This window comes from Pseudoalteromonas sp. Of7M-16 (assembly GCF_022347805.1).
GTDB lineage: Bacteria > Pseudomonadota > Gammaproteobacteria > Enterobacterales > Alteromonadaceae > Pseudoalteromonas > Pseudoalteromonas luteoviolacea_F.
Map to the genome: position 1 here is coordinate 230685 of NZ_JAKRFY010000002.1, position 57671 is coordinate 288355.

At 41.8% G+C, this 57671-nt stretch carries 47 protein-coding genes (2 of these 47 cut by a window edge); 18 read left to right on the forward strand and 29 right to left on the reverse strand.

The window, feature by feature from the left end:
• The 3 genes from MHN81_RS02955 to MHN81_RS02965 all read right to left on the reverse strand — a co-directional run.
• Positions 1-663 carry the 5' portion of a class II glutamine amidotransferase gene (locus MHN81_RS02955; RefSeq protein WP_023400302.1) on the reverse strand. The gene continues 102 nt to the left of window position 1, outside the view, so only the first 663 of its 765 coding nucleotides appear in the window; its start codon is at positions 661-663; its stop codon lies beyond the left edge, outside the window.
• Between the two features lie 322 nt (positions 664-985).
• Entirely contained in the window at positions 986-1345 is a 360-nt protein-coding gene (locus tag MHN81_RS02960) for a hypothetical protein (RefSeq protein ID WP_239424997.1), read from the reverse strand.
• Positions 1346-1354: 9 nt separating this feature from the next.
• A complete protein-coding gene (locus MHN81_RS02965; protein ID WP_239424998.1) occupies positions 1355-3196 on the reverse strand; it encodes a methyl-accepting chemotaxis protein in 1842 nt (613 codons plus the stop codon).
• 376 nt (positions 3197-3572) lie between these two features.
• On the opposite strand from MHN81_RS02965, the gene MHN81_RS02970 reads away from it, so the two are divergent.
• Complete coding sequence (locus tag MHN81_RS02970) at positions 3573-5165, forward strand: ABC-F family ATPase (protein ID WP_023400299.1); 1593 nt, start codon at positions 3573-3575, stop codon at positions 5163-5165.
• Positions 5166-5199: 34 nt separating this feature from the next.
• Here MHN81_RS02970 and MHN81_RS02975 read toward each other — a convergent pair whose 3' ends face one another.
• Together MHN81_RS02975 and MHN81_RS02980 are read right to left on the reverse strand one after the other, a co-directional pair.
• The gene (locus tag MHN81_RS02975; protein WP_023400298.1) at positions 5200-6417 is read right to left on the reverse strand and encodes a serine hydrolase domain-containing protein; all 1218 of its coding nucleotides are present in this window, start codon (positions 6415-6417) and stop codon (positions 5200-5202) included.
• Between the two features lie 150 nt (positions 6418-6567).
• Positions 6568-8442, reverse strand: coding sequence for a DUF885 domain-containing protein (locus tag MHN81_RS02980; RefSeq protein WP_239424999.1), 1875 nt, complete (start codon positions 8440-8442; stop codon positions 6568-6570).
• Between the two features lie 496 nt (positions 8443-8938).
• On the opposite strand from MHN81_RS02980, the gene MHN81_RS02985 reads away from it, so the two are divergent.
• Positions 8939-10531: a polysaccharide deacetylase family protein gene (locus MHN81_RS02985; protein ID WP_239425000.1), complete on the forward strand. Its 1593-nt coding sequence runs from the start codon at positions 8939-8941 to the stop codon at positions 10529-10531.
• A gap of 66 nt (positions 10532-10597) precedes the next feature.
• Here the strand turns inward: MHN81_RS02985 and mltG are convergent, their stop codons facing one another.
• The 9 genes from mltG to yceD form a co-directional block, all read right to left on the reverse strand.
• Entirely contained in the window at positions 10598-11581 is a 984-nt protein-coding gene (mltG, locus tag MHN81_RS02990; RefSeq protein WP_239425001.1) for an endolytic transglycosylase MltG, read from the reverse strand.
• Positions 11578-12342, reverse strand: coding sequence for an aminodeoxychorismate lyase (gene pabC, locus MHN81_RS02995; RefSeq protein WP_023400294.1), 765 nt, complete (start codon positions 12340-12342; stop codon positions 11578-11580). The genes mltG and pabC overlap by 4 nt, the downstream gene beginning before the upstream one ends.
• 59 nt (positions 12343-12401) lie before the next feature.
• Complete coding sequence (gene fabF, locus MHN81_RS03000; RefSeq protein ID WP_023400293.1) at positions 12402-13640, reverse strand: beta-ketoacyl-ACP synthase II; 1239 nt, start codon at positions 13638-13640, stop codon at positions 12402-12404.
• An 81-nt stretch (positions 13641-13721) separates the two neighbouring features.
• The gene (gene acpP, locus MHN81_RS03005) at positions 13722-13958 is read right to left on the reverse strand and encodes an acyl carrier protein (RefSeq protein ID WP_010374019.1); all 237 of its coding nucleotides are present in this window, start codon (positions 13956-13958) and stop codon (positions 13722-13724) included.
• 209 nt (positions 13959-14167) lie between these two features.
• Positions 14168-14914, reverse strand: a complete 747-nt coding sequence (fabG, locus tag MHN81_RS03010; protein ID WP_023400292.1) for a 3-oxoacyl-ACP reductase FabG — start codon at positions 14912-14914, stop codon at positions 14168-14170.
• A gap of 12 nt (positions 14915-14926) precedes the next feature.
• Positions 14927-15853, reverse strand: a complete 927-nt coding sequence (fabD, locus tag MHN81_RS03015) for an ACP S-malonyltransferase (protein WP_023400291.1) — start codon at positions 15851-15853, stop codon at positions 14927-14929.
• Positions 15854-16009: 156 nt separating this feature from the next.
• Positions 16010-17050 carry a phosphate acyltransferase PlsX gene (plsX, locus tag MHN81_RS03020; protein ID WP_023400290.1) on the reverse strand — a complete coding sequence of 347 codons (1041 nt, stop codon included), beginning with the start codon at positions 17048-17050 and terminating at the stop codon, positions 16010-16012.
• Positions 17051-17061: 11 nt separating this feature from the next.
• On the reverse strand, positions 17062-17232 hold the full coding sequence (gene rpmF, locus MHN81_RS03025; protein ID WP_023400289.1) for a 50S ribosomal protein L32: 171 nt from the start codon (positions 17230-17232) through the stop codon (positions 17062-17064).
• 10 nt (positions 17233-17242) lie between these two features.
• The gene (yceD, locus tag MHN81_RS03030) at positions 17243-17767 is read right to left on the reverse strand and encodes a 23S rRNA accumulation protein YceD (protein ID WP_023400288.1); all 525 of its coding nucleotides are present in this window, start codon (positions 17765-17767) and stop codon (positions 17243-17245) included.
• A gap of 121 nt (positions 17768-17888) precedes the next feature.
• On the opposite strand from yceD, the gene MHN81_RS03035 reads away from it, so the two are divergent.
• Positions 17889-18485 carry a nucleoside triphosphate pyrophosphatase gene (locus MHN81_RS03035; RefSeq protein WP_239425002.1) on the forward strand — a complete coding sequence of 199 codons (597 nt, stop codon included), beginning with the start codon at positions 17889-17891 and terminating at the stop codon, positions 18483-18485.
• Here MHN81_RS03035 and MHN81_RS03040 read toward each other — a convergent pair.
• Complete coding sequence (locus tag MHN81_RS03040) at positions 18465-19106, reverse strand: HAD-IA family hydrolase (protein WP_023400286.1); 642 nt, start codon at positions 19104-19106, stop codon at positions 18465-18467. The genes MHN81_RS03035 and MHN81_RS03040 overlap by 21 nt on opposite strands.
• Positions 19096-20058 carry a 23S rRNA pseudouridine(955/2504/2580) synthase RluC gene (gene rluC / locus MHN81_RS03045; RefSeq protein ID WP_023400285.1) on the reverse strand — a complete coding sequence of 321 codons (963 nt, stop codon included), beginning with the start codon at positions 20056-20058 and terminating at the stop codon, positions 19096-19098. Before rluC ends, MHN81_RS03040 begins: the two co-directional genes overlap by 11 nt.
• Before the next feature lie 544 nt (positions 20059-20602).
• On the opposite strand from rluC, the gene rne reads away from it, so the two are divergent.
• Positions 20603-23848: a ribonuclease E gene (gene rne / locus MHN81_RS03050; RefSeq protein ID WP_239425003.1), complete on the forward strand. Its 3246-nt coding sequence runs from the start codon at positions 20603-20605 to the stop codon at positions 23846-23848.
• Between the two features lie 334 nt (positions 23849-24182).
• Here the strand turns inward: rne and MHN81_RS03055 are convergent, their stop codons facing one another.
• Together MHN81_RS03055 and MHN81_RS03060 are read right to left on the reverse strand one after the other, a co-directional pair.
• A complete protein-coding gene (locus tag MHN81_RS03055) occupies positions 24183-25511 on the reverse strand; it encodes a murein transglycosylase domain-containing protein (protein WP_023402171.1) in 1329 nt (442 codons plus the stop codon).
• A 44-nt stretch (positions 25512-25555) separates the two neighbouring features.
• Positions 25556-26134, reverse strand: a complete 579-nt coding sequence (locus MHN81_RS03060; protein WP_023402172.1) for an LPP20 family lipoprotein — start codon at positions 26132-26134, stop codon at positions 25556-25558.
• Positions 26135-26339: 205 nt separating this feature from the next.
• Between MHN81_RS03060 and MHN81_RS03065 the strand changes: the two genes are divergently transcribed.
• Genes MHN81_RS03065 through MHN81_RS03075 form a run of 3 tightly spaced genes read left to right on the forward strand, consistent with a single transcriptional unit; the run spans position 26340 to position 29658 of the window.
• Positions 26340-28046: a hypothetical protein gene (locus MHN81_RS03065; protein ID WP_023402173.1), complete on the forward strand. Its 1707-nt coding sequence runs from the start codon at positions 26340-26342 to the stop codon at positions 28044-28046.
• 12 nt (positions 28047-28058) lie between these two features.
• Complete coding sequence (locus tag MHN81_RS03070) at positions 28059-28673, forward strand: penicillin-binding protein activator LpoB (protein WP_023402174.1); 615 nt, start codon at positions 28059-28061, stop codon at positions 28671-28673.
• Positions 28663-29658 carry an LPP20 family lipoprotein gene (locus MHN81_RS03075; RefSeq protein WP_023402175.1) on the forward strand — a complete coding sequence of 332 codons (996 nt, stop codon included), beginning with the start codon at positions 28663-28665 and terminating at the stop codon, positions 29656-29658. Before MHN81_RS03070 ends, MHN81_RS03075 begins: the two co-directional genes overlap by 11 nt.
• A 50-nt stretch (positions 29659-29708) precedes the next feature.
• Here MHN81_RS03075 and yejK read toward each other — a convergent pair whose 3' ends face one another.
• On the reverse strand, positions 29709-30719 hold the full coding sequence (gene yejK, locus MHN81_RS03080; protein WP_023402176.1) for a nucleoid-associated protein YejK: 1011 nt from the start codon (positions 30717-30719) through the stop codon (positions 29709-29711).
• A 66-nt stretch (positions 30720-30785) separates the two neighbouring features.
• Here yejK and MHN81_RS03085 point away from each other — a divergent pair, with 66 nt between their 5' ends.
• From MHN81_RS03085 to MHN81_RS03110, 6 genes are all read left to right on the forward strand, one after another.
• Positions 30786-30998: a DUF1414 domain-containing protein gene (locus MHN81_RS03085; RefSeq protein WP_023402177.1), complete on the forward strand. Its 213-nt coding sequence runs from the start codon at positions 30786-30788 to the stop codon at positions 30996-30998.
• A gap of 4 nt (positions 30999-31002) precedes the next feature.
• A complete protein-coding gene (locus tag MHN81_RS03090; protein WP_239425004.1) occupies positions 31003-32499 on the forward strand; it encodes a DUF3413 domain-containing protein in 1497 nt (498 codons plus the stop codon).
• A gap of 94 nt (positions 32500-32593) precedes the next feature.
• Positions 32594-33067, forward strand: coding sequence for a hypothetical protein (locus tag MHN81_RS03095; protein ID WP_023402179.1), 474 nt, complete (start codon positions 32594-32596; stop codon positions 33065-33067).
• A gap of 239 nt (positions 33068-33306) precedes the next feature.
• Positions 33307-35040, forward strand: coding sequence for a bifunctional isocitrate dehydrogenase kinase/phosphatase (gene aceK, locus MHN81_RS03100; RefSeq protein WP_239425005.1), 1734 nt, complete (start codon positions 33307-33309; stop codon positions 35038-35040).
• Complete coding sequence (locus tag MHN81_RS03105; protein ID WP_023402181.1) at positions 35037-35975, forward strand: LysR family transcriptional regulator; 939 nt, start codon at positions 35037-35039, stop codon at positions 35973-35975. Before aceK ends, MHN81_RS03105 begins: the two co-directional genes overlap by 4 nt.
• A complete protein-coding gene (locus tag MHN81_RS03110; RefSeq protein WP_239425006.1) occupies positions 35975-37453 on the forward strand; it encodes a carboxypeptidase M32 in 1479 nt (492 codons plus the stop codon). Before MHN81_RS03105 ends, MHN81_RS03110 begins: the two co-directional genes overlap by 1 nt.
• 23 nt (positions 37454-37476) lie before the next feature.
• Here MHN81_RS03110 and MHN81_RS03115 read toward each other — a convergent pair whose 3' ends face one another.
• Positions 37477-37839, reverse strand: a complete 363-nt coding sequence (locus MHN81_RS03115) for a hypothetical protein (RefSeq protein ID WP_023402183.1) — start codon at positions 37837-37839, stop codon at positions 37477-37479.
• A gap of 142 nt (positions 37840-37981) precedes the next feature.
• On the opposite strand from MHN81_RS03115, the gene MHN81_RS03120 reads away from it, so the two are divergent.
• From MHN81_RS03120 to MHN81_RS03130, 3 genes are all read left to right on the forward strand, one after another.
• On the forward strand, positions 37982-38845 hold the full coding sequence (locus tag MHN81_RS03120) for a hypothetical protein (protein WP_023402184.1): 864 nt from the start codon (positions 37982-37984) through the stop codon (positions 38843-38845).
• A gap of 98 nt (positions 38846-38943) precedes the next feature.
• The gene (locus MHN81_RS03125) at positions 38944-39354 is read left to right on the forward strand and encodes a hypothetical protein (RefSeq protein WP_023402185.1); all 411 of its coding nucleotides are present in this window, start codon (positions 38944-38946) and stop codon (positions 39352-39354) included.
• 64 nt (positions 39355-39418) lie between these two features.
• Positions 39419-40330 carry a M14 family metallocarboxypeptidase gene (locus MHN81_RS03130; RefSeq protein WP_239425007.1) on the forward strand — a complete coding sequence of 304 codons (912 nt, stop codon included), beginning with the start codon at positions 39419-39421 and terminating at the stop codon, positions 40328-40330.
• Positions 40331-40358: 28 nt separating this feature from the next.
• Here MHN81_RS03130 and MHN81_RS03135 read toward each other — a convergent pair whose 3' ends face one another.
• Positions 40359-40949, reverse strand: coding sequence for a CBS domain-containing protein (locus MHN81_RS03135; RefSeq protein ID WP_023402187.1), 591 nt, complete (start codon positions 40947-40949; stop codon positions 40359-40361).
• 459 nt (positions 40950-41408) lie between these two features.
• Here MHN81_RS03135 and MHN81_RS03140 point away from each other — a divergent pair, with 459 nt between their 5' ends.
• Positions 41409-42365 carry an FHA domain-containing protein gene (locus tag MHN81_RS03140; protein ID WP_239425008.1) on the forward strand — a complete coding sequence of 319 codons (957 nt, stop codon included), beginning with the start codon at positions 41409-41411 and terminating at the stop codon, positions 42363-42365.
• Positions 42366-42398: 33 nt separating this feature from the next.
• Here MHN81_RS03140 and MHN81_RS03145 read toward each other — a convergent pair whose 3' ends face one another.
• The 7 genes from MHN81_RS03145 to MHN81_RS03175 form a co-directional block, all read right to left on the reverse strand.
• Positions 42399-42920, reverse strand: a complete 522-nt coding sequence (locus MHN81_RS03145) for an Mpo1-like protein (protein WP_239425009.1) — start codon at positions 42918-42920, stop codon at positions 42399-42401.
• A gap of 271 nt (positions 42921-43191) precedes the next feature.
• On the reverse strand, positions 43192-45081 hold the full coding sequence (gene recD, locus MHN81_RS03150) for an exodeoxyribonuclease V subunit alpha (protein ID WP_239425010.1): 1890 nt from the start codon (positions 45079-45081) through the stop codon (positions 43192-43194).
• Positions 45081-48608 carry an exodeoxyribonuclease V subunit beta gene (recB, locus tag MHN81_RS03155; protein ID WP_239425011.1) on the reverse strand — a complete coding sequence of 1176 codons (3528 nt, stop codon included), beginning with the start codon at positions 48606-48608 and terminating at the stop codon, positions 45081-45083. Before recB ends, recD begins: the two co-directional genes overlap by 1 nt.
• Positions 48595-51888, reverse strand: a complete 3294-nt coding sequence (recC, locus tag MHN81_RS03160; RefSeq protein ID WP_239425012.1) for an exodeoxyribonuclease V subunit gamma — start codon at positions 51886-51888, stop codon at positions 48595-48597. Before recC ends, recB begins: the two co-directional genes overlap by 14 nt.
• Positions 51889-52017: 129 nt before the next feature.
• Positions 52018-53046 (reverse strand): GGDEF domain-containing protein, encoded by a 1029-nt coding sequence (locus MHN81_RS03165; RefSeq protein ID WP_023402193.1) that lies wholly within the window; start codon positions 53044-53046, stop codon positions 52018-52020.
• A gap of 148 nt (positions 53047-53194) precedes the next feature.
• Complete coding sequence (locus tag MHN81_RS03170) at positions 53195-54184, reverse strand: GGDEF domain-containing protein (RefSeq protein ID WP_239425013.1); 990 nt, start codon at positions 54182-54184, stop codon at positions 53195-53197.
• A gap of 16 nt (positions 54185-54200) precedes the next feature.
• On the reverse strand, positions 54201-55292 hold the full coding sequence (locus MHN81_RS03175) for a methionine synthase II (cobalamin-independent) (protein WP_023402195.1): 1092 nt from the start codon (positions 55290-55292) through the stop codon (positions 54201-54203).
• 193 nt (positions 55293-55485) lie between these two features.
• Here MHN81_RS03175 and MHN81_RS03180 point away from each other — a divergent pair, with 193 nt between their 5' ends.
• Complete coding sequence (locus MHN81_RS03180; RefSeq protein WP_239425014.1) at positions 55486-56016, forward strand: hypothetical protein; 531 nt, start codon at positions 55486-55488, stop codon at positions 56014-56016.
• Here the strand turns inward: MHN81_RS03180 and MHN81_RS03185 are convergent.
• On the reverse strand, positions 55966-57671 hold the 3' portion of the coding sequence (locus MHN81_RS03185; RefSeq protein ID WP_239425015.1) for a serine/threonine-protein kinase. It continues 877 nt past the right edge of the window; only the last 1706 of its 2583 coding nucleotides appear in the window; its start codon lies beyond the right edge, outside the window; the stop codon is at positions 55966-55968. The genes MHN81_RS03180 and MHN81_RS03185 overlap by 51 nt on opposite strands.

Sequence of the window (57671 nt, forward strand, 5' to 3'; positions counted from 1 at the left end):
GTCATTGGGCGTGGTTTCTTTTTGAAAATCAACAACCATATCCGCATCGATTAATGTTGCTTTGCCAAAAGGTGCTTTACGCGTGATCCAGTGTAAGTTGTTACTGCAGTATGCCAAAACAAACACGCCGTCTGTCAGCAGCATATTAAACACGCCTTTTTCTCTCAACTGATCAGCTAACTTGGCGGCATAGCGAAATACAGCGGCCATGTTGGAGGGCTTCTTCGGATATTTTTCGCGGATTTTGTCTAAAATCCAGCAAAACGCAAGCTCGCTATCGGTATTGCCGACAGGTTTATAGTACTGCGTTTTCAAATCTTTATAATTCGATAGCTGTCCATTATGCGCATAGGAGATCTCTCTTCCCCATAGCTCTCGTGTAAAGGGATGTGTATTCTCCAAACATGTTCGGCCGCGGTTGCCTTGACGAATGTGGCTAATCACAGAAACACTCTTGATTGGATAGGCTTTGACCAACTTTGCGATTTCAGACTGACAACTTGGTTCAGGATCTTTAAATGTGCGACACCCCTTACCTTCGTAAAATGTTATCCCCCAACCATCTTTATGGGGTCCTGTATTCCCACCTCGCTCCAATAACCCTGAAAAACTAAAACAAATATCTGTCGGCACATTAGCTGACATCCCGAGTAGCTCACACATTCTCTGGCCTTTTTTAAAAATATTTATGAGCTAACATTCAACAACATGTTCGGCTATGACTGCACATAGCCACTAAATCAAATATGTGGTTGCTCTTAAATAAAAAATTAAACTAGGTCGATTATGGCTAATTTTTTACTGTGAAACAATCTGCTACTCGCTTAATTGGTAAGGAATTCTGAAATAGGCAATGTATTGATGGTCACAACCAACATTGACTGCTGCGCAGCAAATTCTTATCAATTAAGACAAAGAATGGTACTTTAGGCATTTACGCAGTTAAATACCTAAAAGTAACCTTTATTAATAACGGAATACACTGCTACCCGCCGCACTTGTTAAACTCTTCCGACGCTTTAGCATACACGGTACAAAAGTCTTCACTGCCATTACTGGCCTTTAACGCCTGTCCATCAAATAATGCATTAATAACTTTTGATTTGGTAATTGTCAGGCGCTTATTTCGACATGACTTAACCGCCATTTCCCCACATTCAGCTGCACTTGTCGCCTCTTTAAATTTAGAACAGCGCTGCTTCCCCTTACACTTTTTATAGCTAATTTTTTCCTTGCCTGGGCATGCCGTTCTAACATATTTAATTTCGCATGTGCCAGCTTTAACTTCAGTGGGCATAGCACTAAGTACTAAGGATACGGCCCCAATTGCTAATAGTAGTTTCATCGTCATCTCCTAAGTTTTAAATTGGCTCATCATTAATCTGAGTGTCTCTGCCATTTCAGCCAACTGCTGACTAGCCTGTTTATTTTCCTGTGCATGATTTGAGTTAAGGTTTGTAATTTCATGCATATGTTGGACATTCTCGTATTGGCTCACCGCAGCTAGGCTCTGCTGCTCGGATGCCGCTGCAATCTGTTGGCTCATATCCTTGATGGTTTCGACACTGTTTACAATTGCACTTAAAGTACCTTGCACAGCTTCTATACCACTCACACAATTGTGTGTTTCTCGCTGAGAATTAGACATGGTATTGACTGCACCTTTTGCACCATCTTGTAATCCAGTAATGGCTTTTTCGATTTCTTCCGTTGCATCTTGAGAGCGACTAGCAAGCGTACGCACTTCGTCGGCAACCACTGCAAATCCACGACCTTGCTCCCCAGCTCGTGCTGCTTCAATGGCTGCATTCAACGCAAGTAAATTGGTCTGCTCGGCAATGCTTCTGATCACGGCCAGCACTGTGTTTATATTTTCCAACTCATTACTCAATTGGTTAATCGCATTTGCTGAGGTCTCTATCGAAGATTCAAGCCCCTTGATGTTTTGTACGTTGGTCACTAACAGCTCTTCTCCAGATGCAGCTTCACTACTTGCTTGCTGGACCTGCTCTAATGTGCTGTGAATACTGTCAGTCACTGAACTCACTGTTTCTTTCATTTCTGAAATAGAACTGCTCATGGCGCTCATTTGCTCACTTTGCTGCGACGCACTACTACAGCTTTGTTCTGCAATCATATTGGTTTGTTCAGCCGTTGAAGAGAGTAATTGCGTGTTACTTGTTACCTCCCTCAGCGTACCTGCTAAAGTGTCAATGAGTTTTTGGATATTACCGGCCAAACGACCAAACTCATCCTGTTTAAAATTATTGAGCTGAACGGTTAAGTCTCCCTGTGCGGCTCGATTAATAGAATCGATAATCTGGTGCAGTGGCGTGCGCACACTGTTAATCACAAAATACGCTATCACGATGGACAATATGATAGTGACAACCGTCAATGCCGTTGTCACTTGCAAACTCTCTTCAATCGCTCCTTCAGCGGCTTGTTGCGCATCTTCAGTCAACATGACTATTTTCTCATTCAGCTCCCTTAGCTGTAGTTGTAACTCACCTGCTGAACCTGAAGCTTCTGTAACGAGGCTATTGAGCTGCTTTTTTTCATTTAGCGTATTGATTCTTGACTGCAATGCGCTGTTGGAACCGACAATAGCTTGTTTAAATTGAAAAAAGTTCTCTTCCATTGAATTTAACGCCTCCGAATTCGCGAGTTCCGGAGCGTTTTTTAGCGCAGCGAGTTGCTGCTCCATGTCCGAAATTGACTCTTTGGCAACGCTTGCTACATTCATGATTTCGAACGTAATATTGGAAGCAAGGCCACCACTGACCTCATCTACTAAATTTTCAACATTTTCTATCAGTTCATTGACTACATCAGATATGTTTTGGTCATTCGAAATACCTTCAAGGTCATATGCCAAGCTGAGCGTTTCATCCCCCATATCTGTGAACTCACTGGCAAACTCGGCTGTACGCTCTTTAAGTTTGATCACTTGAACCGCTTTATCGAAGGCACTATCGGCGCTCTGAAAAAAAACAGTATTGAGTTTTTTGGAGTTGTCAAAAGGACTGCTGAGATCAGGCTCAGATGCAGTAAGTTCTGATAACTGCATTAAAGCTTGGTCATTGGCTTGTTTTTGTAAATTGTATTGATTGCGGATAGCGCTAATTGCACTGAGTGTTGGCGCTTGATCTAGCTGCGTCAAAGATAGCCTCGACAGCAAGACTGACTGGAGCATGCTATTGCCCGATATTAATGTTGGAACACTTTGTTTAGAAACCTTTTGAACAGATCCACCGATAGTTATGTTCCCTGTCAGCGCTACTATGTAAATAATGCAAGCTAAAACTACAACTGCCGTAAACCCACTCATTACACGAGCCGAAACGGTTAATTGCATGTGATGTTAATCATTTTGTGTCTATGTAGTTAAACTTATAGTCAACAATCCGCAAATTGGCGAATTTGACTGTAATATTGTCTTAGTTCTAATAACCACATGAGTTGTTGTAATTTGATATACTTAATTCTCATTTTTCTGCATATCAATACTTGCAGTTGAGCGCTGCAGCGGGTAACGTTGCGCCGATTTTAATTTATTAAGGTATTAAATTTTGATTTCTACAGCGAATATCACCCAACAGTTTGGCTCTAAGCCGCTTTTTGAAAATATCTCAGTCAAATTTGGCGAAGGTAATCGCTATGGCCTAATTGGGGCGAATGGCTGTGGTAAATCAACCTTTATGAAAATCCTCAGTGGTGAGTTAGAACCTACTGGTGGTAACGTCAGCTACGACCCGCAAGAGCGTGTCGCTAAACTTAATCAGGATCAATTCGCCTACGAAGAATATACGGTAATTGATACTGTTATCATGGGCTACAAAGAACTGTGGGCAGTAAAACAAGAACGTGACCGTATTTACTCATTACCTGAAATGAGCGAAGAAGAAGGTATGATCGTTGCGGACCTTGAAGTTAAGTTTGCCGAAATGGATGGCTACATGGCGGAATCCAAAGCAGGCGAATTACTCCTTGCTGTAGGAATTCCTACCGAACAGCACTTTGGCTTGATGAGCGAGGTTGCTCCGGGCTGGAAACTGCGTGTACTTCTTGCCCAAGTACTCTTTGCTGACCCGCATATTATGCTTCTAGATGAGCCAACCAATAACTTGGATATCGACACCATTCGCTGGCTAGAGCATACCTTAAACGAGCGCAACTGCACCATGATCATTATTTCCCACGACAGACACTTCTTGAACAGTGTTTGTACACATATGGCAGATTTAGACTATGGTGAGCTACGTCTTTACCCGGGTAATTACGATGAATACATGACCGCAGCCTCGCAAGCAAGGGAGCGATTACTCGCTGATAACGCGAAAAAGAAAGCGCAAATTGCTGAACTGCAAACTTTCGTTGCACGATTCTCTGCCAACGCCTCAAAAGCGAAACAAGCGACATCACGAGCAAAGCAAATTGACAAAATTCAATTGGAACAAGTCAAAGCGTCGAGCCGTCAGAACCCCTTCATTCGCTTTGAGCAGTCAAAAGAATTGTTCAGAAATGCACTGGAAGTTGAGGGCTTATCACAAGGCTTTGAGGAAGATTTGTTCAATGACTTCAGTGGTATTTTTGAAGTGGGCGAAAGAGTCGCGATAATCGGTGAAAATGGTGTAGGTAAAACCACTTTATTGAATACCCTAGCCAGTCAATTAACTCCTAGAAACGGCACATTTAAGTGGTCAGAAAACAGTAATATCGGTTATTACGCTCAAGATCACGCAGAAGACTTCGAAAAAGATATGGACCTGATGGAATGGATGGGACAATGGCGACAAGAAGGTGATGATGAGCAAGTATTGCGTAGCTTCTTAGGCCGCATGCTTTTCTCTCAAGACAGCATCAAGAAATCGGTTAAAGTCCTCTCTGGTGGTGAGCAAGGTCGTATGCTGCTCGGCAAGTTAATGATGCACAAGCCAAACATATTGTTAATGGATGAGCCGACTAACCACATGGATATGGAGTCGATTGAGTCATTAAATACAGCTCTTGAACAGTACAAGGGCACACTATTTTTCGTTTCTCACGACCGAGTTTTCGTTGACTCTCTAGCTACGCGTATTCTTGAAATTAAAGACAATAAAATCACGGACTTTAAAGGCACCTATAGTGAGTTCTTAAAGTTCAGAGGTATCGAAGACTAATACAACCTGCGCGGCATACTCGCCGCGCATCTCATCACACCTTGGGCCTTGCCAAAATACTCTCCATTACCGCACGCTCGATTGTTTGAAACGCATCTAAGCATTTATCATTGAGCCCACAGTTAAGAAAATAGACCACACTGGTATTTAGCTCAGGAATGTATAAATTATTAGACACATAGCCATGGTTACCACCATTGTGGTGATAAACAGTATACCCTTGCATATCCTCCTTCCATAAACCTAGAACATATTCAAGGCCCGGAGATACCGAAACACGACTTTTATCACCAATGAGATCTTCTCGCGCTTGGCTCGACAACCACTGCTCATTGTTAAAGATATTGTCCATTAACGTCGATAATTCAGTAACGGTTGACGCTACTGGCGTTGAGGCGGAGGTTACATGGCTTAAAATAGGCCACGTATTAATATATTCGCCGTTTTGCTTTTCATACCCTGGGGTAATCTCACCAAATTGATTTTCAATACCGACCGAAAACGTATTGCCCAATTCTAATCTATCGATTATTTGATCTCGCATTGCATGCGCATTGGGATGTCCTAATACACTATCTAAAATCATGCCTGCCAAAGCATAATTACTATTAGAGTATTCAGCCCCCTTGCCGGGTTTAAAGTAAGCTGGTTGGCCGAGTGCAAATTGAACAAAATCCTGATTGGTGATCCCTTTGTCATAGTTTGCCAGAACAAATTCGACATACGCATCATTGCTTCGTGGATCAGAGTAGTTGTAAACCCCACTGCTATGATTTAATAACTGCCTCAAGGTGATCTCAGTGCCATACTCAATTTGCTCGATGATCTCTGGTGATAACCACGTGTCTATTGTCGCATCCAAGTCTAGAATGCCCGCTTGGTGCAATTGAACAGCCAATAGTGCAGTGAAGACTTTTCCTGTACTGGCGAGGTGATAAACAGCATCAGGTTGTAGTGTCGCTTGTGTGGTTAAATTTGCAGTACCACTGCTTCCTGTGAAAGTACGATTGGGTGTAGAAACATGCAAGATAATGCCATGTATTTCATCTGAAACGAGGTCATCAATTAGTTTTTGATAGTTAAACTCGACCTTTGCTTTGTCCTTAGAGTTAAGTGCAGTTTGATGGGCGGATGTTGGTACATCTTTTTGCATGTTTGAACTGTTACCTCCACCACAAGCGCTCAAGGTGCATATTGCAATCGCTATGGTAAGGCGTTCTTTTAATCTAAAAATCATTGAATTGGTATCCATATTGTTATTTTCCTACAGCATATGGAACCTGCTTACGAAATTACGTATAACTTTTTTTAAAAATGTACCAAGTTGTACCTCTCGCTTTTCTTTTACAATACAAAAAAGGGGCGATACCGCCCCTTGTCATTATTCATAGCCATTACGAATTTACATTGCTTTGCGCGTTTCAACCCAGCGAGCAATATCTTGTTCAACCAGCGCCAGTGGACGTGCGCCTTTTAACAAAATTTCGTCATGAAAAGAAGTCATATCAAATTTGTTACCCAAGGCTTTTTGCGCATCCTTTCTTAGCTCTTCAAACTTCAACATACCCAACTTATAACCTAGAGCTTGACCCGGCCATGCAATATAACGATCAATTGCAGGGACAACATCGCTCATAGCAGAACCTGTTGCCTCTGCAAAATACTCAATGGCCTCTTGGCGAGTCCATTTTTTATAGTGTAAGCCTGTATCTACAACAAGACGGGCAGCTCGGTACGCTTCGGCTTGTAATCGACCTAAGTCACCAAATGGGTCACCTTCGTACATGCCCATTTCGTAAGCAAGCAACTCAGAGTAAAGCGCCCACCCTTCGATATAGCCGTTAAATGACGCATTTTGGCGCATTAAGCCAATATCGGTTTGCAACATATTGAGCGCAATTTGGAAGTGATGCCCAGGTACTGCTTCATGATATGTCAATGTTTTTAAACCAAAGCTTGGCACTGCTTTCATATCTTTGAGGTTTATCGCAAACACACCTGGGCGGCTGCCATCTAAAGAAGGGCCATAGTAATAACCACCAGGTGCGCCAGCCTCAACCTCAACTGGAATACGTTTAACTTCTACTTTTTGGGGTGGCAGAGTTGAAAAATATTGTGGTGCTTTTTCATTGATAACTTCAATCTCACCTTTTAAAAAGTCCAGCAGTTCCTGACGACCTTGATCGCTATCAGCAAACAAAAAGCGCGGCTCTTCGTTTAATTGCTTCATACGCTCGCTTACTGATCCCTTGGTATAGCCATTCGCTTTTAAAATTTCATCCATGCGATTTGTGATACGCTTCACTTCCGCTTGACCCACTTCATGGATCTGCTGTGCCGTCATATCTGAATCTGCTAGATACGTGATAGCATGTTGATAAAACGCTTCACCATTAGGTTGTGCCCAAATACCGACCTTATCTGAGGCCTGTTTTTCCAATTCAGTCATTTTAGCGGTGATACGACCAAATGCAGGGTATACCTGCATTGCCATCACAGATGCGGCACTTTCGACTAAACTGGCTTTTGCTCTGTCACTAACACCGTCAAGGTTTTCTAGCTTTGTAGCGAAGGAAGTCACGAGTACATGTTCATTTGCTTTTGGTTCAGTGTATGCATTTAGATAAGACAAAGTATTTGGGAATAATGGCTTAGGTAATATGATGCCGCGCTTTGCATCACTGACAACTTTCTCGTTGACCTGATCTACCATAATCGCAAATGCGGCTAACCGCTCTACATATGCTTTTGCATCAGATATGTTGCTAATTTCATGCTGGTTCTGCAATATGCTTGGCACGTCCATCAGAGGCCCAGATATCTGGTTTACGATATAAGGCAAATGCCCACCCCAAGTATCAATGTATCCAGCAGAAAACACACTGTCGCCCGCATAATACCGTGCTATAACCTCATTAACTTGCACATGTAACCTGTCTTTGTCACTGAGCTGAGCAGATTGCAGCTGCTTGAGCTGCTCTGCCGCGTGGGTCATGTCTATCTGTAACGCTTGCATGCCAGCAACAGAATAGTCGGGTAGCCTATTTTCATAGCGGCCATAATCCTCACTTTCAAGCTTCAATGATGTTGCCAAAGCTGGCTGGTGAGAAATAAACGCTTTGGTATATTTATCAACGACCGTGTCAACTTCAACTCGACTTATTGTCTTTTGCGCTTTAACCAAGTTTTCACTATTTGCTTGATTCGATGTGGACTCTGTCGCACACCCAGTAATGGCAAAAAGTACAGCCGCTGCCAGCACGTTAACCTTTCTCATTATTTATCCCCAAATGTTGTCATCGTAGTGTGTTGGAATACTTAGCCGCGTTCGCTTGTATTCTGCGTAATTTCAAATTCAACAGTAATCTACATAAATCGAGTTTATAAGTCACTTACAGAAGTGCTTTTTCTATTTTCATTCGGGTAACTGGGTAAGCTAACAAATCAACAATTACCACTGCGATTTAGCAATTTAAAACGATTTATTCATTGCGGTTACATCGCTTGGATCATGTTCAACCGAATTTGTTTTTTGACACGCTTCCATATTCAATAATAATGAATAATCACAACATATAGGAAAGCTTATCCAACTCATTTAAAAAACAACAACAAAATCACAACACCATGTATTTTATACTTATTATTTTAAAACACATTAATCAAAGGCACTATCCGTGCTAATTCACGCTCTATTGCACCACCTTTAATTAGCGCTCTTTTGTGTACAATACCCTCATCCCAATATGAAAAACTTTAAGTAAGGATTGATCATGAAGTTTAAAATGTCAGCGCTGTCACTAGGCGTATTCATCGGTATATCTTCCATTGCACACGCAAGCGTATACGACTCAGGAATTGAATCAGTTGAGTTACCAGCTGATGCCAAAATGACTACTACACAAACCAATAATTATGATTACTCAGATAATCAACCTTGGAGCCAAATGCCACCTGCTCAACTGAGACCAGTTCAAGTGCCATTATTTATTTCGATTGGTTTCGACGACAATGGTTCTAAGGCCGGTATGGACTGGATAGTTAACTTTACTCGTCAATTGCAAAACGACAATGGTTCAAATAATGCGGCGACATTTGACGGTGCACCAGTCAGGTTTACGTTCTTTAATACACCCTCTTATATAGAAGCTGCCGCTAACGATGCAGTGGGCGTCAAACACGCTTGGAGAAATGCTTGGCTAGACGGCCACGAGATTGGCAATCACACTTGGAGCCACAAAGATGGTGGGCCAGATACAGGTAACTTCAGTGAAGCACAGTGGGCACAGGAATTGGGCATTACTCAAACGTGGTTAAGTAAGCCGTATGACGCTACAGAGATCATGCACGGTGCAAACGATGCCGCGGGTCCTGGGATCCCAGTTAGTGAGATTATTGGCTTTAGAACCCCTTACTTGAATCACAATAATGCATTGTTTTCAGCTCTTATCAAAGGTAACTTTGTCTACGATACTAGTGTAGAAGAAGGTTGGGGCAGCCAATATAATGGCACCAACAATCCATGGCCTTACACCATGAATAATGGTACGCCGACAACGCGGGTTGGTAAACCAGATGTTGGTAACTTCCCTGGTCTATGGCAGCTACCATCAAACGTGTTTGAAAAGCCGCAGGGCGGTAAAATGGTCGCATTTGACACAAATATGTGGGTTGGCAGCGCAATGAGTAAAAATGACGTGCTTGCTATCTTAAAGCACAACTTGCATTTAAGACTCGAAGGTAATCGCTCTCCTTTATTATATGGCGCACATGCCAATATCTACGCGCCAGAGTATGATACAGGCGGACGCGCGACAACTTATTTGGAGCGCCAACAAGCAATTGAAGAATTCATTCAATATGCACTCAGTTTGAAAGTTAACGGTCAACCTGTAGTACGCATCGTGCCGTTTAAAGATATCGTTGAGTGGATGCGTAACCCGACACCTCTGACTGATGGAAAAGTTGTCACAGTTAAAAGCATTGGCGCAAGCCCGACATATGCACCAGGCAGCATCTACCAAAAGGGTGACCAAGTTTATCATGATGGCAAATACTATGAAGCTAAGTGGTACGCTGACTCAATCCCTGGCGCACTTTCTCCTGACTACGACCCTTGGAAACTCATTACCAGAGAACAAGCGACCAAGGTTTCTCACTTAGGTAGCGTAACACCGACTGGCGATACATTTGGCGACATCTTAATCGCACCAAATAAAGATCAAACCTTCTTCTTTAATGCAGCTGCTGGCGCTCAAGTTAAAAGTGTTACGCTCAACGGTGTGAATCTAGGTTCACTAGAGCAGTACACGTTCAGTAATTTGACAGCGAACCAAACATTGACTGTTGAATTTAGTAAAAAGTAAGTGACCAAATAATAAAGGCTGTACCTAAGTACAGCCTTTTTATGACTTTATATCTAAATACTAAACTCACTGCTCATTTAAAATGTATTTTCGCACAGCCCTATTGTGCTCTTTTAATGACTTCGAAAAATAATGTGCGCCATTCCCTTTTGATACAAAATATAAAAAATCTGTATCAGCTGGTTGAACAGCTGCAAACAATGCATCTTTAGACGGCATTGCAATAGGCGTTGGCGGCAGCCTATCAATACGGTAGGTGTTATAAGGTGTATATTCATGCAAGTGAGATTTTTTTATATCACCACGAAATCGCGCTCCAAGCCCATAAATAACGGTTGGATCTGTCTGTAATCTCATGCCTTTGTTCAATCTATTATGAAAAACCGAAGAAATAATATCTCTTTCGGCAGCATGTCCTGATTCCTTTTCAATAATAGACGCTAAAATAAGTGCTTCATAATCACTTTTTAGCGGCACACCATCGCCTCGTTTTGCCCAGGCTTCACTTAAAACACTTTGCATTTTTGTATGCGCACGCTGCAACAGCGCTGACGCTTTGGTCAAACCTTCATAGTGATATGTATCAGGGAATAGCCACCCTTCTGGGTGTCCGTTGCCAAATTGTATCAAACCTGCTGAAGGCTTATCTGGGATGTCAAATATTAAAAACGCACTACTCTTTAGATTCTCGATAATTGTTTTATAAGTGTCACCTTCAATAATAGTGAAAGTAAAATCGGCCTTGTTACCGCGGTGAACTTTTTCAATGGCCGCCATTACAGTAAGGCCGTTCAGCTCATAAACACCTGCTTTAAGAGTAAACTTTTGTGGCTGCAACTTGCTATAGAGCTTATAAGGAAAGCAGCTCTCTAATGCCTGCTGTGACTGCCATTTGGAGCACAAGCTGTGAAAAGTATCCCCCTGCGACACTTGCGTATATTGCTCTGGTAATTCTAGGGTTTCACTTTGCATCAAACCCAGTAAGTTATACCCACAATATAAGATGATAAGTACGGGCACTGAGGCGGCCCATAATAAAAAACGGATCATAGAGTGGCTTCTATCTTTGACTTCAAATCAAGTGCAGTTTGCAGGTTAAACACCTGTTTGTCTATTGATTTCACTGGAACAAGCCCCATCAAACTGTTACACATGAATACCGCATCTGCCTGCAATACATCATGCAAACACAATGATTTAGACTCTATTTGAGTATGGTCAGACAGCAGTGACAGATACACACCTTTAATGCCACACAACTTTAAGCTAGGTGTAAACAGCTGGTTATTTTTCATAATGATCAGGTTGCTAGCCGAGCACTCTATGACGTTGTCCTCAATATCCAAAACCAGTACATCATCAGCCGCTTGTTGACTGGCTTGCGCTTTTATCAATACTTGCTCTAGACGGTTAAGCGTTTTCAGACCGGCAAATAGAGGCTGGTGACCAAGTTTAATGCCACTGACGCTCAAACAAACCCCCTGTTCTTGCCATTTAAGATAGTGCGAAGGAAAATCACTTTGTGTAATTATAATCTTGGGCTCAGGCTGCTCTGGTAAGCCATAACCTCGTCCACCAACCCCTCTGGTGATCAAAACCTTGAGCACGCCTAAGCCACATCCTTTTGCGGCTTCTAAACACGCGTTTGTTATTGCTTGCAGGTCTAGCTCAGGAAAGCCTAATACCTGCTGGCACTGCCTGAGCCTCGCTAAGTGGTATTGCCAAAGCTGTAGTTGACCACTTTCAATTTTAATGGTTGTGAAAAAGCCATCGCCATAGTTTAAGCCACGATCTTTATAACTGATTTCCATAAACCTTCCGAAAATAAAAAAGCCTGGCATTGCCAGGCTTTATCAAACTAAAGATAAATTTAAATCTTTTTGAACAGCAATGAGCCGTTGGTACCACCAAAACCAAACGAGTTACAAAGCGCATAATCCAGCTTTGCATCACGGGCTGTGTGCGGAACATAGTCTAGGTCACACCCTTCATCAGGGTTATCCAAATTGATAGTAGGCGATACCTTCTGGTCAACCAAAGACAAGATGCTAATAATTGACTCAACAGAGCCCGCTGCACCTAGTAAATGTCCCATCATTGATTTAGAAGAACTTACCATTACGTCTTTAGCCGCACTGCCAAAAATTGACTTAACTGCAGATGTTTCAGCAATGTCGCCAGCTGGGGTTGATGTACCATGTGCATTGATATAACCAATTTGCTCAGCATTCACACCTGCATCGTTCAGGGCATTTTCCATAGCCAATGCAGCACCTGAACCGTCTTCCGGTGGTGATGTCATATGGTATGCGTCACCACTCATACCGAAACCAACTAGTTCAGCATAGATTTTCGCGCCGCGTGCTTTTGCATGCTCGTATTCTTCTAATACGATAACACCAGCACCATCTGCAAGTACAAAACCATCTCTATCTTTATCCCAAGGGCGAGAGGCCGCTTGAGGATCATCATTTCGAGTCGACAAGGCACGCGCTGCGCTAAAACCACCCATACCAATAGGTGTAGAAGCCTTTTCAGCACCACCGGCGACCATCGCATCTGCATCACCATATGCAATCATACGTGCGGCATGACCAATGTTGTGAAGGCCAGTTGTACAAGCTGTAACAATCGAAATATTCGGACCTCTCAAACCATGCATGATAGACAAGTGTCCTGAGATCATATTAATAATGGTTGAAGGTACGTAGAAAGGCGATAACTTTCGCGGGCCACTCGCGATAAGCTTGTGGTGGTTTTCTTCAATTAGAGTCAATCCACCTATCCCTGAACCTACTGCCACACCAACACGTGCAGCATTTTGTTCAGTGATTTCTAATCCTGAATCCTTTAATGCTTGGACACCAGCTGCAATACCATACTGAATAAACAAGTCCATTTTTTTTGTGTCTTTTTTGGACATGTATTCTGTCGCATCAAAGTCGTTAACTAAGCCAGCAAACTTAGTTCCAAAACTCGATGTATCAAAATGCGTGATGTTTGAAATGCCACTACGACCTTCTAATAGGCCTTGCCAGGTTGACTGAACATCATTACCTAGCGGCGTCAACATACCTAAGCCAGTTACTACGACTCGACGTTTAGCCACGGTTTCCTCCAAAAAGGGATTTGAAATTTTGCGGGGGTAGAATGAATGAGGGCAGCGAGTGCTGCCCTTCAGATCCGTTAATTACTCAGCGTGAGCAGTAACGTAGTCGATCGCAGCCTGAACAGTAGTGATTTTCTCAGCTTCTTCATCAGGGATCTCAGTGTCAAACTCTTCTTCTAGAGCCATTACTAGCTCAACAGTGTCAAGAGAGTCCGCGCCTAGGTCGTCAACGAAAGAAGCTTCTGATTTTACTTCTTCCTCTTTAACACCTAGTTGCTCAACGATGATTTTTTTTACGCGTTCTTGGATGTCGCTCATTCTTCTTTCCTTTATTAAAACGCTTTTTGCGTTAATTTCAGATTGCGGCGTAGTTTACGGCGCATCATGTATTGATTCAAGGATTGACTTAGACTTTTTTGTCTGGTCAAACCTGTTACTAAATATTTTTACTCTTTATCGCCTATTTTCAGGGCAATATCAAGCTAGTTTGCGGCAAGATCACAAAAATTTAAATTATTTTGTAATCTTTACACCATATACATCGCACCATTCACGTGCAACGTTTCTCCGGAGATATATGCAGCCGCATCAGAAGCTAAATATGCAACAGCTGCTGCAATCTCTTCAGGCTGACCTAAACGACCTGCTGGTACGTTTGCAAGTGTCGCCGCTTTTTGCTCGTCAGTTAATTCATCAGTCATATCAGTTTTGATAAAACCTGGTGCAATTACATTCACTGTGATACCACGAGAAGCAACTTCACGTGCAAGTGATTTAGAAAAACCGATAACGCCAGCTTTCGCTGCTGCATAGTTTGCTTGACCTGCATTACCCATAGTGCCAACTACCGAGCCAATATTAATAATGCGGCCTGACTTTTTCTTCATCATAGGACGAAGTACAGCTTTGGATAAACGGTAAATTGCACTTAAGTTAGTGTCAATGATATCTGTCCACTCATCATCTTTCATACGCATAAGTAAATTATCACGAGTAATACCTGCGTTATTTACCAGCACATCGATATCGCCAAAATCAGCTTTAATCTGCTTCAATACAGCATCAATAGACTCAACGTCAGTGACATTGAGTTTATAACCTTTGCCGTTTTCACCCAAATACTCACTGATTTTTTCCGCACCTGAGTCACTTGTGGCTGTACCAAGTACCGTTGCGCCTTGTGCAACCAACGTTTGCGCGACTGATTTACCTATACCGCGACTTGCACCTGTGACCAATACAATTTTATCTTTCAGATCAAATATATTTGACATTTTTCTTCTCTATTATTCTGCACTTTCAACTGATGCTACATCGTTAGCAGCAGCACATTTAACTGATTTATCAATTCGCTTAGCCAAACCTGTAAGCACTTTTCCTGGGCCAAACTCATAAGCCTGAGTAATTTCTTGCGCTGCAAGCTGCTGAACCGTTTCAGTCCAACGTACAGGGCTAAATAGCTGCCTGATCAGCGCATCCTTTATTTCTGTAGCACTTTTAGCTACTGCAACATCGACGTTGTTAATGACTGGATATTTAGGCTCTGAAAATGTTAGGCCTTCAAGATCAGCAGCTAAGCGCTCTGCCGCAGGTTTCATCAACTCGCAATGCGATGGTACGCTTACTGATAAAGGAAGCGCACGCTTTGCGCCAGCTTCTTTACATGCTTCACTTGCTCTATCTACTGCTTCTTTGTGGCCAGCAATTACAACTTGACCAGGCGAATTGTAGTTCACAGGAGATACCACCTGCCCTTGCGCAGACTCAGAACATACTTTGACAATTACCTCATCTTCTAAGCCGATAATTGCGGCCATTGACCCCGTCCCAGCAGGCACAGCTTCTTGCATATATAAGCCACGTTTTTCAACTAGCTTCACAGCTTCAGACAAGGTGATAACACCTGCACATACAAGTGCTGAGTACTCACCTAAACTATGGCCGGCTAATACAAGTTCGGCATCAACATTTTTTGCTTGCCAGTGACGAAAAATAGCAACGCTAGACGTCAATAATGCTGGCTGAGTTTTATGAGTTTGATTTAGCTCTTCTTCAGGACCATTTAACACCAAGGCTTGTAGATCATATCCAAGCGCCTCAGATGCTTCGGCAAAGGTATTTTTTACAACGTCAGATGATTCTATTAACTCTGACAACATACCAACACTCTGAGAGCCCTGGCCTGGGAAAAGTAAAGCAATTTTTTGTGACATAAGATGCTCTTTTACTCGTCTTTAAATTCGTACACCCACAATTAGCGAGACCAACTTGCGCTATTACGCTAATTGATAAAGTATGACTAAAAATATTTATATACAAACAACTTTGCTTAAACGGACGCGAAGTATGCACGAAAAGTGGTGTTTGTGCTAACTAATAGAGGTTTCTTCTACGTCAGTCATTTTTTCAAAAGCTGATTGTATTTTTTCGGGAATGCGTCGATTAACCTCTCTAACAGCTTCATCGATCGCTGCTAAAAATGCCTTATTCGATGCATTTCCGTGACTTTTTACGACAATACCACGCAATCCTACCAGACTTGCTCCGTTATACTGGTCGGGGTTCACCTTTTTATAGAGTTTTTTTATCACCGGGCGTAGTAAAAATGCAAGAGCCTTGTAAAAAAAGTGTTTTTTAAGCGCTTTCGTGAATTTTAGCATGATCAACTTGGCAATTCCTTCGCAAGTTTTCAAAGCAATATTACCCACAAAGCCTTCGCAAACAATAACATCCGACTTCCCAGAAAAAATATCACTGCCTTCACAGTAGCCTTGGTAGTTTAGATGCTCACACTCACACATCAACTTAGCCGCTTGTTTTATTCCTTCATGCCCTTTGATGTCTTCTGCACCAATATTCAAAAGGCTCACCTTGGGGTTTTCTTTATCTAAAGATTCACCAGCAACGATTGAACCCATAATTGCAAATTGAAACAAGGTTTCAGGATCACACAGTACATTAGCACCTAAATCAAGCAAGTAGACAGGCTGTTTTTTTTCTGTAGGCATCGAAGTAATAAGTGCCGGACGCTTAATGCCTGGCAACATTTTTAACACGTAGTGGGCCATTGACAGCAAGGCTCCTGTATTGCCTGAGCTGACACATGCCTGAGCTTGACCCGTCTTAACAAGATCAAGAGCAATTCGCATTGAGGATTTACGCTTGTTTCTAAGCGCATGAGCAGGCTCACAGTTATTTGTCACAACTTGTTCGCAATGCTTTATAACTAGTCTGGGGTGATCGAGTTGGTTTTCTTTACTAAGTGCTTGTCGCAAGACTGCTTCATTACCACATAGTAATAAAGTTAAATTTGGATATTTTTCAACTGCGAGGATAGCAGCTGGAATAGATGAACGGGGGCCGTAATCGCCCCCCATCATATCTAACGCGATGGTTAGATTGGTTAGCATAAAGTAATCTCTTACTTAGAAATTACTTTAACGCCTTTGTAGTAACCATCTGCAGTTACGTGGTGACGACGATGAGTCTCACCTGAAACTTGGTCTACAGTTAAAGCTGGTCCGCTGATAGCATCGTGTGAACGACGCATGCCACGACGTGAACGAGTCACTTTGCTTTTTTGTACCGCCATTAGCCTTCTCCTAAGAATCTTTCTTAAGTTGTTTTAAAATTTCAAATGGATTTGGTTTACTTTCTTCTGCTTCGATTTCGCCAAAGCTCGCAGGCTTATTTGAAAACGAACATGAAGCTTCATCATGCATAGGAACTATAGGAATCGCTAAAATCAATTCATCTTCGATAATTTGTCGAAGATTGATTTCACCTTCTTCATCTAACTCCACCACATCGTAGCTTTCAGGAAGATCATCCGACTCTGCACCTAATCCGACTGGCGAATACGCAAAGTCTTGAGCCAAATCCAACCCTAATTCATCATTACAACGCTGACACACCAATGTTACTTGTGTTCGAGCTGAGCCTCGAATCACAACTAAACCTTGCTGATCAATATCGCAATGAATAGTTACCGCTATTTCACCTACCTGATCCTGCACAACTTGCTGCAGTCGAGAAAGTTCTTCAAGCGACACAATGCCGTCATAAGTAGCTCGACGTTGCGCTGCCCTGCCTGGATCAAGAGTGATGGGAATTTTCACCTTTTGCATAGGGGCTGCATCATATAGATTGTTAGTGGTTTAGTCAAAGTAAAAATAAACTTTCCTATTGTTTTTCGCCTACTAACGCTTATCCTTGTGTCAAATCCTCAATTTAAACACCAATAGACTCATGAAAACACCTATTATATTAGCCTCAAGCTCGCCATTTAGGCAGCAAATATTGAAAAAAATTGGCCTTTCTTTTACAACTTTTTCTCCAGAGATTGATGAGTCACTACTATCCGGTGAAACGCCGCAAGCTCTGGTGCAGCGCTTAAGCGAAAACAAAGCTAAAGTGGCGATACAACACTTCCAAAAAGGTCTGGTCATCGGCTCAGACCAAGTTGCGGTATTCGATGACCAAATTCTTGGAAAGCCTCACAATCAAGAAAACGCAATTAAACAACTCACATTATTTAGCAGTCAATGTGTTACCTTTTATACAGGATTGAGTGTCTATTCTATTGAAGAAGATAAATGTATTACTAAAGTTGTGCCGTTTAACGTTTATTTTAGAGCGTTGACAGCTAAACAAATATCAAATTATTTAGAGATAGAACAGCCATACAACTGCGCAGGCAGTTTCAAAAGTGAGGGGCTAGGCATATGCTTATTTGATAAGCTTGAAGGCGAAGACCCAAATACGTTGGTGGGCCTTCCTCTTATAGAGCTGACAAAATCATTTGCGAGTTTTGGTTTAGATGTACTAAGTCAAGTACGTCAGTAGCTGCTCAAACTCATCTACTATCTGCACAGGAGAGAATGGTTGTAGTTCTTCTCGCGTGGCAACGCCAAAAGTCACCCCGATGGCATCTACACCCGCATTAGATGCCATCTCCATATCGATTGTTGTGTCCCCTATCATCACCGCATCTTTTGCTGCAACACCTAATTCAACCAGCACTTGATGCAACATATCTGGATGTGGCTTAGACTGTGCCTCATCAGCAGTTCTCGTTACCTGAAAGTACTTTTGCAATCCGGATTCACTCAGCAACCTATTCAGACCTTGACGACTCTTCCCAGTTGCAATGGCTATTTTAATTCCACTTTCTGTCAATTGTTTAAGAACGGCCTCTACACCGCAAAACAACTCAGTGGGGGTTGTATCGACATCTCGATAGATGACTTTATAAGCATCAGCCAATTCAGCACTGCGATAGGCTTGTGCAGGAAATAAAGTAGCTAAAGCCTTTTCAAGCGATAGACCAATAATGCTTTTAGTTCTTTGTTCTGACTCTCTAGGGATTGCGTATTGGTCGGCAACCAAGTTAATCGTGTTAACAATTTTAGGCACGGTATCCATAACCGTGCCATCCCAATCAAATATGACCAGTTTATAGCCCATTATCTTCTCGTAATGTTTTAATACATGCTGTCAAAGCGTCATCCAAAGGAGCCTCTACATGCAAAGTGGTTTCTGTTTTTGGGTGCAAGAAGCGTAGCTCTCTAGCATGTAAAAATAAACGACCAAGGCCTTTTTTGCGCATTTGTGCATCAAATGCTTGGTCGCCATATTTATCATCACATGCAATAGGGTGTCCCTTACATTGAGTATGCACACGAATTTGGTGTGTACGACCTGTAACTGGAGATGCTTGTACCAAAGTTGCACCATTGAAACGCTCTAAAACACGAAAGCGCGTATGTGATGCTTTGCCCTCTTCTGGGTCGACTCGCACTACACGCTCACCTGATTTTAACGTGTTCTTTCTCAGCGGTTCGGTCACATTTTTGTGCTTAGAAGACCACTCACCGGCAACCAATGCCCAATAGTTTTTCTCCATGGTTTTTTCTCTTAGTTGTTCGTGCAAGCCTTTCAAGACTGCTCGGCGTTTAGATATGAGCAAACAACCTGAAGTATCTCTGTCCAGTCGGTGTACCAACTCAAGTGATTTTTCTTGCGGTCTAAGGGCGCGAATCGCCTCTATCAAACCATAACTAAGACCGCTGCCGCCATGCACTGCCATTCCAGAAGGTTTATTTATAACAATCAGATATTTATCTTCATATATTATGCAATCTTCTAAACTTGCTACCCGGTCCAAGTTTTTAGGGACAAATTCTGTTTTTTCCGCAGTTTTAACTGGAGGGATCCGAACTACATCGTCAATTTGTAGCTTATATACTGGCTTGACACGCTTTTTATTGACGCGAACTTCACCCTTTCTCAAAATTTTATAGACAGCACTTTTTGGCACACCTTTTAAATGTGTAACTAAAAAGTTATCAATACGCTGCCCTAACTGATCTTCGGTGATAGTTACAAAGGTAACTTGTAAACCATTCTTTTCTGACATTGCCTAATCACTGATTTGAGTAATAATTTAGTTGCTATCACACAGTTAATAGTGGGATAATCGACTCGCAAATTTTGCGAGCATTGCTTTTTATCGCAAATAAACTGTCGTGATGCACATCTTGGGTGGAGGATCATACAGATCAGAGCTAAGATTTCCAAAGCTTTTATCTCCGACCCAAGACAATTATTACGTGTAATTGGCATAAGATGAAGCGCGTAACAGTTCATCTTTTAATCGCCAGACATGACATACAAGTAAATAAAAGCAAAATTATCGTGTCTTGTGTAAATTTGTGGGTTTGTTTAACCCGAGCGAGTTCTGTAGCAAAAAGTAAAAGCTATTTTTTAACCCGTCGACAATATGAATCAGGCATAAGTGTTAAAACAGACTAAGTTCCCTTCTCCCCAGTCGTGAGACTGCATCAGTAACAGGAACATTTAAACTGCCTGCAATGGCGCACAAGAATAGTATAAGTAGAGTTTTACCACCCGATGCAAAGTAGATGCGGGAAGGTAAAAAAGTAAATAGAGTACATAAGAATATGAAACGCATGCTAATCAATGCGACGCAGCAAGAAGAAATGCGCGTTGCACTGGTTGATGGCCAGCGTCTATATGATTTAGATATAGAAAGCCCAGGTCACGAACAAAAGAAAGCCAATATATACAAAGGCAAAATAACCCGTATTGAACCCTCACTTGAAGCTGCATTTGTCGATTATGGCGCAGAGCGTCACGGCTTCCTCCCTCTTAAAGAAATTGCCAAAACATACTTCCCTGAAGGCTATACCTTTAATGGCCGCCCTAACATTAAAGATGTTATCAAAGAAGGTCAGGAAGTAATTGTTCAGGTTGACAAAGAAGAGCGTGGACAAAAAGGCGCTGCACTAACAACCTTTATCAGTGTTGCTGGTAGCTATTTAGTTTTAATGCCAAATAACCCTCGTGCTGGCGGTATTTCACGTCGTATCGAAGGCGATGAACGTATTGAACTTAAAGAAGCTTTAAGCCGTCTTAAACTGCCCAAAGGCATGGGGCTTATCGTTCGTACGGCCGGTGTAGGTAAATCTTTCGAAGAACTTGAATATGACTTGAAAGCACTACTTGTGCACTGGCAAGCTATTCAAGAAGCTGCCGACAGCCGTAAAGCGCCATTTTTAATCCATCAAGAAAGTAACGTTATCTTCCGAGCTATCCGCGACTATCTTCGTCGTGATATCGGTGAGATATTGATTGATAAGCAAAAAGTTTTTGATGAAGCAAGAGCACATATTGAACGCTTCAGACCTGACTTTATCAATCGCGTGAAGCTATATAAAAATGATGTGCCTCTATTCACTCACTATCAGATAGAGAGTCAAATTGAATCTGCATTTCAGCGCGAAGTAAGACTGCCATCTGGCGGCTCGATTGTTATCGACCCGACTGAAGCGCTTACCTCTATTGATATCAACTCGTCTAAAGCAACCAAAGGCGGCGATATCGAAGAAACGGCACTTAATACCAATTTAGAAGCCGCTGACGAAATAGCAAGGCAGTTAAGACTTCGTGACTTAGGTGGCCTGATCGTAATCGACTTTATTGATATGACTCCTCCGCGCCATCAGCGTGAAGTTGAAAACCGCTTAAAAGAAGCTGTGAGAGCAGATAGAGCTCGCGTTCAAATCGGTAAGATATCAAGGTTTGGCCTTTTAGAAATGTCTCGTCAACGTTTACGTCCTTCTCTGGGCGAGGCGAGCCAGCATTCTTGCCCACGTTGTAATGGACAAGGCACAATCCGCTCTAATGAATCAATTGCCCTGTCTATTTTACGATTGATTGAAGAGGAAGCAATCAAAGAAAATACTGCTCAAGTGAATGCTCAGGTGCCTGTAAAGGTCGGCTCATTCTTATTGAATGAAAAGCGCAGAGCGGTGCAACGAATTGAAAAAAGACATAACTGTCACGTTGTCATTATTCCTAACCAGCACCTTGAAACGCCTCATTATGAAGTAGTTCGTTTGCGTAAAGACGATGTGCCAGAGTTAGCAAGTTATGAGCAAGTAGCAGAGCCGGAAGCTGATATCGTTGAAGTACAAATGACTCAGGCGACGCCAAAAGAAGAGCCTGTGTTAAAAGGCGTGGTAATGCCCTCTTCACCAGCCCCAGCGTCACAACCTGCTTCTCCACAAGCAGCTACAACCGCGACAGAGCAAGCTCAAGAACAAAAGCCGGGTCTGCTAGCACGCGTTAGCAAATGGCTTAAGAGCCTATTCTCTTCTGAGGAAGAGCAACCGAAAGAAGAAGAGAAAAAGCAGCAGCCAAAACGCCGCGGAAAGCAAGACAACCGTCGCCGTAATCAACGACGCAAAGGCCGTGGTCGTGGCGATGCACAAAAAGATGCCGCAACTTCTAACGACACTGTAGCTAAAGGCGAAGACAAAGAACGTACTGATAATCAAGAGCGTACGGAAAACCGTAACAAACGTCGTCGTCAAAACAATCGTAAACGTACTGATTCAGATAAAACCAAGAACACCAATACGGATAACGAAAATCAAAAACAGGACTCTCAGCAAGAGCAGCGAGAAAAGCCTGTAAAACAGCGTCGTCAACGTAGAAACCTGCGCAAAAAAGTACGTATTGAAAACCAAGCTGAAGTAGCACAAGAATCTTCACAAACTGATATGTCACCAGCTCCTGTCAAACCGGAAAAACAGGAAAAAGTACATGCACCAGTAGAAGAGCCTACCGTTACAGAGGAAAACAATACTGTAGTGGAAACGGTAGAAAGCGCTGAAGTAAGAGTTCAAAATGAAAATATCGTTGAACAAGATACGGCAGACATCACAGAAGTACCTGTGATCAGTGATGAGCAAGATGACGAAGTTGATGGAGAAAAGCGCGAAGCGAAAACTCGCTCAAGACGCTCACCTCGCCATTTAAGAGCTGCAGGTCAAAGACGTAAGCGTGGCGAGTCCACTAACCGTCAATCAGCTCCCGCCTTTGTACCTGTTGCTGACCAAGCTGCTGCTGAGTTTGAAGCTCAGCTACGCTCAGGCGAAGCTGTTACTGCTGAAGAAGCTTCTATTGCTGAGCAAGCACCTGTTGCTGAACAAGCACCTGTTGCTGAACAAGCACCTGTTGCTGAACAAGCACCTGTTGCTGAACAAGCACCTGTTGCTGAACAAGCACCTGTTGTTGAACAAGCGCCTGTTGCTGAACAAGCACCTGTTGTTGAACAAGCACCTGTTGCTGAACCAGCGCCTGTAGCTGAACCAGCGCCTGTTGCTGAACAAGCACCTGTTGCTGAACCTGCGCCTGTTGCTGAACCTGCGCCTGTTGCAGAACAAGCGCCTGTAGCTGAACCAGCACCTGTTGCTGAACCAGCGCCTGTTGCTGAACCAGCGCCTGTTGCTGAACCTGCACCTGTTGCTGAACCAGCACCTGTTGCTGAACCTGCACCTGTTGCTGAACAAGCGCCTGTAGCTGAACCAGCACCTGTTGCTGAACCTGCACCTGTAGCTGAACCAGCGCCTGTTGCAGAATCAGAGCCTGTTGTTGAACAAGCACCTATGGAAACACCTGTAGCTAAGCGAACAAAGTCAAGCCGTGTACGCTATACCAATACATCAGCATCACCAATGACAAAAGCCAGCTCTGCAGAAGAAGTGTCTGATGCTGTTGTTCCTAGTGCCATGCCAAATGAATTGAGAGCGGCTATCCAATCTAGTGGATTGGGCGTAGGTTCAAAATCACCAACAGCTAGGGCAAGTGCTAAAATGGCCTCACCACAGCCAGTTGAATAACTGATCTAACCTGGCAATCGCCACAAAAAAACCAGTCATGATTGACTGGTTTTTTTTGCCTGAAATATAACGGCATGATGTTTCCCTGACCATATACTAGGCTGTTGGCTGCATTCACTAATTAGATCAAGGCTGAACACGATATAAATTTAGCCGCAATTCATTAGTATTCTTATCGCTGTCTACTACCTCAACAAACAACCCGTTATGATTGATTGTTACTCATCTACGGTATAAATGTGATTAGCGTATTAGTTTTTACGGTGTGAGAAATCATTGCTAGTTAAGGTGGGGATGAAATTGAGTCGCAAAATCTATGCGACTCTTAGATTTGCTAGATATAAAGCTTTTCTGCCGTTAAAACTTTTTTCAGATAGTGCTTTGTCTCATCATACGGTAAGCCTGTCTGTAACGCTTCGAGAACGCGCTGTGGAGACATAGAATTAATGATCTTTGCAGCATCTCGAATATTCCTAGAGTTATCTGAATTGAAAACTCTAGCAACATTGCCTGCTCCCGTATTGTACGCGGCGATCATGCAGTATTTCCTGCTTAACGGGTCTTTTATGTAACTTAAATATCTGTCGTTTAACAGGTGAAGATAAGCTGTACCCGCTTCAATATTGTTATTCACGACATACAAATATGGAGCACTCATCGGTTCGTCAATTTTAAACAAAAACCGATTCACATCGACCCCGGCACTTGTCGGTACAACTTGCATTAAGCCATAAGCCGGGATATGTGATTTGGCAAGAGGGTTGAAGTGACTCTCGGTATGCATCACTGCTAACACCAAACTCGCATCCACTTCAAAGCGTTCACTGTGCTTGGCAATATTGTCGGTGTAAGATGAGGCTCTTTTTTTGGCTAAACTTCCTTGTGGAAGCTTAATGGTAACCTTAGTCACCTTTTCATCATTTTGACCAGCTATCTGTCTGACGGACTGCGCCAAGTTTTGAATTCGTTTAACTTCTAATTGCTCTAATTTCGCTTTATCTTCCGCAAGCTTATCTGATATTTCTGAGGTGCTCGATTGCGGCAACGCTAGCTTTTCATCAGCCTTCTTCTCAAGCAATTGCTTTTGTTCAACTGTCTGCTGTTTTATCTTGGCTTTCGCATCAATTATGGCACTTACTTTTAAGTTTCTATCAATTTCATAGTCTTGATAAGTGGCCTCTTCTAGAGAAGACTGCTCTCCGCTAAAAAAGCTCTGTATAAGTGCATTTTCCGATTGCCTAAAGCGTTCAAACTCACGCTTTACTTCTGCTTTTGACGGTGCGCCTTCTCCTTCATGACGAATACTTAATACAATCTCATTGCGTTCAAAATCGACTTCAAGTCGTGCACGGTTGTCATCGGAATAGGAAACATACTCACTTTGTGACGCAATTTTCGCCTCACCCCACTCTTTGATCAATGTATCTCTAAACGCATCATATTCAGCTAAGTGCTGTTCAACAAATTGTTCGTATTCACCTAAGTGCTGAGCTTTAAATTGTTCAAACTCAGATTGTTCTGAGGTTGTTTCAGGACCTGACTGCTTCTTGCTATCATAGTCCTGCATCTCTTTTGACAATTCACCAAAAAGTGTTGCTGTACTTGCAAAAGCAGTACTTACTACAAACTGAGAAGCGATTGTCAATGCTAGTACTTTCTTCACTTTAAAATCCTTACAAGCCAAAAACGCGCCGTGGGCGCGTTTTATTAGTTGGTCAATCTAGCAATTTCTTTTTCTAAATCTTTTTCTGCTTTATATGCTTTGAACTCTTGATACAAGAACTTTTCGTCTTGAGGATTGATCTCTTTTTTGCTCTCTTTAATTACATCTTTAAATAAAGAATGAGTTAGCTGCGGTGATAAAACGACAAGTGAACAGTAATAGTCTTTGCCACCTATTTCTACAACATCCGCCTTGTTTACACGTGAGCCGTTGAGCGTTTGTTTAGTTAATTGCTTTGAAACTGAACTAAATGTCGAACCTACAGTCGTATCATCATTCGCATCTGTACGATTTGCAAATGTCTTATCTAGACCTTCAATTCGAGTTTCGATTTGTTGTGCTAACGCTAAGCGAGCATTCGCCACTGAATGTTTTTGGTCAATTGAAATATTACCAGAGAATTTAACACAATCAGCAGCAGCGATACCATTTTCAATAGTTGGGTTTAATACCCAATCTGGGATGTTCACTTTTGACTGAGAAGCAGACTTATCTTGTGTTGAGCTACAACCTGCCAAGATCCCTGTAACAAGCACAGTAGTAAGTAGCGATTTAAGTTTCATGGTATTTTCCTTCGTAAGATTAATTGCCTAAAGCGATGATTTAAATTTAACAAAAGGCTGGGCTAATTACAGTAATAAATTGTAAGAACGATTTTTTACAACTTTGTTCTTTAAAAAATCTAAAAAAATCTTAAACTTGCTGACAATATAACTGAATTAATTGGTATAGTCACTGTCATGTTTTTTACAAGTCATGGATGTCAACGTGCAAGTTAATACTTATTTCAAGTCGCACTTTTCTTTCTTAACAGTAGTTTATGTACTTCTGCTAAGTGGATGCCAAAGTACACCAGCAAACAAAAGCGCTATTCTTCTCGCTCAGCAAGGGGAGTATGAATCGGCGAAGCAAGCTATTCGTACAGATTATTCACCTGTAGGTAAAAGTAAATTGTTACATTACCTAGAGCTTGGCATGCTTAATCACTTACAAGGCAACTATCAACGCAGTAACGAGCTGTTAAATGAAGCGCAGCAAATCATAGAACAACAGTACACAATCAGCGTATCTGAGAGAGCCTTGGCACTTGTGAGTGGTCCCACTTATACAACATATGCTGGTAAAATTTATCATCGACCGCTGATCAACTTTTACAAAGCACTCAATTACAATGCACTTGCCAATCAATCTGAGATTGACCGGCAAACCTATTTGGATTCTGCACTCGTTGAAATGCGACAACTCGATACTTATTTAAGTGGACTGAAAGATAAAACCGGTGGGTATGATGAACAAGATGAGCCATCTGGTTTGGATAGCCTCACTGAGCAAATTAACAACATCACAAGGCCATTGTTCGCACCAAACGATTTACTCAAAGATATTGAATATAAAGATGACGCATTTGCCCATTATGTCAGTGGTATTTTGTTTGAACGCAGTCAAGAGCTAGACTCTGCAAGAATACAATATCAAAGAGCAATACATGCATTTGAAGGAGGATTTGCCAAACAATATGCTATTAGCGACAGTATCGTTCTACAAATCAAACGCGATTTACTGCGCGTTATGGTGCAAGCTGGCGGCTATGACAATGAAGTTTCAGCATTGCGAAAAGCGCTAAAAATAACCAAAAGCACGCAATCTCAACCGGTATTAAACATATTTCAAAATATCGGAATTGGCCCTCAAAGAAAGCAGTTTAACTTGCTTTTACGCGCGGATAAGGAAGCAAAGGCCCTAGTCATGACGCCTATACTGTGGGGCACACGTCACGAACAACAAGCGCAAATGCGATGGTTTCAAATGCTCTATGCCGATACCAGCTTGTTTGATTTAATGCAAAACTATGCAACTGGCGACATTGGTGATGTCGCTATGGGCGCCCTAACCAAACGAATTCCTCTCGGGCCAATTTGGGAGGATGCTGTGGATATAGGTCTAATCAGTGCGTTGGAGTACGGCAGCCGAATTTCTGTTACTTACCTAGAGCCGCTGAAACAACAAATTAAACGCTCAGAAGTGTGGGTTAATAATAAAAAAATTGCCGACTTAAATAAAATTTACTCCGTAAGCCTATTGACGCTGCAAGATGCACTGAATAATGCGAACTCTGAAATTCAAATTGCGCTTGCAAGAGAACTGGTCAAAGCACTCACTGCCCAAAAAGCGATTTCAGCAACAGGATTAAACTCTCAGTTTTCCGGCTTTGCTAAATTTGCCACATCTGTTGTCAATGCGGTCACTGCGTCAGCTGATTTAAGGCAATGGCAATCTTTGCCGGCACAAGTTAATTACGTGCAACTGCCAATTTCAAAGGGCAAGCACGTGATCACTTTAAAAACACATTTAACATCTGGGCAGGTGATCGAACAGTCAGAAACGATCCAAGTCTTGGATGAAATAACGCTTTGGCATACCCGTACCTTTTTAGAGCAAACGCGTGTAGCCACACCAGAATCAACTTTTTTATAATGGAAAATTGTTATGAAATGTAATAAAACCTTACTAAAACTCACTCCGCTTTTCGTGGCTTGCACACTTGCTGTTTCTGGTTGTTCATCAACCAAAGTACAGAGAGTAGATGCAAATCAAGAGGTTGCATTATCTGACAAATGGAATGCAAAGGACTCTCAATTAGTTGCTGAAGCCATGATAAACGATATGCTGAGCTTCCCATGGGTTAACGATCACTTACAAAGAGAAGGATCTAAACCTGCTATTATCATCCAATCGGTACGCAATAAATCACACCAACACATCGCTGTTGATACTTTTTTAAATGATCTAAAACGGTCAATATTGCGTAGCGGCCAGGCTGACTTTGTCGCCAATAAAGACGTTCGACGTGATATACGTGAAGAACGTAAAGATCAAGAACTTAACTCTAGTCTAGAAACTCAAAATGAGATGGGACAAGAGTACGGCGCTGACTACGCCCTTTCAGGGACTATCAACTCATTTGTTGACGAGCAAGGTGGCGATCGCGTGACCTTCTATCAAGTTGACTTACGATTGATAGACATGACTACAAACCGTGAGGTATGGAATGGACAAAAGAAAATTCAAAAGTTGCAGGAGCGTTCGCGTTTTGGCTTCTAAACCCCTCGTAGCGACACTGTTTAGTGTCGCTCTGATTGCTGGTTGTCAAAGTAACTCGGCAACACAAGTAAAGGAAAATACAACGCCGCAGTGGATATCTGTGACACCAACTTCAAGTTACATGATATATGGCGTAGGCAATGCTCAGAATACAGGTGATATGCAACAAGCTAAACTTGCTGCGCAGGAGTCTGCACGGTTAGCGCTTGCCAAGCAATTAAATGTCACGATTTCTGCAAACACTACGATTAAGCAGCAAGCTGACGAAAAATCGATGACTTTTCATATCGATGAATATATTCAGTCAAAAGTGCCCAACATACAGCTACAAGGCGTCAAGATTGAAGATGAATATATCAGCGTAGATAATAGAACGGTCTATGCACTAGCTGCATTTAACCGTACCGAAGCGGTCATGCAAACTGAGCTGTCGATTCGTGCGATTGACGATGAGATTAGCCACTTTCAAATTGCCCGCACTCAGAGCAAGAGCCTTGCACTAAAAAGCGCCGTTGCCTTAAAACAGCTCGGAGTTAAACGTGACAAATATAATAACTACTTGCAAATGCTCCAAGCTGCACACGTAGCCAAGTCCAGCGCAGTACGTGCAAAACTGAAAGCAGCAGACGCTTTACTAAACAACATCAGCTTTAGTATAAGTGCCGATAGTCAAAAGCATCAAAAAGTCAGAGACATGCTTGCTCAAGCCCTTTCAAGCCAAGGTATCAAGGTCATTGATCAGAACGCCGACTTTGCTTTGAAATTTAGGGTCGATTGGCAGGATATGAAAAAGTCTGGTACGTATTACAGTCTAGCTGAGAGCTATTTAGTAATAACTGAGCAAGGCGAGGAAAAAGCACACTTCAACGCCAAAGTAAAAGCAGCCTCAAGTTTTAAAGACACCGCAAAAAGTAACGCGATGGGCAAACTGGCAGACAAGTTAGGACAACAATTGGCAGAGTTTGTTGTCACCGGAAAGTCTTGAGTTCATAGATTATGCCCGCCACAAATTAAAAAAGGCCCTTAGGCCTTTTTTTAATTTTCTTGTGAATACTTTTCTAACTGATCTTTTAAATTTGGCGGCACGCCTTTAATTGTCAGCGTATCGTTAACTGGATCATAAATCACTCGCTCGCCTAGGTGTTTTCGCTCAAAACCGACGCTAACACCGCCGCCCATGCCTGAAAACTTCACCATGGCGGTCACGGTTTTTTTATCAAGCGGGAACGATTCCTCTAATTCATATCCTTGCTCTTTGTAGAAGTCTTCAAATTGCACATCTGATGATTTTGACAGAGTATCTGATAAGCCTTCAATATCAGCATCTTCACCACTGTTGATACAATCATTACAATAGTCAAATACTTCCTTTCTGATCACATCTTTTTCTGACTTTTCAAACTGCTGTTCAGACAAATAATCTTCTACGGCATGCAACATAGTTTGAGATTGCTGCTTTGGATCTACCCCTTCAGCACACCCTAAGAAATCCAAGAAAAAGTCAGCAACCTTACGACCTGCACGCCCTTTAATAAAGGAGATATAACGGTTTTCGTCCGCCTGAGTATCCCATGCCGTTAGGTCGATTCGAGCTGCCAATTGCATACGAGAAATATCCAAATGCCTCGAACTGGCCAAATCTAATTCAGACGTGATCGAATAATGTTCTTTTATACTAATTTGCGCAATTAGCATATAATCACAACCGACGTATTGATAATGACAAAAAACTAAATAGCCCGTTTCGTGAAACGCATATTTATTCAGCTCTTCTTTTAAAACCTCTGTTGCCTGCTGCGTCAGGTGCCAAAAAGCAAGCTCATTATTACGATAACTCTGCATGGCAGACGCAACTGTGCTATTTTTGTCTCCATCAAACGCACAGAAACCTTTACCTGGCTTTCCATTATAAGCGTGGTGCAACTGTTCAATAAAAACATTGACCCGATCATTAATGATCATTTCATCTTCGCGTAAATGGATTTGCGTTTCTTCGTCTTGCTTGTCTACATAATGTACAACAAGCTTTTTCACCTCAATGCTCATCTTTGTTTTTAACGCCTCTGGTGTTAGAATATGAAGAATTGTAACTTTATTAATTTGAACCAACCGATGCCAATTCAGTCTAAATATTCCAATGAACAAGTAGAACAAATTGTTGATAGTTTAATCAATGTACTCCAAGAGCACAAAGCACCTGTCGACTTAAGTTTAATGTGTTTAGGAAATTCTATCACGCACATTCTAAAAGAACATGTGCCAGAGAGTAAAAGACAAGATGTCGCTGACAATTTTGCTAAGGCGCTTACTCAATCGGTAAAATAACGGAATGAATTTAACACCACACAGTCCTTTTTCTTCAAAAGCGAGTCAACTGCTAAGTTGGGGACACTGGTTTACCTTTGCCAATATTGGGCTGGTGCTTGTTATAGCACTGGCTTACTTGGCAGCAGACGCAGCACCAAGCAGTATGATTGGCTGGGTATACATGTTTGTAACTTGGATCAGCCACACCAGCTTCATAACATTTTGCGCTTTTGTCTTAACCGTTTTTCCTCTTAGTTTGATATTCCCCTACCCTCGCCATATACGAGGGATGGCCGCTATCATTGCAACATTCGGCATATCAGTGCTGTGTCTTGATGCGTTTGTGTACTATCAACATGGTTATCACCTTAGCGTTCAATCATTGCCAGAGATCATTTCTCTTTTGATTGGCATGATCAATGGACTCTCCGTACTTACAACTGCGATAATCCTTATCTGTTTTATTGCCATATTAAGTTTTGAGCTAATTGTCGGGAATCATGCTTGGCGCCATTTGGATAAGCTGAAATCGTATCGATTTCCAAAATATGCAACTGCATTCCTAGTAACCTGCTTTGCAACTAGCCATTTGATGCACGTTTGGGCAGACGCAAATAACTATTTTGATATTACAAAACAGGACAATGTATTACCGCTGTCATACCCAACCACAGCTAAAACTCTGCTTGCAAGACATGAGTTATTGGATTTAAACGAATATCAACAAGCGAGAACGGTTCGTTTAGAAAACGCCACCACTCACTTTCAGATTCCTAGCAGCTTGCCACAATGCGAGTTCAACGCTGCGCCTGTTGATATCATTGTCCTCAATAGCTCATTGACGTCTGATAAACAGCAAACACTCAACGGCGATTTTCTAACTCACTCACAAGTATTGGTGCCCACAAATACGAGCGACCACTACTTTAATTTGGTCTACGGTTTACCAGCGTATTATCGAAACACCATAACAGAAAACCACCTGCCACCTATTTGGAATACGCAAAATGCACTTGCCGTCGCCCAAGGTAACCCTTTTAAGTACCTTGATGCGCATTCCGAGGACACTAAAATTAATTTTCACTTTACTTCCGAAGTACCGGAACTTAAAGACGGCAGCTCGTATATCATTGTTGAGCACCCTGTCGGTAGCGATATTGTGACACAAACGGCACTGCATACTAATTTGCCTTATTTCGCAAATCAGAAAGGTCTGATGCAAGGTACCGATATTTTAGTAACTTTGCTGGATAAACACTTTAATTGTGGCAAACTAGCAGCGCAGACTATGATAGGAAATGTTTCGGGCAATAATGAAGTAAACCAAGGTGTAAACTACTCTCAAGGTGTTTTAATTACTTATAAAAAAGACCGAATAATATTGGTTAACCACGATGGCAGACACAAACAGATTTCTGCCAAAGAAGGGTTTCATATCGAGCAAAAAATGGATATTCCTTTTCTTGTTCACAGTATTAAATCACTCAAAAAGTTTACAGCAAAAGCGCCTAATCCTTAATTAGGTGCTTTTGCTACTCTTCAACTTGATTCTTTCCTGCAATTATTATTTTCGTCTATAGTTAGGGTATATGTGATAACAGGGAAACGTCGCTATGAAATTAACTTTTTTGCTGTGTTTATTCTTTTTTGCCAATATCGGTGATGCCAAAACCACGGTAACTTACTACAAGTGCATGACAGATAAAAGCACAGTATTTAGCCAACACCCCTGTTCTAACAACGCACAACAATACACTCTCACACACTCAGATCCGCAGGCTACGGTTCCTTCAGAGCAGCATTTTAAAACACTGAATGAATTAGAGCGAAAGCAGATTATTCGTAATTTAAAACATGCATTACGCGCTAAAAAACAACACGCAGCAGTACTGGGGCGCAAACGCGATGAAGCTGCCAGAGAGCAGCAGCGCAGAGTCACGCGATTGATGGACGATGAACGCCGCAAAGCCACCGTAAAAGATGTTAAAAAGCAGCTAAAATCGATAAATAAAGACTATTTGCAGAAAGTAAAAGTACTAAATAAAGAAATTGCTCAAATTGAAAAAAAACTAAAAAGACTTGAGTAACCTTTACCCGAGTGCCAGCCACCCATCGTTTAAAGTTTCCAAAACCGCGTAAGCACTATCCACACACCTTTCGTGAAGTTGGTATGACACCCCTTTCAGATTTGCCAAATGACAATGTTCCAAGCTAAAGTATATAACTTATTAAAGCGAATATGCTTGATAATTTAGCTTTACATCCTGCATAGATACACCTAATAAAAATTAATAACAGGATGTTTTATACCGTAAAAGGATAACTTATGGACCCTCAAGATATCGCTTTTTTAATTATTTCCGGGTTTAAAAAGCACTATACTCTGTTTCAGGATATGACGGCACAAGTTCCACAAGCTTTCATTTCACAACAATGGGCCACCATAGAAAGCATAAGCAAGTCTAGAATTAGCCACTATGATCAACGGGTGCAAGAAACAGTCAGTATTTTAAAGCTGCAATTCCCTTCAAACCATATTTGTGATGGTTTGTGGCATCAAGTAAAACAGTCCTACATTCAGATTTTGACTTTTCACCCACAAGCAGAGCTCGCGGAAACCTTCTACAATTCAGTTTTTTGCCACCTTTTTCATCATAGTTATTTTAATAATGATTTTATCTTTGTATCGAGTACAAAACAGGGGGAACCACTACTGCCTGTTGAAGCTGAATACCGCAGCTACTTTCCTGTTTTGGAAGGGATGAAAAAAACCATAGAACAAATGTTTGCCGACGCAGAACTGCAGGCTGAATTTCAAGATCTGAGCCAAGATATTCGCCAATTACAAAAAGCTTTTTTAAAACAAGCTCCGAATACTCACCACCAGCATTTCAGAATGCGATTTGATATCTTAAAATCGCCATTTTACCGTAACAAGAGTGCCTATATTGTTGGCAGAGTTGTCTCTTGCTCTGGCACACAGCCATTTATCATCGCATTGCTGCACCATCCAAATGGCAAGCTAAAAATAGATGCTTTGATCACCAATGCATCACAAATGAGTCTGATCTTTGGTTTTGCACGCGCTTATTTTCTTGTTGAAACCCACGCTCCTTCAGCGATGGTGAGATTCTTAAATCAATTAATGCCAAGTAAAACCGCAGCGGAACTCTACAACTCAATAGGCTTTCATAAACACGGTAAAACGGAGTTCTATCGCGACTTTCTAATCCACAAAAAAAATAGTCGCGAACAATTCACTATCGCTCCTGGTACTCCTGGCATGGTTATGCTCGTATTCACCCTGCCGTCTTTTCCTTATGTATTCAAAGTAATAAAAGATGAATTTTCACCAAGCAAGCCCTTTGGTAAAGAGACTGTACTGGCTAGGTACCAGCTAGTAAAAAACCATGACAGAGTCGGTAGAATGGCTGATACACTCGAGTATTCCAATGTGGTTATCCCAAAAGCGCTGATCGAACCGACACTGCTACAACAAATAGAAAGCAAAATCGCCAGCAATATCACACATGAAGATGACTTTATTATTATTAAGCACATGTATATAGAGCGACGAATAACCCCGCTAAACCTTTTTCTGCAAAGTGCGTCTGACGTTCAAATTGAGCATGCTATTAAAGATTACGGTGATGCAATTAAAGAAATGCTGTCGGTGAATATTTTCCCAGGTGATATGCTGTTAAAAAACTTTGGTGTCAGCCGTCACAATAGGGTGATATTTTATGACTACGATGAAGTACAATACCTCACCGATATGACATTCAAGGCATTACCCAAAACATCGCTTGATGACTTGTATTCGGGGCAAAGCTTGCCTTCATGCGCACCAAATGATGTATTTCCAGAGCAAATGTGTACATTTGTGCTGACAAACCCTAAACTCAAAGCAGTATTTGAGCGCTTCCATCCTGAGCTTTTGTTGCCATCATTTTGGCAAAAAATGCAAAGGGACATACGACAACACATCACAAAACACGTTTATCCATATCCGCAATGCCAGCGGTTTGGACATCACAATAACAAGAAAGGAACATTGTGAACATTAGTAAAATTGACCTTAACTTGCTTGTATACTTGGATACTCTTCTCAGAGAGTGCAATGTCACGCGTGCAGCCAATCAATTAAGTATCACCCAACCAGCCATGAGTAATGGTCTAAAACGGCTACGAAACTTATTCAATGACCCCATTCTAGTGCGCACCAGTGAGGGAATGGTGCCTACAGAGCGCGCTTTGGAGTTACAGCCTGTTATTCGCGGTATTTTAATGACTCTAGAAGAGACATTGGCTCCAAATAGAGAGTTTGAAGCCAGTCAAAGTAAACGTGTATTTCGAATTATGGCCAGTGATTATGCAGCGAGCACACTGGCCCCAAAGCTGTTAGCAAAACTACACAATGAAGCACCAGACACAACGCTCGATATACTTACGCCCAGTGACGTGACGTTCCATGATGTTGAAAATGGCAAAGTAGACATGGCCATCAACCGTTTTGAGAATCTGCCACAATCTTTCCATCATAAACAAATCTGGAAAGATAGTTTTAGCTGTTTAGTCAAATCAGATAACCCAATTAAAGAAGACTTTACACTAGAAGCCTATTTGAACGCACGGCATATCTGGGTCAGTAAAACAGGGTTTGGCGTTGGCGTTGGTATGAACCCCGAAGATGTACAAAAACTTGGCTGGGTTGATGAAGCTTTGGCCAACTTTGGCAAACATAGAAATATTGCCACTTTTACACGTAATTATCACGTCGCTATCCACTTAGCAAAAGAACAAAACTTAATTGCGACGCTGCCCTCGAAAGCAGCTAGTATTTATCGAGATGATGCGTCATTAGCTGTTTTAGAACCACCTTTCCCAATCCCACCATTTGAGCTAGATATGATTTGGAGTCCATTGCTACATAGAGACGCAAGCCATGTTTGGCTACGGCAGAAAATTGCAGAAGTCGCCGAGGAAATTAAATAATGGCAGCACAAAGTTACAACAAGCTTGTAGAGCATTATCAGTCTATTGATAATTTTGAACATCTCAGAGCAATATGCAGCTGGGATCAAGCCACTTTTATGCCTTCAGGGGGAGCAGATAGCCGTGCCGACGCAATGGCGGAGCTCGCTGTTCACCTTCATAAATTACATACAGCGCCTCATTTGGCCGAGCTGTTTGAACTTGCCAAAGATGAAGCTTTAGACACGGCGCAACTGGCGAGTGTAAAAGAAATGCACAGAACGTGGCAGTTGCAAACCGTATTGCCAGCTGAACTCGTTAAAGCCAAAAGCCTAGCTGGCGCTAAGTGCGAGCATCAATGGCGAATGCAAAGACAAGAGAATGATTGGCAAAGCTTCCTAAAGAATTTCGAACCTGTGGTTGCCTTGAGCCAAGAAGAGGCTCAGATCAGAGCCTCATCATCCAGTATGACGCCCTATGATGCGATGCTCGATATCTATGAACCGGGAATGTGTAGCGCACAACTCGATCAACTATTTGGTGATGTCGCAACTTGGTTACCTCAAATGATTCAAACCGCAGCGCAGGACTACTCACCTGACCATACAGCCCAATACCCTATAGAGCAACAAGAACGACTCGCCCATGAGCTTATGACACTACTTGGCTTTGACTTTAGTCATGGCCGATTGGACACCAGTGTACATCCTTTTTGTGGTGGTACCAGCCAAGATACACGTATCACAACGCGATATAGTGAAAATGAATTTGTAAATGCCATGATGGGTGTGATCCACGAAACTGGGCACGCGTGTTATGAACAAAATTTGCCTCAGAAATTAGCTAAGTTACCTGTTGGCAAAGCTCGCTCAATGGCCATTCATGAATCTCAATCTCTCTTTTATGAAATGCAAATTGCGAGAAGCCCAGAATTTATTGCCTTATTGAGCGACCGCGCTAGCGACTACTTCCCAAAATATGCGGCAATTAACAATTCGCAAAATTTAATAGCACAACTACAGCGTGTTGAACCAAGCTTGATCCGTGTTGATGCTGATGAAGTCACCTACCCTGCACATGTCATTTTACGTTATGAAATTGAACGAGATTTAATCAATGGTATTGTTCGGGGTAAAGATATTCCCCAGCTGTGGGACCTCAAGATGTCACAGCTTTTGGGTATTTCTACCAAAGGCAATTACAAAGATGGCTGCATGCAGGATATTCATTGGACTGACGGCAGCTTTGGCTACTTCCCGAGTTACACCCTAGGTGCCATGTATGCGGCACAATTTAAACACACAATGGCCAAAACCATCAATATTCCTCAACAGATCAACAACCGAGATTTAAAGCCAATTTATGATTGGCTAAACACCCAAATATGGCAAAAAGCCAGCCTCCTCTCGACTCAGGATTTAATAGTTGAAGCAACTGGTAAAGGCTTGGACGTCGGCATATTTAAATCCCATCTTCAGCATCGATACTGTAAAGCTTAACAGTTGAGCTAATGCCTAGCACTTTAGGCATTAGCCTCATTGCTTTCTAATTTTGCCACTTGTATTTTATTTACTAAAAACTGAGCTGTTTCCTTGAGTGGTGCATCCTCAATTTGCTGCATTCGATACTCTATAAAGCTATCTAATCTACCGCTTCTAAGTGCTAGTAAACATTTACTTATGGATTCATCTACATACTCATTTAACGAGATCGCTGCACTCCAATGCAATGAATTGGCCCACTGTAATACATGGCTCAACTCACTCGGCGTAATTTCCCCGCAAACGCACTGCGACATAAGTGCAATATCTAGCAGTGATTCTTTTTGTAGCTGTTCGACACATACTCCACTATCAAGATGAGACAGTAATTGTTCAAATTTCATTATCGGCTCCTTCAGTTTGACGGCCAGCCATTTAAGGCTGTATTACTGAACATATAAAACTACACCCTTATTGTCACTTAAAAAATATACAAGTTGATATCCATGCACTAGCCTTAAAAATGGGCAACTCAGATGGTAAATAATGTCCAGGCAATACTTAATCATTTCATTGATAATTTGGATCGTGTGCAATTCGGTATCTGCACGTGAGGAAATAGCTGTACCTGTCGATAGAGATATCTATCGGTATGCAAAAAACATTTTGAACAATCGCAACATTGAGGATATCACTCCGGATATATTCTCACACCCATTGTGTCAAAGAGATGTGGTAGATTTGCTCCTTATTCAAAAAGCACTTCACATTGGCAAAGCTCAAGTATCCCTGAAGTTTTTTATGATTGACCACGAAGAACGTGAAGAAATCTTATTGCAATCTGGCATGTCAGTGATCAGTGTCGATACACTTTGGTATTCAAGCACACAAGAGCTCAGTGATGATGTCTATATTTCCTCCCCCATAATTAGAAATGGTGAATATTTTGCCGGGGTCTATGCTGCGTCTGAGCGGGTTGTTGAACTAGGCCGTATAATTGATTCTGATTTTTCCAAGGTCACAGTTATTAGTAATAAAGATTGGGCTGTCGATTGGTCAACTATTCAACTGTTATCCCCTAAACAACTATTTAATGAAACAGACTGGACAATTATGGCGCGTTTAGTCAGTAATGGCTGGGTTGACATTATGCTCATCCCATTCAACAATCAAACACCGTTCAAATATACAGGTAAGGGCTATAGTGTTGAAGCTATTCAAGGAATTAAGGTTGCCTTACAAGATAGCCGCCACTTCGTCGTAAGTAAAAAGCACCAACATAGTCAAGCTATTTTTAATGCGTTAGAAGTGGGAATAAAACAACTCAGGGCGTCAAAATTTATTGAAAATTCATATAGAAACTGCGGGTTTCTAAACGTTTTGGTTGATAAATGGCGCGAAATACCCTAGAAAAATCGTATTTTTAGTAGTTTCTACTCAGATTCATATTTGCTCCACTTTGTTCCAATATTGTTCCCACGTTGAAAACTCACCAATAGGAATCAAGAATGAAAGAGCTTAGACTTCAGGTCAATTTTATATTCTATATGATCGTGACACTGGTATCTTTGGTATTACTTAGTGCTGCTAAACTATTTTTAGAGATGCAATTATCTCAGTTAGCTGCTGTACAATTCACAATTGCAGTAACAGCAATAGCTATAGCCTTAATACATTTTATGCTGGCTTTATCTGGTCAAAACAAAGTCACAATTTGCAACCAAGGTTTTTCGTATTTTAATCTCTTTGGTACGCGAAAATTCGTGCCTTCTGAAGAAATCCATAAATTATCAACCCGTAATATTTTGGGTCTCAAAGTTATCCAAATACATTTAATCGATACGAAAATCACGCTGCTTGCATTTAAAATTACCAAGGCGCAGAAGAGATCACTCGTTCAACTTGGCTATTTGGCTTAAAAGGTTGCCATTGAAATTTAAACTACTTAGGATGCTCCAAAAAAAGGTCATAGAGAATTAAGTAATGTCACAGCAATATCCAATTGGCACAGCAGGGACCCCATGGGGGGAAGCAGAAAAGAGTATTTGGCTCGAATCTCAGTCTATCAAACGCTCATATAGCGAACTCGTTTTAGCTGAGATTGAAGGGTTAAGTGAACTATGTGATATAGAAGAATATGGAACGCTAGATTATCAATCTAGAACGTATCCATTGTTGGCAATTAGAAACAAAAATGCCAATACTGCACTGCCTACAATCTTGGTAACTGGTGGCGTGCATGGTTATGAAACCAGTGGCGTGATGGGGGCTTTAGCATTTGCAAAGCACCAAATGACACTTTTTACAGATCATTTTAACTTTTTAATTTTACCTTGTATTAGTCCGTGGGGCTTTGAGACCATTAATAGATGGAACCCTAATGCAATTGATCCAAATCGTTCCTTTTATAGTGATAGCCCAGCGCAGGAGTCACTGTATGCTATGCAATATGTAAATCAATATGCTGGCAAAATCATTGCTCATATTGATCTTCATGAAACGACAGATACGGACAACAGTGAATTTCGCCCAGCTCTTGCGGCAAGAGATGGTAAAATAAATAACAATTGGAATATACCTGACGGTTTCTATTTAGTTGGTCATACACAAAAACCAGAACCGGAATTTCAAAAGTGTGTAATAAACCAAGTGCAAAAGGTGACGCATATCGCTGATGCAGATGACAACGCCCAATTAATTGGCGTAGACATCGAGCAATTTGGGGTTATCAACTATGACGCCACCACATTAGGACTGTGCATGGGTTTTACCAATGCACCTTATGTCACAACAACTGAAGTGTATCCAGATAGCGCCAATACTTCTGAACAAGAGTGCATAGATGGTCAAGTCGCCGCAATACTAGGCGTCATTCAATACCTTAAAAACCTGTAAAGTATTATCCGAATGTAACGGCTTGCACTTAAGCCGTTACCTCTCCATGTTCATAAATAATTTCAAAGATCTCTTTAAATGAATGTGCCTTTTGCAAAATATTGACAGGGATATGTAACGCGCGAGCAATATCAGAAGCCGAGATCATACCTCGCAACACTTGGTTGCGATCCATAAGTAAAACATGTTGATGACCCAACTCTTTCAACGTTTCCAGTATATCGCCTATTCTTGCATCTGTGACACACTCGTAAAACATCGCATGTAACTCACTTTTTTTAGTCATTACATCTTCTACTGTCAGATCTGAACGCGACACATTGCGTTTTTGCGCCGTAGTTAATACCTTTCGTCCGGTTAAATCTTTTGAATTCACCACACCAACAAACGTGTCATCATGATCGATTACTAACTTACATCGAACATGGCCATTCACCATCATAAATAGTGCATGGTCAATATCGACATCTTTTAAGATCATCTGTGGATGACGACGAGAAAAGTCTGTTACAACCTGCTCTGCTGGACTAAAAATTGATAAAGGATTTCCCTCGTAATGCTCACAAAACTGATAAATCCCTTCCAGCTTAGTTGTGTTTAGCAATTTAAACTCACTCATAAACCACCTCTTGTGGACTTAATTATTGCCTTTAATTAAAAAGAATGGTCTATTGTTTGAGGGATCGCAAGGAAGATTAAAGGTACGGTCACACCATCTAAAAGTGCTGTAATCCCCTGTAATAGATAAATTAAGTTATTCTTTGTAAACTACATTTTATAAGTTAGAGAACTTACAAAAAGACATATACAGGCTATTTTAGACACCCAAAATTGCAGATTTCCCTTTAATGGTGCCCATTTAGGTGGGCCCACTTTTTATAATGCTATTTCATATTCAGAGGTGACATTATGAATACATATTGCCGAACTTAATGGCATATGCAACAACGAGTAACCATTACTGCTCTCACGGATAGGAGACTTTTTGCTGGTGATTTACTCCATTTATCAGGTAAAATTTCTGCAACAACTACGTGATGCTAGCCTTTAGCAAATATACGGAAATTTAGGAAAATCTATGGCTTACTTAATCGATGAGCTAAAGCTCGAAAAAATTTATCTTAAAAGTTATCACACTTTTGGGCGCTTTAAATTCAATGTGGATACATTTTTAGATAAACCCGGAATTTCCAGACACCACGCCATCATCGAGTATACAAATGATAACTGGCTCATTCGCGATGTAAGTACCAATGGCATTTGGATAAATGACCGCAAAATTGACAAAAACCTGCCGTACCAGCTGTCTGAAAATGACAAAATTGACTTTGCTGCACCAGGCCAAAACTCCTTTGTCGTCGGCAGTTTAAATGCAAATTGCCAATATTTTGTGTCACAGAATAACCGCAATCATGTCATTGAAATTGAAAATCAAATGCTTCTGCCCAACGAAGAAGAAGCTACACATATTGTGTACTACGATAACTTGCTTAACTACTGGTTTTTAGAAGATCTAAATACATCCGATAGACAAGCACTCATCGATGGCGGGATAACCAGCCTATTTGGAGAGCAGTGGTTATTTTATTGCGCTGGCATTTCAACCATGACCAAACACCTGGAACAACAGCCAGCTGTCAAGCCATTGGCACTTAGCTTTGCTGTGAGCTTAGATGAAGAAAAAACCGAGCTCTCTTTGCATATTGAAGGGGAAGAGTTCAGTTTAGGCAGTCGCAGTCACCATTATTTACTCCTACTTTTGGCAAGGCTAAGAATTGAAGATAAGCAAGCGGGCGTTGACCCTGAATCTCAAGGTTGGATCTATAGAGAAGAGCTTGCCAAACAGCTAGGTATTCAAATGAACCATATGAACATCATGGTTCACCGCGCCCGAAAACAATTGAGCGAAGCCTCTCCTGAAAAGGCGCCAGAGGCCGGATATATTATAGAAACTAACAATGGGCAGTTGCGCTTAAACTGCCAAGATGTCACCATTTTAAAAGGTACTCAGCTAGAAACTCGCATCAGCTTATAGAGCGCCTTACAATACACAGCAGGTTCCTATTAGTTAATTTCTATAGGCTCCTGCCTGTGCAAGAATTTGCATCTCTAAGTGCTTCATACATCCAAATTTAAAAAGCACTTCAACTAATACAAACAATGGGCCAATCAATAACCCCATTAAGTCATCAACAAACGCAGGTTTCTTTCCTTCAAAGTGATGACCAATGAATTGCACTACCCACCCGAACAAAAAAATACCGACTCCGATTGCATAGAATCCACTCATTGGCACACCAAACAGCATTATTTGGCTACTAAGCACGGTTGTTAACGCATAGCCAGTTGCCAAAATTGCTATCATGATTAGTCCTAGCCAAGCTGATAAATAAAAATAGTATGCACCTACAGCACCTATTAAAATGACTGACAACGTCACTTCAAATTGGCTAAACTCAAACAGCGGAATGTAAGTCAGCATAATAACCGCAAACACAATTAACGGCACGCCAACTAGGTGCGTTCTAATATTGCGCTTATCTCTGTGGTAGAGTGCATATTGCACCAAATGCTCTTCTAAGCTTTTCATAGCGATTCTCAATAAGAGTAAATACTTTAACTGTATCTAGCGCTATAAAAGTACAAAAGTCAATAAAAGACTGAGTGTAAAATATGCAGTTTGCATTTGCACAATTGACGTAAACGAAGTTAAGGAAAACCATGATGAATTTAATAAAAAAGGCCGCCTACGACTTTGGCGGCACATTCACTGGGCAATAAAAAGCAGCGCAATTAATCTCTGTCTGCTTTAGAGATAACCATAGCCCAATATCACAACGAAACAAATAAAAAACAAAAATTTAATCATTTAGCAACCTATGACGTAACCCTGAGCTTCGGCCCACAGATTTATTCATGGCTAGTCGTAATACTTGTGGCTGGCAGATTAATTCAAAATGATGTTTTGCACGTGTGATCCCCGTATAAACCAATTGCCTATTAATGCCCTGACGTGCTCTTTGAATTGGCGGTAAGATCATTGCTGTATAACTAAATTCAGAACCTTGCGACTTGTGAATTGTCATCACATAAACTAAGTCGTGGCTAGGTAAACGTGCCGGATTGATTGACCTAAGATTGCCTTGCTCATCAATAAATGTAGCGAATAGCTGGCCACTGCTGTCTGGTAAAATGATACCAATATCACCATTAAAAAGCTTAAGTTGATAGTCATTCTGCGTGATCATCAAAGGCATACCTGCATAATAGCGGCTGTACGGACGGATCAGATTTTGCTGTGCTAGTTTGTGTTCAATACGTTTGTTAAGTTCATTGACGCCATACGGACCCTCTCTGACCGCTGCAAGCAGTTGATATTCAGAGAATAGCTGGTGTATTTGCTCAGTGTCTGCGCCATCTTTGATGGCTCTAAGGTACACGCTATACGCACTAGCTGCACTTTCAATCATATTAAGGTATGACTCATTTGATAAATTGAACAAGCTCAGTTCATCAAACCCCTGCTGGATAACCCAGTCGAGATGGTTTTGATCATTGTTATTCACCGCTGCGGCAAGCTGACCAATACCACTATCGCTCTTAAAGCGATGACTCTGCTGTAAAAATGCCATCACATCTTGCAACACGAATTTGCTGCTCGCACCTGATAGTATTTTTTCACCGTCAAAACACGTCTGATTGAGGAACTCAGCCCGTTGTGAAGAGTACTTAGGGTTTAGGCCTAACTTTAGCTCCGCACATAGGTCATTAAGAATACAGCCAGTATCAACTGACGCCAGCTGGTCTTTGTCTCCCAGTAGATACAATCTAGCCCCTTCCGGCAATGCCGCAACCAATTTACTCATCAATGAAAGATCGACCATAGAGGCTTCATCGACAATCAACAAATCAAGGTGTAACGGGTTTTTTTCGTGATATCTATATTTGTTACTGTTGGGTATAACCCCCAACAAGCGATGAATTGTTTGCGCATGCTCAGGGATAAGTTCAGCCAACTCTGGTGCTAAATATAACCGTCCCTTTGCGCCAATTATCGATTCACTGAGTCTGGCCGCAGCCTTGCCCGTCGGCGCTACCAGTTTGATATTCAAAGGCGCTTTTGCATACAAAGATTGTAATATTGCCAATAGTTTTGTCACGGTTGTGGTTTTGCCAGTCCCAGGTCCACCGGTAATGACACAAAATGCACTCGATGCCGCGATTGCACACGCAACCTTTTGCCAATCAATCATCTGCCCTTGCGTATCTGGAAAGTACACATTTAGCAACTGCTTTAATTGAGGGGTATCTAAGTCAATTTTTCGTTTCGCCAGTGACGTGAATCGTTTTGCCAAAAACGCCTCATAGTTTGCTAAACGTGCCAAATAGAGCTGTTCATTAAACATGACTATCGGTTTATCATCACCCACTGCTGGGTGTGAATGTAGTGACTCTAGGGCCTGTGATTTATCTTTAAAGGGAGTCAGCTCGATAGTCTGTTCCATCTGCTCCAGATTTAATTCAAATGGGTTAAACCAATCAATATCATTCAAAACTAAACAACTATGTTGATTTTGTTCAGCTTTTAACAGCAGCAAAATAAGGTAAAAAACATCGTCAAATTGTGATTCACACAAGAGCTTCGCAAGGGCGATATCGACGCTTCGGACTTTGCGTTGTTCTAACAACACATCTAAAAAAAGTGTGTCGTCAAAATTATCCACGGAGAAATCTAACGAAAACTGAGACATTATCCAGCCTCCTGTTCAAAAAGTGCATCCAGCGACAGTAGCTCTTGCTCCGTCAATTCGTTGAAGTATACCCCTCCCCCTTCAGGCAATGCTCTTAAGAATAAATAATAGACTCCACCCAAATGGGTTTGGATAGAATAATCAGCAAGACGGTATTTTAACAAACGGTGCAAAGCAACACTGTATATCAGATACTGTAGATGGTATTGATGCGATGTCATTGCTGACCACAAGTTTTCATCATTGTAGTCATGCAATTCATCACCTAAATAATTCGACTTGTAGTCTAAAACAAAATATTTCCCTTGCCATCTGAAGATCAAATCAATAAAGCCTTTGAGCATGCCTACCACATCATCAAACTGCAAATAACTTGGCTGACCTGTAATATCGCTTAGAACTTTATTAAGTTGACTTGATTTTAACGCCGTTAGCGGGAGGTGAAATTCCATTTCGACCAGGCAGTTATCAGGCGACAATTGGCTAAGCGATAAGTCACCTTGTGTATTGAGAGGACAAACCAAGCTCTCTTGCACCCACAAAACCACACATTCCAGCCACTGTATATCTATGTGATATTTATTTAGGCAATTTTCCACTACTTCATTCAAAGGCAGCTTGCCTTCTGCCACTGGGTGGTGGGGAGACGTAAAATCGATTTGCTCGTAGATCTCATGCAGACAACTACCCGCCTTTGCGCCTTTAACAAAGCTATAAGGCGATTTGACCGGGGTTTGCACCATTCTTGGTAGGTCTAACTCATGATGCTCATCTAATGCGCCTGCTGGCCTATCATCATGATGAGCATGGTAACTTAACTGACTAAAGCTCGTTGTACGCCAGTTGGTTTCTATGGAGGTTGGCTGCTCTTTTACCGTGAGCACAAGAGAAGATTGTTCCTGCTCTTCCCCAAAATGAGCTACCTGAGGGTCGTCAAATATCTCCATCGACATTGCTGGGTGTACTTGGCAAATTTGTTCCAGTGCTTGGTGCCACTGCTGCGCTTCTTTAAAATCACAACTGCCAAATAGTGCAAAACCAAGCGCAGTCTGACCAATCCCGAGCTTTTTACTGCGCCCTAATGCAATATTGTACAGCCCCAACTCACAATAATGTACAGCACGAGTCAACGCCACATAGAGCAATCGAATGTCTTCCGCAAGACGCTCTTTTGACGCTGCATGCATTGCATTATCATCGGCATCAAGATCGATAATGAGGTTATCCCCCTGATGATAAACGACTTCACTGGGCTCACGATACCCTATTGCAAATGGCATATAGACAATTGGATATTCAAGACCTTTAGACGCATGCATGGTTACGATTTTCACCAAATTAGCGTCACTTTCAAGCCTTAACTGTGCACCATCAAGCGTCGCTTCTGCACATTGGATACTCAACCACCTCAAGACACGCTGGGTCCCTTCGAGCTCAATTTGCTTGTGCTGCAACAGTTCAGCTAAATGGCGATAATCAGTCAACCAGCGCTCAACTTCATAACCATTTGCACGCCAAATATTAGCGAGCTGATTATGTACCATGAGCTTTTCCAACATAGCCATAGCACCACTTTGGTACCAAACTCGTTTCAGCTCGGCAAAAAAGTCCAAATAGCCCTGCCATTGTTGTTCGCTTTGAGCAAGGACATAAACCTCTTCATAATTAAGTGAAAATAGTGGACTCACCAATACACCGCGCAGCGCGGCTTCATCATAGGCACCGTGTAACACGTGTAGCAATTGATTTAATGCGCTGGCAACAGGCTGGCCGTATACGCTGTCTCTCGCTAAGTAAACCGCACTAACACCACTGGCCTGTAACGCTTGCTTCATAATCGCAGCTTCGTTTCTGTCTCTTACTAATACGCATATATCTGCTGCCTTTACCGGGTCCTCACCGATCATGGCTAGATTATTCTTCGCCTGTGATAGCAAAGTGGCTATTTTAGCTGAAAATGTTTGTGCAAGTGCTTGCTGTGCTTGCGCTTTACTTGTTACGCCACCAGCGCTGTCATAGACACAAAAATTCAGCACACTGTCTTTGTCATCAGACAGCGATTGGTCTGCTGATTTGCCCTGAGCATCTACCGAATAAAAAGGAATGTCATCATTAAAAATAAAACTGCTGTCATGCTGAGTAAAAATAGTATTCACACTATCTACTACAGATTTAGCAGAGCGGTAATTTTTTGCGAGAGTAAAATGCCGGCCAGCTTCGACGGCTTGTTTGGCCTTTATATACGTAAAAATATCTGCACCGCGAAACCCATAAATTGCCTGTTTGGGATCGCCGATCATGGTAAGAGCAGTGTCGTCTTGTTGACGATAGATCGCACTAAAAATACCATACTGAACCGGATCTGTGTCCTGAAACTCGTCAATGAGTGCGACTGGAAACTGCTGAACTATTTTATCAGCAAGTACTTCGCCTGCACTGCCTTGCAAAGCTTGGTGTAAATTGCTCAATAGATCATCAGGAGAAATCGAGCTCTGAATTTGTTTGTGTTGTACCAACAGAGATTTTACTTGTTCTAGTGCGTCTTGTAATAACGCAATAGGCAATAAGTTTTTAACCTGATGGTGCAAATTCGCCATTTCGTCAAACTGCAATATCATCTCATGAGAAATAAGCTCAGCGTTTTTTTTGTAGTTTTTCGCATCCCCTAACTGAGCGCTGCCCCACAGATTAAAAGAGTGTTTGCTCGTACCAAATTCAAAATACCACGCGTCTGATGCGATGTAATCGCCAAGGGCATTAATATTTGCAACGCGTCCTGGTGCTTTGTTTTTTGCCAGTGCTGAGTCAGTTAAACAGGCTAAAAATTCACTTTCACGCACTGCTTGCTTAAACGTTAATGCACGCTGCTGATATTGTTTTCTAGCCGCTAAAATATCTGCCAACTCAACCTTAGGTGTCAGTGTCTCGCCAGATTTGTTCATCAGTGGCATAAGCTTTTTCATTAAGCTTTGGGGGTGAGCGAAGTGCTCTAAAACCAAAGCTGTCAGTTCTTTATCTAACGCATATAAAAACTTTCGCCAGTGATCCTCTACCGCCGTTTTTAACAACTCACTCTCATCGAGGATAAACTCAAGATTAAAGCTCAACTTTGATTCAAAGGCATGTTGCTTTAACATTCTTTGACAAAAACCATGAATAGTAAAAATTGCGGCCTCATCCATCGATTTTGCCGCCGCATCAAGCAATTTGAAAGCAGCCTTTTTATCTTCAATTTGCGCCAACAGTGCCGGGATCAGCGGATCCTTACACTCAGCCCCCAGCAATGCATCACGCGCATCGATGATCCTCGCCCTGACACGATCTTTAATTTCTTGTGTTGCCGCTTCAGTAAAAGTTACCACTAAAATTTGTTCAACACTTAGGCATGTAGAACCTGAGCCTTCAGCCAAACCGAGTAAATACCTCAGATAAAGCGCGGTGATCGTATAAGTTTTACCGGTGCCCGCACTGGCTTCAATTAGGTTGTGGCCATACAACGGCATGGTGATCGGGTTAAGCATCTCCATGTTGTTGCTCCTTTTCTAACGCTATAATTGGTCCAAGTAAAGATTTACTCAGTGACATAAACTCTTCCAAGCACGACTCTAAATCTTTGAAGTTAAGAGCGACATAGGGATCTTCAGATTCTCCTACCCCAATATATTGGCCACCTGCAAACTTTGCATTCGCCTTCCCAATATCCTCCGTATCGGCAAATGCATAACTCGAAGCTGGGAAAAAAGGCACCGGCTGAGTGAGCAACTGCGTATAAAAGCCCACCCAGGTTTCCAGTAATTGCAATGCGCTCGGTTTGTCTATCGCATCAAAAGTAACCTGCTCATCTAAGCCAATTATGGTCGTATTCATCGTTGACACAGCCGCATTGGCAAGCAAGTGATAGATGAAGGCTCGGATCTTGTCTTTCGCTTTAATGCTCGCAGGTCTATAAAAAATTTGTTCGCTACCAAATAGCCTGTCCAACCAGCCGACTATCTTGATGCCATTTACCGAGATAGCGACCTCTTGTGGGGCACTAGCATCCATCAGTTTTGACTTTAATACTGCGACCATGGGCAGTACCCGCTGCTCCAACAACTCTAATTGTATTTCTCCCACAAATGCCTGCGGTAAGTGACCTCTTTGTAACATCTGCTCGGTACCAAGTGGCTGCTCATTAATATGGGTATCGAGAATTTCTTGCAAGTATTGGTAACGTGTTAGAGGGTCTAACGCAAAGGGTTCAGTATCGTCCTGATACTCTGTCGCAGACGCTATCTTAATACCCAAACATGTTTGATAAAAATAACTTTGTGGCGCTGTAAATGCACGTAGCAGTTGAGCGAGCTCCAGCTCCTCTGGTGGTGTTAAAATCAGTGGCGATGGCGAACTTTTCTCCTCTTCTGCTGGCAAAAATAACCAATTGGGATTGTAGCTTTGCAACTGACCACACTGATAGTGAAGAGGGTTGAATGGCTGAAGTGGTGCTTGATGCTTTAACCGTACGCTGAGCGGCTCGTTGCGACCCCCACAGTAAAAGCTTCTGTCTATATATTCAAATAATTCACTCACTAACACTGAAGGCACTTGAATTTCATTGTTAAAACAAGAACGACCTATATAGCTGACATAAAAATGCAATCTCGCACTTAAAAGCGCTTCCAAAAACAAGTACCGATCATCTAATTTCCGTGAACGGTCACCTTTTCGTCTTGAGGAAGCTGGCACCAAATCAAACCCTATTGGCTGAACTTGACGAGGATAATCAGCATCGTTCATGCCAAGCAGGCATACCACTTTAAATGGCACGGCTCGCATTGGCATCAAAGTACAAAAATTCACGGCGCCGGATAGAAATCGCTGTCCAACCCCTTTTTCTTGGATCCCTTGCTTTACCAAATAAGCCAATACTCTGGGCTCTATGGAACTGCGCATATCACCGTTTTCAAAGTGCTTTTCAATACCTTCAATTACTTTATGGAGCTGCATTAAATCCCAGGTTTGCTCGGCATCTTGATGATAGAAACGGCCAAGTAACTGCCGTAACAAGTCCGCTTTTTGCGCAAGGTCACCGGCATTTGCGAGCTGCTGCTTTGCTATGTCCAGAGCTTCCACAAAAGCAACCAACTTACTTAAAATATTAATGGCCATGCCTTCCACTAGATCAGCCGGATATACGCCGTTAAACTCTATCTCCTCACTGCTACTAGCAACCCCAAGCAATAGGCGGTTTAAACCATGAAACCAAGTATTGAGTGGCATTTCAGGTAAACCGTGGTCGGCCTTATTTTTTGCATCTAGCCCCCATTTAATGACGACTTGGTCAAGCCAATATTTAACTTGCTCAAACTCAGACGCATCAAGTTCAAAGCGACTTGAAATAGCTTCTACCGCCAACAAATCCAAAATGTCAGAAACGCCAAATCGACTAAATGGCAAATTAACTAAAGTCACAAATGATGACAGTACAGGTTTTTCTTGCTCTATCGCCATGTCGGCCAGAGCGTAAGGGATGTACCTTTTACTTTGTGCACTGCCAAATACCGCTTCAATATAAGGACTGTAACTTCCCACATCTGGCATCATAATAATGACATCTTTAGGCGTAAGTTCTGGGTATTGATTAAATAAATTGAGAAGGTGGTCGTGCAAACATTCAACTTCTCTTAGCGGAGTGTGGCAATCTTGCAAGTAAATGCTTTTATCATCTTCGGAAACAGGCAACTTACCAGTTTCATTTACGAACCAGTTTGGATCCGCTTGTAAAGATTCACCTTTAAATGCCAGCTGATAAATTTCACTTTGGATCTGCGACAACAGTGAATCATTAAAGTCTTCAACAAACCCGTCAAGCCAGCGAGCATCAAGCTGTAGCAATTGCTCTAGATAGTCTCGACCTAACTTACCCCAAGAAGATAGTAACGGGTTACCAACATTATAGTAGTCTTGCTCTTCATCTAGGCTAGCATCAATCTCAGGTCGTTTTGCATATTTTGCGTGGATCTTAGCTTGTGTTTTTTCATCCACTAAATCCCCCCAATAATGTTCACTGGGGTTAAAGAAAAATAGTAAGACTTCTGTTTTGCTGGCGAGTGCTTGAAACACTTCTAACTGGCTGGTCGGCATTGCTGATAAACCAAAGATGGCGATCCGCTCAGGAAGTACCCCGCGGTCGGCACTTTCCAAAGCTGCGAGCAGTTGCTCATGCATGTTGGCGCGGTTATACGAACTTTGTCCAAGTTGGTGTGTATATTCAACTAACGAGCGCCACAAATCCGGTTGCCAAGAAGCTACCTCAACATCGACATCAGCTAACTGATTGGTCCCAGATTCCCATATTGACAGCCAGTCAGGGCGATACATTAGATATTGGTCGTACACGTCGGCAATTTTTTCGCACAATGTAAATAGTTTTAAGCCATCCAGCTCTTTATCTGCTTGCGCATCTTCTGGTACATCGGCATATAAATAATTTGATAACGGTAAATACAGAGGCTGCGCCAATTTGCTTGGCAGTACATTAAAAAGCTTCCAAGTCATATTGTTTTTATTATATGGCGACTCAGATGGAACGTCGGGCAAAAACTGTTGGTACAGACGCCAAATGAAGCTCAAAGGCAGCGGGAAATCGATCTGAGCTGCCACACCAATATGTTTACTCAATCCGTTTTTCAACCACTGCGACATACCGGGAGATTGAACCAGTACAATATCTCGCTGAAACGGATCAGATAATGGCGCTGTTTGCATTACAGTATTAAACTGCGCCTGTAACGCTTCCATTCGGTTGGATTGAATTATATGCAACATACTTATTTAAGCTGAAAGTCGATTAGATTGAACAGTTTAAGAAAAATATGCTGTGTATAACAGAAAAAAGTTGAAAACAACGCAGTTGTGCAGCGAGTAACCTAAAATCGATTACATTCGCTGCATCTACTAAAATAAATCTATGTCACTGCTTTCAATATGTTGAGTAATTTGCTTGCGGGATATTAAATCTTCATAAAAACCGACTTGATCTCGCCCATGCTCTTTTGCATAGTACAAGGCTTTATCTGCATTTTCTAACACCGTGATTGGAAAGTCATAAGGACTAATACGTGCCAAACCGACACTTACCGTCAACTTTTTAATAAACGGGAAAGAAGTCTTTCTTACTAAATTTAAAAACTGCTCCATTCTTTGTTTTATTGACTCATAATCGGTTGGTTCAAATACAATGACAAATTCTTCACCACCGAAACGAAACAACAGATCAGTTGAACGGAAAAACTCCTGCATGCGCTGTGATAAGATCAACAATACTTCGTCGCCGCATACATGCCCATAGGTATCATTGACACTCTTAAAGTGATCAATATCTACCATAGCTAACCATGATGTAGCCCCTCGGTGTAAAGACCGCAAGTCAGAGCCGTCTCGAATTGCTCGGTTTTGTTCCAACATTTGCTTTTCAAGTAATTGCTTTAACTTCTTATCAAACGTTTGACGATTAAGTAACCCGGTGAGTTTATCACGCTCATTTTCACGCAATATAGTAAGGTAATTCTCGTAAATACGTACAAATGCGTTCAGCATCACCTGTTGTGCACTATCAAGCCCTTCGCACTGTACTTCAATTGCACCCGCGGTTTTCTCATGTATTACAATGGGTAACCAACGCCGCTCAGTGCCTGCCGCATCCTGCATTGTTATACTACACGCTGATTGCAAACAGGAACTCAACTCCGCATGAGGGTCATCAATGATAACCCTGTCTAACCACTCATACTCTCCAACATCATGGACCTTCAATGTCAGACTGCGCTCAACCGTACACGGGCCTTGCCCTTGAATAATCTTAAATACAGAAATACGCTGACAATTAATAAACTCTTGAATTGTAGATAATAAACTATACTCAAGTGAGTCTATATCCCGCGTTTTTGTTATCTTTATAACCGAATTTAATAGTTCTTCTTGCATCACTTGCCTGCTCTATGTTTTCAGTTACATAAAATAGATACTCACACTTGCTTTGCAGTGCAGTACTTCAATAAAACTAAGTATCGATCAGAAAGCTTGCTTCATCAATGCCAATTACCGTAATAACGGGGTTTTGCTAGAAAATAGCTCAAGCTTGATATACAGCAGTGTTCACTTGATTCCGGCCAGCTTTTTTAGACGTGTAGAGGATTTGGTCTAAGCGCTTTAAAAACGCTTGAAGTGATTCCCCTTTTGCGAACTGAGCAACACCAAAACTAGCTGTGACAGGCATCTTGCAGGACAAATTAATTGCAGCGAGGACACAACGTAGCTTTTCAGCCACCATAGCTGCATCACCCAGCGATGTATTCTGACAGATCACTAAAAACTCTTCTCCGCCCCAACGACCACATATATCTGCACTGCGCAAATTATCTTTGATTTTCTGCGCTACAGTTTTCAACACCTCATCCCCTGTCTGGTGCCCGAATAAGTCATTAAACTGCTTGAACAAATCCAAATCAAACAAAATCGCTGTACAGTCACTGTCGTACCTTTGCACAAGATCATGCTGAGCCACCAGTACTTCATTGGTTTTGCGCCGATTATTTAAGCCAGTTAGTTCATCGGTAATAGAGAGTTGCTCCAATCTTATTTCATTGACTTTTTCTAAGGTGATATCTTGCATTAGGCCAACTGAGTTTAAGGGTTGACCAATCGAATTATAAAATGTTTCGCAGCAATGTTTTACATACAGAATCTCGCCATCCGGTTTGATCATCTTGTGCTCAAATGTTTTTTGTTGGCCACCTATTATCACTTCTTGCATTATGGTCGTGCCGACATTTTGCTCTGCTAAACCCCCAATCAACTGCAAAAAATAATCCCATGAAAGGCTATGTGGTGCCAGCTCTTCTCCAAATAGAATCATACTGAGCTCACTTGATATGGACAAATTGTAACTCAAGTGATTCAGGCTCCAGGTGCCAACCTTCGCCAGCTTTTGAATTTCGCGAAGCTTATGATCTTCAAATTGCGCTTTGAGCACCTTTTGGGTCAACTCATGGTTCTCCATCTCCAGCGCGAGCAACTCCTGCTCTAGTTGCTCAATTCTCTCATGTAGATCCAATGTGTTCATAAGGCTATAGCCAAGTCTACTTACATGGCTTTGCAAATAGCTGTTGTTCAGCCATTTTTGTTCCTTCTAGGCGCGCGCGTATCTTTTGATAGGCAATCTCTCTTCCTGTAGATATATCGTCCGCAAATGGCGAAAAGCCACAGTCGTCAGTCGTACCAAGTTGTTCGATAGGGATAAACTCGGTGGCAGCTATAATCAATTCACACACCTCTTCAGGCTTTTCAATTATGGGATCAATCGGGTTTGTCACACCAATAAAGACACGCTGATCGGGCGAGATGATCTGGCCAATTAACCTGAGTACTTTTCGAGGTTCACGCTCGCCTTTGAGTGCTACGTAAAAATTACCAGCGTTTATTTTAAATAATGTCGGCAACAAGTATTTGTAGTCGATTTCTGCACTGTGCGTCGCATCAATATCTGCACCAGGACAGGTATGCACGCCAATCCTTTGTCTCTCTTGTGCACTAAACGCGCTCAAGCAACGATTGATCAGTTCGACAAATGCGCTCAACATGCCACCAGACGGATCTAGCTTTAAGGACAACCTAGCTTCCGTAAAATCAATTTGTACTTTATGGGCACCTAACGTCAAACACCGTCTGACTTCCGCGACATGCTCTGCTACGAGATCTTCAATAAACTGTTGGTGGCAATATCCTTCTATTCCCTTTGCTGGATACACTAGACTCAACATAGACGGAGAGATAACAGCTTGTTTAACAGGCAAATTGGTATGTTTCAAAGCAAATGCTAAGTATTCGTCAGCCGTATTTTCATATTTAAACGGTGCTTTTTTAAGATGGGGAGCGAATACTCGCCGATGACCATCGGAAAAATCGACAATCAAACCTTCCGAACCAAATCTCGGCGAATTATGCAAACAATAGTGCGCAAAACCATCGAACTTACGCTGCTCACCATCACTCACGACACTACAACCAAGATCTGCTAAGTCGTTGAGCACCTGTTTGGTGTGCTCTTCTGCCAATTGATTTAACGTATCGTAATCAATTTTATTGTCGCGGTATTGCTGATATGCCTCAATCAACTCTGCTGTTCGAGGGATAGAGCCTATTTGTTCTGTTGGAATATGTTGTCTTTTCATTGTTGAAAAAAGCTAATCAATATATCAAAAGTATAGCAGCGCCTGACAAAAACCCTATACACATAACCTTTAACGGACAAAGCCCCGTGTAATTGCGTGTAATATTGTCTTCTTCTATGCTGAGTAAAACAAAAAAGGATGAGTTAACACCTAACTATATTTTGACATCAAAACAGCACCAAGGAGACAAAAAGTGAATGATATACTAACCGATGAAAAGCTCGCCCAAATTAATGAAAGTTCCCATCAAGGTTCAACATTTGAATTCGAGGCCTCTTACGACCAAACAAAGTTAGAAACAAACCGAGCAAATATTATATTCATTTCCCCCGATCTAAAACCAAAAGACATAACCAATTACGCAAAAGAGCCTTTTAAAGCAGAACTAGGTAAGACCACCTCGGGAAAGTTCTGTTATGAATTAGATGAAAAAACAGCCAGTGAATACTGTATTGTCGGAATTAATGAAGAACTCAAAGAAAGTATAAGTTCAATTGAACAACAGATTACTTCCAATAGAAAAGGTATTGCCAATAGTGTGCTTATATTAGAGTTAACCCTACAGAACGACGTATTTGGTGAAAAATATGCGGAACTAAAATTTGGTGTTCAATTAAAAAGTAGAGCCAAGGTATCAAGCTCCAATTTATACACGGACAAAGAGAAAACCACCTTAACTATTGATCCCGTGCTCATCATTAGTCGCCCAATTCCACCCAACTGAGCATAATGCCCTATGAGAATCATTAAATTCGGGGTATTTACACAGTGGCTTGAACCAAGGCAAATTGAACCACTTGGGTGAATACCCGCCTTTTATTGTCTCTTGATAGTGAAGTAATGCAGACTGTAGTTCACCAGCAAATGTAAAAATGATAGTTGCCCCATATGCATAGTCTACCTTATCGGATGTTAACTTAATGACTTTGTATAGATATTGCAAAGCCTCTTTGTAACGCTTGAGATGCGCATGGGCTTGACCAACCGCGATCAGCTCATTTAAAGACATGTTTTCGCGATGAGCATTTGTGATCTTTTCATACTCTTTGGCTGCACCTATATCGTTTTGGCTCAATAATAACAAGTCTGCATAGTTTAGTCGCATAACAAGGTTTTCTGGACTTAGTTCAAGCGCTTTTTTGGCAGCCAGCAATGCCTTCTCAATATCCTTAGAATATAAATACGCTAACGATAAATTATTATAGTCCTCTGAGCTATTGCTTTTATCCACCACAGAAAGATACCCCGAAACTGCTGCTTGCCAGCTCCCTTCCAACATACTAATGTCTGCACTTAAGCGACCTGCACGTGTGAAACCTTTGAATGATTGGGAAACCTGTAAAAGTAGTGCTTTCGACTCCTCTACTTGTCCATTACTTAAATACATAACTGCCAAATTGTACTTATTGCGAGCGTCAGGCATAAGTAAAATTGAATTCAAATACATCTCTATCGCATCTTCTATTTGATGCTGAGAATATAAATAATAGCCTCGTAGCTGGTAACTTAACGCTGTTTCTCCATAAAAAGAAAGCCGTTCAAATAACGCATCCACTGCTTCTTTTTGTTGACTTTCGATGGCGAGCACAAGCATATCCACCAAATAAGGCTTGGAAGACTTATAATTTCCAGGAGCGCCCTCAAGTAACCTCTGCAACTGTTCAAGAAACACAGGATCCCTATCCACTTTATAACGCTCTATCAATAAATTTCTTGCCAAGTTGTACAAAGGTAAATAATGTGGGTCTAGCGCGATTAAATCGAGTGTTCGCTGTAAACTTTGCAAAGAGAGATCCCCGTTAAAGTTCACATCATGGTATACGTGCAAGTACTGCTCAAAAAACGTAAACTCCGTTGCCGCTATGCTTTGTCGCTCTCTTACATTGGGTTGTCCAAGTAATTTTGCCGCAAATGACGAGTAAATAGAGCTCATTGCCAAGTAAGCATCTCTTTTTACATTTGTGTTTAATTCTCCTTCAACGATTTGACTATCGGCACTTAACAAAGACAGTCGCACATTACATTGTGCAACTTCACATCGAACTTCAGGTAGAAGGACCGTTGTCGCCCCAGCCGCTTTAACCAAACTTGCGACATCTGATATATCACCGTAAGCCCTATGATTTACCAACTCAGCATTTACAGAGTTTAAAACCACTTGCCGAACTGCACTATCAATCGTCGCCAATAGTAGGCCTGTATTTTCTTTGCTGCCATTACCTGCGACAGTGATTTGTGGCTCAAGTACTAAGGTGTACTGAACTCGGGTTTCTGGTTTTAAAAACAACCAACTGAAATACCCACCAACAACAAAACACAAGGTCAAGATAAACCCAATAGCGAAGCGCTTTAGCTGATCTAACGGACCAAGCTGTCTGC

Coding starts and splice junctions, on each gene's coding strand:
- MHN81_RS03035 (WP_239425002.1), top strand. CDS start 17,889: ATGAAAACACCTATTATATTAGCCTCAAGCTCGCCATTTAGGCAGCAA.
- MHN81_RS03115 (WP_023402183.1), bottom strand. CDS start 37,839: ATGAAATTTGAACAATTACTGTCTCATCTTGATAGTGGAGTATGTGTC.
- MHN81_RS03085 (WP_023402177.1), top strand. CDS start 30,786: ATGCCAATTCAGTCTAAATATTCCAATGAACAAGTAGAACAAATTGTT.
- MHN81_RS03125 (WP_023402185.1), top strand. CDS start 38,944: ATGAAAGAGCTTAGACTTCAGGTCAATTTTATATTCTATATGATCGTG.
- MHN81_RS03060 (WP_023402172.1), bottom strand. CDS start 26,134: ATGAAACTTAAATCGCTACTTACTACTGTGCTTGTTACAGGGATCTTG.
- aceK (WP_239425005.1), top strand. CDS start 33,307: ATGGACCCTCAAGATATCGCTTTTTTAATTATTTCCGGGTTTAAAAAG.
- MHN81_RS02960 (WP_239424997.1), bottom strand. CDS start 1,345: ATGAAACTACTATTAGCAATTGGGGCCGTATCCTTAGTACTTAGTGCT.
- recD (WP_239425010.1), bottom strand. CDS start 45,081: ATGTCTCAGTTTTCGTTAGATTTCTCCGTGGATAATTTTGACGACACA.
- plsX (WP_023400290.1), bottom strand. CDS start 17,050: ATGCTAACCAATCTAACCATCGCGTTAGATATGATGGGGGGCGATTAC.
- MHN81_RS02985 (WP_239425000.1), top strand. CDS start 8,939: ATGAAGTTTAAAATGTCAGCGCTGTCACTAGGCGTATTCATCGGTATA.
- acpP (WP_010374019.1), bottom strand. CDS start 13,958: ATGAGCGACATCCAAGAACGCGTAAAAAAAATCATCGTTGAGCAACTA.
- MHN81_RS03130 (WP_239425007.1), top strand. CDS start 39,419: ATGTCACAGCAATATCCAATTGGCACAGCAGGGACCCCATGGGGGGAA.
- MHN81_RS03120 (WP_023402184.1), top strand. CDS start 37,982: ATGTCCAGGCAATACTTAATCATTTCATTGATAATTTGGATCGTGTGC.
- MHN81_RS03140 (WP_239425008.1), top strand. CDS start 41,409: ATGGCTTACTTAATCGATGAGCTAAAGCTCGAAAAAATTTATCTTAAA.
- mltG (WP_239425001.1), bottom strand. CDS start 11,581: ATGATCCGTTTTTTATTATGGGCCGCCTCAGTGCCCGTACTTATCATC.
- MHN81_RS03145 (WP_239425009.1), bottom strand. CDS start 42,920: ATGAAAAGCTTAGAAGAGCATTTGGTGCAATATGCACTCTACCACAGA.
- MHN81_RS02965 (WP_239424998.1), bottom strand. CDS start 3,196: ATGCTCCAGTCAGTCTTGCTGTCGAGGCTATCTTTGACGCAGCTAGAT.
- MHN81_RS03170 (WP_239425013.1), bottom strand. CDS start 54,184: ATGAACACATTGGATCTACATGAGAGAATTGAGCAACTAGAGCAGGAG.
- rpmF (WP_023400289.1), bottom strand. CDS start 17,232: ATGGCGGTACAAAAAAGCAAAGTGACTCGTTCACGTCGTGGCATGCGT.
- MHN81_RS02980 (WP_239424999.1), bottom strand. CDS start 8,442: ATGAGAAAGGTTAACGTGCTGGCAGCGGCTGTACTTTTTGCCATTACT.
- fabD (WP_023400291.1), bottom strand. CDS start 15,853: ATGTCACAAAAAATTGCTTTACTTTTCCCAGGCCAGGGCTCTCAGAGT.
- yceD (WP_023400288.1), bottom strand. CDS start 17,767: ATGCAAAAGGTGAAAATTCCCATCACTCTTGATCCAGGCAGGGCAGCG.
- fabG (WP_023400292.1), bottom strand. CDS start 14,914: ATGTCAAATATATTTGATCTGAAAGATAAAATTGTATTGGTCACAGGT.
- MHN81_RS02975 (WP_023400298.1), bottom strand. CDS start 6,417: ATGGATACCAATTCAATGATTTTTAGATTAAAAGAACGCCTTACCATA.
- pabC (WP_023400294.1), bottom strand. CDS start 12,342: ATGGAAATCAGTTATAAAGATCGTGGCTTAAACTATGGCGATGGCTTT.
- MHN81_RS03070 (WP_023402174.1), top strand. CDS start 28,059: ATGAAATGTAATAAAACCTTACTAAAACTCACTCCGCTTTTCGTGGCT.
- MHN81_RS03135 (WP_023402187.1), bottom strand. CDS start 40,949: ATGAGTGAGTTTAAATTGCTAAACACAACTAAGCTGGAAGGGATTTAT.
- MHN81_RS03110 (WP_239425006.1), top strand. CDS start 35,975: ATGGCAGCACAAAGTTACAACAAGCTTGTAGAGCATTATCAGTCTATT.
- yejK (WP_023402176.1), bottom strand. CDS start 30,719: ATGAGCATTGAGGTGAAAAAGCTTGTTGTACATTATGTAGACAAGCAA.
- rne (WP_239425003.1), top strand. CDS start 20,603: ATGAAACGCATGCTAATCAATGCGACGCAGCAAGAAGAAATGCGCGTT.
- MHN81_RS03175 (WP_023402195.1), bottom strand. CDS start 55,292: ATGAAAAGACAACATATTCCAACAGAACAAATAGGCTCTATCCCTCGA.
- MHN81_RS03090 (WP_239425004.1), top strand. CDS start 31,003: ATGAATTTAACACCACACAGTCCTTTTTCTTCAAAAGCGAGTCAACTG.
- MHN81_RS03040 (WP_023400286.1), bottom strand. CDS start 19,106: ATGGGCTATAAACTGGTCATATTTGATTGGGATGGCACGGTTATGGAT.
- MHN81_RS03095 (WP_023402179.1), top strand. CDS start 32,594: ATGAAATTAACTTTTTTGCTGTGTTTATTCTTTTTTGCCAATATCGGT.
- MHN81_RS03165 (WP_023402193.1), bottom strand. CDS start 53,046: ATGCAAGAAGAACTATTAAATTCGGTTATAAAGATAACAAAAACGCGG.
- rluC (WP_023400285.1), bottom strand. CDS start 20,058: ATGTCAGAAAAGAATGGTTTACAAGTTACCTTTGTAACTATCACCGAA.
- recC (WP_239425012.1), bottom strand. CDS start 51,888: ATGTTGCATATAATTCAATCCAACCGAATGGAAGCGTTACAGGCGCAG.
- recB (WP_239425011.1), bottom strand. CDS start 48,608: ATGGAGATGCTTAACCCGATCACCATGCCGTTGTATGGCCACAACCTA.